This window comes from Kitasatospora sp. UYEF31 (assembly GCF_057291755.1).
Genome location: NZ_JBXAWK010000055.1, coordinates 1 through 42008 on the forward strand (window position 1 = coordinate 1; position 42008 = coordinate 42008).

The window sequence follows — 42008 nt, forward strand, 5'->3', positions numbered from 1 at the left end:
ACACTCCGGTCGCGCTCGGGACGCTTCGCGCCCGTCGCTTCGCGCGGGCTCCAAGCGCGGGCGTTCTCCTCCCTACGCCTTCGCTCCGCTCAGTCGCATCGGGGAAGGTAGTCGTACACAGCCGGGCCCCGGGCCGGTCACTTATCTTCAAGTGACCAGCCCGGGGCCCGATTGCTTTTTTGTCCTCGTTTGTACGGTTTCATGCTGCGCCAAACGGATGGCTTCTCATTCGCCAAACTGTCTGGTTGTAGCGGTGTTTCCCAACGTCAGCATGCGTGTCGGGCATACGGGGGAAGCCTTGTCATCCCTAGGGGCGCTTGCCGCGAGCAAGTGTGCGACACAGACTCGACAACCACTCGGGGTTAGTCGGTTCGTCGCTAGATAAAACGGACCAAATTAGGTCAGTTCGGTCCGTTCCGGATGGGAAGACTTCGCATGCCTGTGCGCCTCGATTACCCCGAGACGGTCACCGTGAATCCGGGCCGTCAACCGTCCCGCGCACCGCTGGAGCCGGACACGTACGCCGGAACGGTCCGCACGGCCGTCCCCGCCCTCGTCCTGCCAGCGGTGGTGCCCCCCGACGACCAGCGGCAACAGCACGTGGAGAGCCCCGGGCCCGACCAGGTCAAGGCGGTCCCGCAGGTCGTCATCGAAGTCGACGTGGACGAACTCCTCGCCTACCCGCAGCTGCTCCACCGGCTGCCGACTCCCATGGCCCGTGCCTGCGGAGACGCCCTGCTCGCCCGCCTCGCCACCCTGGAACCCGGCACCGCCACGCACTCCTACATCCGCGGCCTGCTCGTCGAACTGAACCTCCCCATGGTCCGGCACGCCGCCGCCCGCTACCGCCGCCGCGGCGAACCCGTCGAGGACATCGTCCAGGTCGGCACCATCGGCCTGATCAAGGCCATCGACCGGTACGAAGCCGACCGCGGCAGCAGCTTCATGGCCTACGCCATGCCGACGATCATCGGCGAGATCAAACGCTTCTTCCGCGACACCTCCTGGTCGGTCCGGGTTCCGCGCAGACTGCGGGAACTGCGCACCGAACTGCTGCGCGCCACCGACGAACTGACCGCCCTCGCGGGCCGCAGCCCCACACCCCTCGAACTGGCCGAACGCCTCGGCCTCACCGAAGTCGAAGTCCTCGAAGGACTCGACGCCTGCACCGTCTACACCGCCACGTCCCTCGACGAGACCGCGTACGGCGACGCGGACGGCCAGGAGACCGTCGGCGACCGGATCGGCTGCGAGGACCACGCCCTCGACCTGGTCGAATACCGCGAGGCGCTGCGCCCGCTGCTCGCCGAGCTGCCCACCCGCGAACGGGCGATCCTCGTCATGCGGTTCTACGGCAACCTCACCCAGGCGCAGATCGGCGACCGCATCGGCATCTCGCAGATGCACGTGTCCCGGCTCCTGGCCCGCACGCTGGTCGCGCTGCGGGAACGGCTGATGATCCCGGAATGACCCGGGCGGCCGCGCCCGCCCGCCCGCACCCGACGTCCCCGGACAACCCGACGGTCAGCAAGCTGCCCAACCCGGGCGCCGGCCTGGTCGACCGGATGCGCGGCGCCCTGACCAAACGGGGCACGGAGAACACCTGACCGGTTCCACGGCAGCGTTGACCGGGGAGGCCCCGCGGCCTCCCCGGTCTTTTGTGTGTCAGTGATACAGAAGTGAAGAGCCACCACCCGGGAGGTTTCACCGCCCGGAGCCGGAGCAGGCGCGAGGTGCAACGCAGAATACGCGCCTGCAGGCAAGGGATTCCCATGACTTTCCACGGCAGCAGCCTTCGCGAACGCACCACCCTCCGGGCACCTGAACAGGCGCCCGGCGGAGCCGCCGCACCCGACGGTGAACCCGCCCGCGGGCAACAGCGGCGTACGCTCCGGGCCCGCCGGAACCGGAGTGACGGATCCGTCCGCCACCGCCCCGTGCCCGACCTCGACGCAGCCCTCGCCCGTCCCGAGCTCATGGACGGCATCGCCCCGCTGGACGCCCGCGACCTCGGCGAACAGATGCTGCGCCGACTGAGCGTCCTGGACCCCGGAAGCGCCGCGCACAGTCATGTGCGGGGCTGCCTGGTGCAGCTCAACATGCCGCTGGTCCGGCATGCGGCCGGGCGCTACCGGCGGCGGGTGGAGCCCATGGAGGACATCCTCCAGGTCGGCACGATCGGGCTGATCAAGGCGATCGACCGGTACGACACCACCCGCGAGACGGGATTCCTGGCGTACGCGATGCCCACCATCGCCGGGGAGATCAAACGCTTCTTCCGGGACACCTCGTGGTCGGTCCGGGTGCCGCGCAGGCTGCGGGAACTGCGTGCGGAGCTGATGCGCGAGACCGACCGGCTGACCGCCGACCTGGGCCGCGCGCCGACCCCCGCCGAGCTGGCGCACACGCTGGAGATCCCGGAGGACAAGGTGACCGAGGGGCTGGAGGCCTGCTCCGCCTACACCGCCGCCTCGCTGGATGAGAACGCCTTCAGCGACGAGGACGCGACTGTCACCCTCGGGGACCGGATGGGTGCCGAAGACCCCCAGCTGGACCTGGTCGAGTACACCGAATCCCTCAGGCCGCTGATCGCCGGACTGTCCCCGCGGGAACGCTCGATCCTGGCGATGCGCTTCACCGGCGACATGACCCAGGCGCAGATCGGCGAGCGTCTTGGAATCTCACAGATGCACGTTTCGCGGTTGCTCTCCCGTACGCTCGCCGGACTCCGCAAGTCCTTGCTGGCGTTCTCCGACACCGGGCGCGGGGTCACCGTTTGAGTTTGTGTTCCTTACGACTTCGCGTTCTCCAAAGAGCCGGTAGCCACGGAATCCGGCTGCTTGACCGGCTGCCCGGGCAGCGCCGCCGGCACCCTCTGGTGCTTCGCCGGGATCAGCAGGGACAGCAGGATGCCGAGCACCGCAGCCCCGGCGCCGACCCACAACACGGTCTTGAAGCCGTCCAGCGAAGGCAGTTCGCGACCGCCCATCGTCAGCGTCATGTTCGCCAGGATCGCACTGGCCACCGCCGCCGAAGTCGACGTACCGATCGCGCGCATCAGTGAGTTGAGGCCGTTGGCCGAACCTGTCTCGCTGATCGGCACGGCCTGCATGATGAGGGACGGCATCGAACCGTACGCGAAGGCGATCCCGACGCAGATGACCACGCCGATGGTGGTCACCTTCCACACGGAGTCCATCATCCACGGCGCGAGCCCGTAGCCGAACGCGATGACCGTGATGCCGGTGACCAGCGAGACTTTCGGCCCCCGGGCCTGGGAGAGGCGCGCGGACAGCGGCGAGACCAACATCATCGCGATACCGCCGGGCGCCATGCACAGACCGGCGACCACCATCGACTTCCCCAGGCCGTACCCGGTCGACGACGGAAGCTGAAGGATCTGCGGCATCACGAGGTTCATCGCATACATCGCGAACCCGACAACTACGGTCGCCGCGTTGGTCAGCAGCACCTGCGGCCGGGCGGACACCCGCAGGTCCACCAGCGGCTGACTCTGCCTCAGTTCGAACCAGCCCCAGCCGAGCAGGATCACCAGCGACGCGACGAACAGGCCGACGGTCTTCGTAGAACCCCAGCCCCAGTCACCGCCCTTGGAGATGGGGAGCAGGAAGGACAGCAGACCTGCGCTCAGCATCACCGCGCCCGGGAAGTCGAAGCGGCCCGGTGTGCGCACCGGCGACTCCGGTACGAACAGCATCACAAGGACCAGGCTCACTACGCCGAGGCCGCCCGACATCCAGAACATGGCGTGCCAGTCGGTCTGTTGGGCGAGCCAGGCCGAGACCGGCAGGCCGAGCGCGCCGCCGATTCCCATGGACGCGCTCATCACCGCGATGGCGGACTGGAGCTTCGCGGGCGGGAGTTCGTCCCGCATGATGGCGATGCCCAGCGGGATGACACCCATCGCGGTGCCCTGGAGCGCGCGGCCGATGACCACCGGGACGATCGAGCTGGTGAGCGCGCACAGCACGGAGCCGATGATCAGCAGCGTCAGGCAGACCAGCACGACCCGGCGCTTGCCGAACATGTCACCGACCCGGCCCATGACCGGCGTGGCGATGGCGGAGGCGAGAAGCGTCGCGGTGATCACCCAGGAGGCGTTGGACGCGGACGTGTGCAGAAGATCGGGCAGGTGGACGATGATCGGGACGACCAGTGTCTGCATGACCGACACGACGATGCCGCACATGGCGAGTACCGCGATGACGGCGCCCGGTCTGGCTGCCACGTGTGGCGCTTCCGCGTCGGGTGTGGACGTACGCTCCGCTGCTGACACTGAGTCAGGCCCCCTCTTGCCCACGCCGTACCGGCGCCGTGTTCCCTGCCTTGCTCCCCGCCTTGTCTCGCGGGCGTTCGGATCCTATTGGTTGCTTGTGTCAACTACATGATGAATCGGTTGTGAGCTACAACCCATTAGGGATCGGCTGGGGGGTCTGCGCAAGAGTCAATTTAGTTAGGTTAGCCTCACCTAATCTAGATTGTGCGGTGCTGGTCGCGCACGCTTGGCCACACCCGACTCCGCGGAGGCGCTGGACCGATGGAACTGCTGGTGGAGAACCTGCGCGCGGGTTACCCGGGCCACACCGCCGTGGACGGCGTCGACCTGCGTATCGCGCCCGGCCAGGTGGTGGCGATCGTCGGCCCCAACGGCTGCGGCAAGTCGACCCTGCTCCGCGCCGTCGCCCGGCTGCACAAGCCACTGTCCGGTTCCGTGCGCGTCGGCGATGCCGACATCTGGAAACTGAAGCCCCGTGAGGCGGCGCACCGCATCGCCCTGTTGCCGCAGAACCCGCAGGCGCCTGAGGGCGTCACCGTCGAGGGCCTTGTCCGGTACGGCCGACACCCCCACCAGGGCCTGTTCCGGCAGTGGTCAAGGGAAGACGAAGACGTCTGTACGGAAGCACTCAAGGCCACCGGCGCTCTGGAACTCGCCGACCGCCGCCTCGACCAGCTGTCCGGCGGCCAGCGGCAGCGGTGCTGGGTGGCGATGGTGATCGCCCAGCAGACACCCGTGATGCTGCTCGACGAGCCCACTTCGGCGCTGGACATGGGCCACGCGGTGGAGGTCCTAGGGCTGGTACGCCAGGTCGCGGCCGGCGGCCGGACTGTTGTCATGGTGCTGCATGACCTGGTGTCAGCCGCGCGCTACGCGGATGTGCTGGTGGCGATGCGCGACGGCCGGGTGGTGGCCAGTGGTGCGCCGCGCGAGATCGTAACGGCTGAGCTGGTACGGGAGTTGTACGACGTGGAGGCGGACGTGCTGCGGGCACCGGGGGATGGGGTGCCGGTGGTGGTGCCGCGGGGGGTTGTGGGGGTGTAGATCCCTTTAGGGAGCCTCTGCGACCCAGGACTTGGAGAGCGCGGCGACTGGCTACAACCCGTTGCGATCCCTCCAGGGAACCCCCGCGACTTCGGCCACGCCCTGGTCCCGCAGACCTACACCACGTTGCGATCCCTCCAGGGATCGCAACCAAGCGCGGTAACAGCGTCTTGTGCTGGGGCCCGGAACCTGGTTCAGAGCTGCCGGTAGACCTCGCGCCGGTTCGCGACGCGCAGCACCAGAACCGTCAGGACACCGTCGTTCACGGTGTACACGATGCGATGGTCCCCGACGCGGATCCGCCAGAGCTCCTTGTGGCCGCTGAGCTTCTTGCAGCCGGACGGGCGTGGGTCCTGGCCGAGAGCGAGTGCTGCCGCGTGGATTCGGCGGGCAGTCGGCTTGTCGATCTTGGCCAACTCCTTTACCGCGCGCGGATCGTAGGAAACGCTGTACATCGGAGAGGGTGTGGTCACAGGCCTAGCTCTCGAGCGACATCCTTCGCGGACAGCGGCACCACGTGGCCGGTCTCGATATCGGTCAGACGCTCGGTGGCAATCCGTGCGTCCTCCTGCTCCAGCAGCGCTTCGTAGGCTTCGACCATGCCCGCCGGCACGATCGCTGCGGCCCGGATCCGGTTGCGACCACGGGTGACGTAGGTGACCTCGCCGGCGAACACCGCGCGGTTCACTGCATCCGAGAAGTGATCCCGGGCTTCGTTGACGGGGAGTTCCAGGGGTTCGGCAGTCATAAGTTTAGTGTCCGCCAAGTTGGCGTAGTTGTCCAGAGTGGCGTACTTGACTGAGTGTTGTCAGGTCTGGTTGAACGATTAGGCGAATCGACTGGACCGCATGGGCGTAGTGTCGGCAGGGAGGTTCGGGAGGTGATTCGATCAGTACCCTGACCTGCGGCTTTACTCTCAGGTCGCGGAGCGTCCCCGGAGGGATCGCAACGAGATGACCGTCATTTCCTGAGGTCCGCCAGCGGAGGTTGCGGAGCGTCCCTGGAGGGATCCCACCGCCATGTAGGACAGCACGAGTCTGCTGCAGAGCAAGCGTCGCGACGCCTCCCCGAGAGTGATCGCCCCCCACCCCGCAATGACCTTCACCACGACCTACCCGGATCCCCCCACCTCCTCCGGTAAGTTGACAGTTGAAATGTGACGGAGAGTCAAGCCCCGGCAGGGCAATGGATGGAGTGGCAATGTTCGGCAGGAAGAAGAACAAGGCGGCGGCCGTAGCGGCGGCTACGGGGACGGACGTCGCGGCGCTCGTACTGCGGACCGCCCTCGGGACGATGCTGTTCGCGCACGGCTACAACAAGGTCGCCGGTCCCGGTGGGCTCGAAGGCACCACCGGGTGGTTCGAGTCGCTCGGCCTCAAGCCCGCCGACCTGCACGCCAAGCTCGCGGCCGGTACGGAGATGGCAGCCGGCGCCGGTCTGGTCGTCGGCGCGGCCAACCCGTTCCCGGCCGCCGCCACCGTCGGCCTGATGGCCGTCGCCGCGCGCACCGACCACCGGGGCAAGGGCTACTTCGTGTTCAAGGGCGGCTGGGAGTACTGCGCGATCGTCGGCGGTTCCGCCGTCGCGCTCGCCGCCCTCGGCAACGGCCGCTACTCGCTCGACAACCTCGTCGGCCGCAAGTCCACCGGCGGCCTCAAGCCGGCGCTCGTCGCCGCGGGACTGGGCGTGGCCAACGCCGCGTTGCTGCTCAAGCTCTGCTACAAGCCGGAGAAGAAGGAAGAAGAGACGATCGCAGCCTGATCGCAGCCTGATCGCATCCGTACGCATCCGTACGCATCCGTACGCATCCGTAGCAAGTAGGCCCGTCCGACATACGTGTCGGACGGGCCTACTACGTTTGACCCCGCGTCACTGGGAAGAACGCAGCACCAAGAACTGAATCACCAAAAAACGTGCGTCGTGGAGGTAACTGTGGTGGAGACCGTGCTGGGTGGACTCATCCCCGAGTCCTGGCAGAACGTCCTGAAGGCGGAGACGGAAAAGCCGTACTTCGCGAAACTGGACGCCTTCGTCACCGCCGAGCGGGCCGAACAGCAGGTCTTCCCGCCGCAGGACGAGACGTTCGCCGCGCTCAAGCAGACCCCGTACGACGACATCGAGGTCGTCATCCTCGGTCAGGACCCGTACCACGACGACAACCAGGCGCACGGCATGTGCTTCTCGGTGCGCCCGGGGATCAAGACACCGCCGTCACTGCGCAACATCTACAAGGAGATGGCCGCTGACATCGGGACGACCATCCCCGACAACGGCTATCTCATGCCGTGGGCCGAGCAGGGCGTGCTGCTGCTCAACGCGGTGCTGACGGTGCGCGCGCACGAGGCGGCCTCGCACAAGAAGCAGGGCTGGGAGGCTTTCACCGACGCTGTCATCAAGGCGATCAGCGACCGGGAGAAGCCCGTCGTGTTTGTCCTGTGGGGTGCCTACGCGAAGAAGAAGGGCGCCCTCATCGACACCACCCGCCACGTGATCGTGGAAGGTGCGCACCCGTCCCCGCTGTCGGCGAAGTTGTTCTTCGGCTCCAAGCCGTTCTCGCAGATCGACGACGCGCTCAAGCGGCTGGGGCACCAGGAGATCGACTGGCAGATCCCGAACCTGGCCTGACACCCTCCGGAACAACGCCCGGGGCCGTGCCGCGAAGAACGCGGCACGGCCCTTTTGCGTACTCCGATCAGACGCAGAAGCGACACGCAGGCACACAATATCGCTAAATGCGACTGTATGTATGCATTCTGTTAGTGTCTTGATCGCGCAGCTAAGTCGACAAAGTCACAAAACAGCATGTGACGGTCCTCGCCCGGCCAGCGCAGCGCGCGGATCCCGGCGCGTACGTTCCGTCCATGTCCCCCGGCGCGCCGCGCGCACTGTTCGAGGAGCCGAAAAATGGCCCTGTCCGTCTCAACCGTCGTCCTTCTGAGCGTGATCGTGTTTCTCTTCATCCGCAAGGGCGGGATGAAGATCTGGCACGCCATCGTGTGCTGCCTGCTCGGCTTCTACCTGGCCGGCACGAGCATCGCCCCCAGCGTCCGGTCCAGCGGAAACAGCTTCGCGAGCCTGTTGAGCAACCTGAACTTCTGAGAACGACAAGAAGCGGGGGCACGCCGAACGGCGTACCCCCGCTTCTGTGCCGGAAGCCTCAGGCCAGGTAGCGCGTCACCGAGTCGATCACGCAGCCCGGCTTCGCCTCCCCGTCGATCTCTACCGTGATCCGGTTGACCACCTGTACGCCGCCGGCGATGTCGGCGACCGACACCAGCTGCGCCCCGCCGCGGATCCGCGCGCCCACCCGGATCGGCGACGGGAAGCGCACCTTCTCCATGCCGTAGTTCACGCCCATCGAGATGTTCCGCACCTCAAGGATCTGCGGCAGGAACAGGTTCGACAGCGCCAGCGTGAGATAACCGTGCGCGATCGTCGTGCCGAACGGGCCGTCCGCGGCCTTGACCGGGTCCACGTGGATCCACTGGTGGTCCCCGGTCGCCTCAGCGAACGCGTCGATCCGCTCCTGGGTGATCTCCAGCCAGTCGCTGTAGCCGAGGTGGGAACCCTCGGCGTCCTTGATCTGCTGCAGGTCGGTGAACACGGTGGCGGCGGTCATGTCAGGTCTCCCGAGTAGATGTTCCGAGCAGCCCTGTATAGCAACCGGCACTGAGATGATGGTGCGTCAGGTGACGGTTCTCATAAGCTCCCCGTCCGGCACCGAAACATCAACAGGAAGCGCCGAAGCCGCCCGCAGGATGTCCCGCGCCACCGTGTCGTTCCCCCGGGCCGCGCCCGAATCGGTAGTGGGCCGGGCGAAGGCCGCCGCCGTACGGACGGTCGTATGACTGCCCAGCGCGTACCGCCGCGGATGCGGCTCCCCGGCCTGGTCGACCAGCCGGCCGTCCGTGGCGGAGACCCGCAGCCTGCCCGTCTCGTGCCGCTGCCCGTCGCAGCCGGTCAGGACTTCCTCCGCCGCCTCGCCGCGGCGGTGCAGGGCCCGCAGGAGCGGGTCCCGGGTGCGCCGCACCGACGCGGACGGCAGTCGCGCCTCCACCAGCGCGGTCGCCTCCACCTCACCGGGCGCGGACGCCGAACCCGCGGTGAACAGGCCGCGCCCGGCGTCGGCCGTCACCCGGATGTCCGCGCCGAGGAAGCGGACCACACCGGCGTGCGACAGGGCCAGCAGCTCCTCAAGCCGGAACCCGGGGGGCCCGGACGCCAGGGAACTGAAGAAGCCGAAGAACCAGCCGTCGAACTCCCGGACGAGCGAACCCTGGTCGAGCCGCCCGGACGCCATCAGGAACGGCAGGTGCCCGAACACCGAAAGGAGAGCGGTGAACGCGCCCAGGTCCGCGCTGAACGCGGGGTCCGAACGGCGGGCCGCGTCGGCCGCGATGTACGTGCGGAGCCGTTGCTGGACGTGCTCCTGGTCGGTGAACTCCACCCCGTCCAGGGGGCGGTCCAGGCGGGCGAAGTCGAGCCGGTCCGCCGGATCGGTGACCGTCGTGTCGACAAGGTGACGCAGCTCGTCGCTGTCCCACCCGGCGGCCGAATACCGGCTGCTGAACTCCTCGAAGCCGACCGACACCCGCTCGGGGTGGGCGGTCAGCAGCTCGAAGTAGTAGCCCCAGCCGACCTCCTTGGCGATCAGCGGCCACACGTCCCGACGGAACTCCACCGGGCCTTCCAACGAAGCCAGCAGCGAACCGATCGACGTGCGGGTGAAGAACCGCGGCAGGTCCGGCTTCGCGCCCTGCAACGGATAGGCGGTCTTCGAGTGGTACGGCACTCCGCGTCGCGAACCCACGTAAAGAACGGGCTCAAGGCCGGACGGCACATACCGCAGACCACCCTGGGGGAGTGCCTCGTACCGGCCGCCCCTGCCCTGCGTCAGCAGGGCCATCAGGTCCACGAACGCCAGGCCGAAGCCGCGCACGATCACCTTGTCGCCGGGCTCGATCCCGGACAGGTCCACGTCGGCCGTGTACGCCGGCGGCAGGTGGAACAGCTTGTGCCGCTCGGCGAACGCCGCGTGCCAGGCGTCCTCCCCGGCCGGGTCGGCGTCCAGATGGCCCTGTGCCAGGACAACCGAGTCGACCGCCAGGACACCGGTGTCGAGAGTCAGCAGCTGCCGCCCGTCGGGACCGTCCCGCAGGTCCGTGGCTTGCGCGCAATGCGTGCGTACGGTCAACCCGCGCGGCAGGTCACCGGTGATCCGGCGATAGAACCACTCCAGGTAGCCGGCCTGTGCCCGCCGGGTCGGGAAGTCGGTCCCGAGCAGCGGCGTGCGCCCTCCGTCGGGACCGGCGTCGTGCACCCGGTACTGCCCGGCCCACTGCGCCAACGACGGGCCGGGGACCACGGGGCCGTCCATCCGTACCGCGTCGTCGGTGAACATCGTGACGTCCTGCGCCATCGAGTTCATCCGCAGGTGCGCCGACTGCGTGCGCCGCCACACCCGGCCACCGCCGGGCGCGTACGGATCGACCAGGTGCACCTCGACCGGCCGTCCGCCGGCGACCGCGGAGTAGTTCGCGACCAGCCGCTCAAGCACACCCACACCGCGCGGCCCGGCGCCCACGATCGCCACCCGGTAGGCGCTCACCGCAGACCCGGCGGGTTGATCTGCGAAGTCGGCAGCGCGGCGTCGGCCAGGCCCCAGGCGGTGAGGATCTTCCCGTACGTACCGTCGTCGATCAGCTTCTGTACGGCCTTGTTCAACGCGACCTCCAGACCGGACCCCTTGCGGGTCACGAACCCGACGCTCTCCTCGAACAGCCCGCCCACAAACGCGATCTTCCCGGTGTTCTCCTTCGCCGCGTAGCGCAGGCCGATCGCGGTCGACACCTCCAGGTCGATCCGGCCCTGGTCGATCGCCAGCAGCCACGACGCCGAGTCGGGGAACGTCGTCACGCTGTACGCGGGCTTACCCGCCTTGGAGCACACGTCCTGACGGTCATTCAGGAGCGCGATGAAACTCGTACCCACGCCGGTGCCGAGCTTCTTCCCGCACAGGTCGACGATGTCCTTGACGGGCGCTTGCGTTGAGCCGGCCTTCGCGGCGAACCCGAACCCGTCCTTGTAGTACGTCGTGAAGTCGTAGCCGGCCTTACGCGCTTCGGTGACACCGAAGTTGCCCTGGCCCACGTCGTACTTTCCCGACGAGACGGCCGGCAGGATCGCGTCGAACGAGGCGATCTCCTGGTCGACCTTCACCCCCAACACCTTTGCCACCGCGTCCCGCAGGTCCACCTCGACCCCGGCCAGCTTGGTGCTGCCCACCGGCGCGGCCGAGAACGGCAACGCGATGTTGATGTTGCCGAAGCGCAGGGAGCCGGCCTTGCGGACGGCCTCGGGGAGCAGCGCGGCGATCGCCGGGTCAGTGGTCACCGCCGCCGCCAGGCCGGGCGCGTCCGAGGCCGCCGCCGCGGGCTGCGCCGCCGTACCCGGGGCCTTCGGGTCGGCGTGCCCGCAGGCGCTCAACGCGAGCGCGAGCAGCGGGACTGCGACGGAGAATGCTCTGGTGCGGCGGTTCATCGGAGATCCTCATTCGGGGTTGATACATGTTTGGCTGTCAGGACCCGGTCCAGGAAGGCGCGGGTCCGGGGGTGCTGAGGGGACGTCAGCACCCGGGAGGGCGGCCCTGATTCGACGACCGCGCCGTCGTCCAGGAACACCACGGTGTCGGCGGCCTCGCGGGCGAAGCCCATCTCGTGGGTGACGACGATCATCGTCATCCCGTCGGCGGCCAGGTCCTTCATCACGGACAGGACCTCACCCACCAACTCGGGGTCGAGCGCGCTGGTCGGCTCGTCGAAGAGCAGGACCTGCGGCTCCATCGCCAACGCCCGCGCGATGGCGATGCGTTGCTGCTGCCCGCCGGACAGCTGGCGGGGGTACGCGTCCTCCCGGCCGGCCAGGCCGACCCGGGCGATCAGCGCGCGCGCCTTGTCGGCGGCCTCGGCGCGCGGGAGGCCCCGTACGGAAACCGGCGCTTCGACGATGTTCTCCAGCACGGTCAGGTGCGGGAAGAGATGGAAGTTCTGGAACACCATCCCGACGGCCGCGCGCTGCCGCGCGATCTGACGGGGCGGCAGTTCGTAGAGCTTGTCGCCGCGCTGCTGGTAGCCGATCAGGTCCCCGCCCACCCGGACCGTGCCGGAGTCCACCGTCTCCAGGCGGTTGACGCAGCGCAGGAGCGTCGACTTCCCTGACCCGGACGGGCCGATCACGCACACCACTTCGCCGGACGCGACGTCCAGGTCGATGCCGCGCAGCACGGGTGTGCCGTCGAAGGACTTCCGGATTCCGCGCAGGCGGACCGCCGGGACCTGTCGAGCCGGCCCGGTCAGATCCGGCGGGGTCGGATCCGGCACGGTCAGATCCGGCACAGTATCAAGTGCTGTTGTCATGGCGTCACTTCCGTACGGGACTGGAATCGGCCGCGGAGGCGTTGCAGCGGCGTCGGCGGCAGTTTCCGCGCCGAACCCCGGGCGTAGTGGCGCTCCACGTAGTACTGACCGACAGTCAGGATCGAGGTGATCACGACGTACCAGACACTCGCCACCATGAGCAGCGGAATGACTTCGTACGTCCGGTTGTAGACCAGCTGCACGCTGTAGAGCAGGTCGCCGACGGCCACCACACTCACGATCGAGGTGCCCTTCAGTGCCCCGATCAGCAGGTTCCCGGCCGGCGGCACGATCGTCCGCATGGCTTGCGGCAGCACGATCCGGCGCAGGATGCGCGCCTTAGACAGGCCCAGGGCCTGCGCCGCCTCAGTCTGCCCGGCGTCCACCGACAGGACACCGCCGCGCACGATCTCAGCCGCGTACGCGGCCTCGTGCAGGGTCAGGCCGATGATCGCCGCGGTGGTGGAGGAGATCAGGTTGCGGGCGTCCGCCGAAGCGAACTCCGGGCCGAACGGGATGCCGATCGACAGCTTCGGGTACAGCGCGCCGATGTTGAACCAGAACAGCAGCTGAACGAGCAGGGGAGTGGACCGGAAGATCCAGATGTAACCCCAGGCGATCCCGGACAGCACCGGGTTCCCGGACAGGCGCAGGACGGCGAGTACGGCGCCAAGGATGAAGCCGAGCGCGGTGCACACGGCCGTCAGCCACAGCGTTGTGTAGAGGCCGCGCAGGACGGACTCGGCGGTGAACCACCCGGCGACGATGTCCCACTGCACGGCCTTGTTGTTGGCGAGTGAGTAGAGCGTCAGGCCGAGCAGCGCCAGGAGGAACCCGGCGGTCGCCTTCCGGCCGAGGTGCCGCAGTGGTACCACCGGCAACGGGGCTTCGGGCTCAAGGAGTTCGGGCTTGTGCTGAAAAGGATCACGCACCGGTGCCGGCGCGGGTGGAGCGAGTGTCATGGGTGCGTCCTTATGGAAGCGGCGCACACCCTCAGGCGGATCAGGAGGGACTCTTCGGCGTTTCCCGCGCCGCAAGGTGTCCGGACATGACCTGCTGCGACCAATGAAGCCGGACAAGGACCACGTCCGTCAACATTTGTTGCCGGATGTGTCTAGTTGTTTCCAGTTGTTGCAAGGGCTTGTCGTACGGTTTTCAGTTTCTTGTCGTCTACACGGAAACTGTTGACCGGGCTTGTGAGCCCCGGATAGACAGACTCCGTGCCCCCTTTCCTGCCTCTGGTTACACGTGACCACATCGACTTCGGCCGGGTGTGGTCGGCGTCCTGTCCGGGTTGACGCGACACCGTCGGCCGGCCACGGATTTCCCCCTGACACCCGATCAGGCCGTTCCCGCCGCCGCTCCCCGGACCAGACCCCGCCCCCTGTACACCCTCACCCCCACCCGTCGACCACGCAGAGAAAAGGGCTGAACCATGCCAGTCGAATTCCTTGGAATGGGCGCCACCAACGACGCCACTGAGACCAACCCGCGTACTGGCACCGCCAGTTTCAACAAGGACTACACCCTGCGCCTGGCCCGCGCTCACGAGGACCACGGCTGGGACCGGGTCCTGTTCGCGTACGCCTCGAACACGCCAGACCCGGGGCAGGTCGCCGCCTTCGTCGCGGCGCACACCGACAAACTTCAGATCCTGCTCGCCCACCGGCCGAACGTGTCCTACCCGACCTTCGCCGCCAAGACCTTCGCCTCGCTCGACACGATCAGCGACGGCCGGCTCACGCTGCACTTCATAACGGGCGGCAACGACCGCGACCAGCAGCGTGAAGGCGACTACCTGACCAAGGACGAGCGGTACGGGCGCACCCGCGAGTACATCCAGATCCTCAAGCGGGCCTGGGCGAGCAAGGATCCGTTCGACCACAACGGCGAGCACTACCGCTTCGAGGACTTCGCGCTCGACTCGTTCCCCGTCCAGCCGTCCGGACCGCGCATCTCGTTCGGCGGCTCTTCGCAGGCCGCGTACGAAGTCGGCGCTCAGGAGGCGGACATCTACTGCCTGTGGGGCGAGCCGCTGGACCGCACCAAAGAGCAGATCGACCGCATCCAGGCCCTCGGAAGGCAGTTCGGCCGGACTGAACGGCTGCGCGTCCAGGTCGCCTTCCGGCCCATCCTCGGGGCTACCGAGGACCTCGCGTGGGAGAAGGCGCACCGCACGCTCGACCGCATCGAGGCCAGGAAGGCGTCCGGCGGGCGGCTCATCCGCGAGCGCTTCACCGACAAGCCGCAGAACACCGGCTCGCAGCGGCTCCTGGAAGCGGCGGCGCAGGGGGAACTGCACGACCGCGCGCTGTGGACGCCGACCGCCAAGGCCACCGGCGGCCAGGGCAACTCCACCGCGCTCGTCGGCACCCCCGAGACGGTCGCCCAAGCCCTCCTCGACTACTACGACCTGGGCGTGGATATCCTCTCGGCACGCGGCTACGACCTGCTCGACGACGCCATCGACTTCGGCCGGTACGTCATCCCGATCGTCCGCGAAGAGGTCGCCAAGCGCGACAAGGCCGTGCTCGACAAGGCCGTGCTCGACAAGGCCGTGCTCGACAAGGCCGTGCTCGACAAGGCCGTGCTCGACAAAGCGGCGTCCGAAAAGCAGGGCGCCCGGGACAAGGTGGACGCATGACCGACACGACAGCCGCCCCGCGCCGGGCCACGCTCGACGACCCGGCCGCCCGGCCGCTGATCGACGAACTCACCGAGGAGTACACCCGGCGCTACCCGGACTACGCGGACGCGGCCACCGAGGTCGAGCGTTACCCGGCACACGAGTTCACCCCCGAGCACGGCGGGGTGCTGCTGATCCTCGAAGAAGAGGGCTCCTCGGTCGCCGGGGGCGCGTTCCGCCGCTACGCGGACGACACCGCCGAACTGAAGCGGATCTGGACCCACTCGGCGCACCGGCGGCGCGGCCTGGGCGCGGTCGTGGTGACAGCCCTCGAGGAGGAGGCCGTCCGCCAGGGGTACGGGAAGGTCTACCTCACCACCGGGCCCCGGCAGCCGGAGGCGAAGGGGCTCTACCTGAAGCTCGGATACCGGGCCCTGTTCGACGTGGAAGCCGACCCGGAGACGATCGGATTCCTGGCCTTCGAAAAGGACCTCTGACGGACACCGGGCGTTCCGCTGCCACCTGGCGGGAGCGGAACGCCCGGTTTCTCTACGCGAAGGGCACCCAGGTGCCGTGCGCCAGGTCGCCCAGCGGGGTGGCCGTCAGCCCGTCGTCCGACAGCGTCCACAAGTCGGTGCCGATCACCAGCGACCGGCGGATCTCCGCACCACCCGGGTGCGTCACCGTGCCGGCCTGCGTCAGCGACGCCCCGTGCAGCCGGAGGACGATCGCGTACGAATTTCCCGTGGCGCGCACCGGCACGACCAGCGTGCCGTCCTTCTCCCAATACAGGAACGCGTGCGGGTCGGTCTCCGCCTCGGACTGCCCGCCCGGCAGCGCGTACTGCGCGAGCCGCTGCGGATCCCGTAGGTCGGCGGTGTCGAACAGGGAGACCTGGGTGCCCAGTCGCCGCCCGCTGTCCGTGGCGTCCTGGCCCACACCGATCAGCTTCGAACCGTCGCCGACCGGGTGCAGGTACGCCGAATAGCCGTTGATCTTCAGCTCGCCGACGACCTTCGGGGCCTTGGGGTCCCGCAGGTCCAGGGTGTACAGCGGGTCGGTCTGCCGGAACGTGACCACATAGCCGACGGGGCCGGTGAACCGTACGGCATAGATCTTCTCTCCCCGGCCCAGGCCGGCGACCCGGCCGGTCTCGACGAGTTCACCACCCCGCGGTTCCAGGACGGTCACCACGCTCTCCGTGGCCGCCGGCGACGGGGGCATGATCCGGGGAGCGCCCGGCGGCACGGGCGAGGCCGTGAAGTCGCGGGAACCGCCGCTGTACGCGGGGTCGAGTGTCGTCGCGATCCGCAGACGGCCGTCGTACTCGCTCATCGAATACTGGTTGAGCAGTGAACCCGCGACATCGCCGGTAGCCGTGTGCCGGGGGGTGCCCGTACCGCTGATGTCGAATCGGTAGACGGCGGTCCGCGTCTGCGGACGCCAGGATCCACCGCGCTTGGTGACACCGCTCTGGTCGTAACGCGCCGCCACGTAAAGGTTCGTGGCCGATCCGTACACGGCGTCCGCGTCGGTGGAAACTGACACCGGGTCACCCTTGTCGAGGTCCCGCGTGAGGTCGAACGACAGGATGCTCATCAACGACTGCGCGGAGTAGCCCTCCGCGCCCGGCTCGAGCGCCGGACGGCTGATCCGGTCGCAGTCGAGGAGCCGACCGCTGTTGGACTTGTCACCGTTGGTGAGCGAATAGGAGGGCAGCCAGTCGTCGATGGTCGTCCGCTCGATTGCCTGCTTCGACTTACGCACGAGTTCGTCCTGCGACGTCGACCGGTCGACTGGCTTCGGCCCGCGCGGCGCGGAGTTGACGACCACCCTGGCCGTGCTCCCGACCATCCGGGCGTCCACGTAACCGCCGTCGACGGCGAGGGTGCCCAGCACCCTGGGTGCGGCCGAGAGGTCGACCAGCAGAAGCTGTGAGCGTACGGAACTGGACGGCGGTACAAAGCCGGAGCCCGGTGCAGAGCCGGAGCCCGGCACAGACCCGGGGCCCGGCATGTCGGAGTAGACGGTACCGCCGGACTCCAGGACCACCAGCGCCCGGTCGCCCGCCAGGAACATCCCGGAAACCCTCCCGGAGTGCGGCAGTTCGGCCGTCCCGGTGACCCGGCGTGCGGCGGCGTCCACTACCTGGAGCCGGTCATGGCCAACCGTCACAATCCGCCGCCCGTCGGTCTTCACCAGATCGGGCTCGTCGACGTCCTTCTCCTGGACGTTGGTTGTGGAGTGCTCCTGCGCCGGAGCCTTCCGGTCGGCCCCGGTCTGCGGCCCGGCGGCACCCGGTGCGGCGGCGGGAACCCGCATGTCCTGCGCGGTGCCGCCCTTGGGGGCGTCCTCCATGAACTGGCCGCCGGATATCCGGCCGGCGGCCAGGCGCAGCAACGCGGCCTTCTTGAAGTCGCCGAGCAGCGTCCCGCAGGAGTCGAAGGCCGCGAGGTCCATCAGCTTCCCGCTGCGCGGCGCGACCTGTACCGCACTGTTGTTGTCAGGCTGTCGCCGCTGTACCGGATCGTCCGGACCCGAACCCTGGGAGCACGCGGTGACTGCGAACAGCCCCGCCGCCACGAGCACCGCGGCGTGCCCCCGGGCCGTCCGGCGCCGGCCACGTCCCTTGCTGTCATCGCTTCGCATGGCCGTGTGACGCCGCGACGGCCGAACGGGTTCCCTACCAGTTCTGCGGCGGCTGTTGCTGTTGCCAGGGGTGCTGTTGCTGCTGGGGCTGGTACGGCGGCGGGGCGTACTGCTGAGGGAACTGCGGGGCGTAGTACTGCTGGCCGTACACCTGTGTCTGCTGCCGGGACTTCCACACCTGGTAACTCACGAAGTAGCCGATGCCCCAGAAGAGGCAGAAGAAGGTCGCGATGGCGTGCGGCAGGTGCGGGAAGGGCCTCCGGACGGGACCGGTGTAGCCCTGATAGACCGGGCCCGCGAAGTTGCCCGGCTGCGGGAACGGCTGCGGGAACGGCTGCGGGAACGGCGGGGCGAACGGCGAGGCCGAGTACATCGGCACGGCGCCGGACGCCGGGTTGAACACCGGCGCGGCCGGAACCGGCCGCCGCAGCGGGATCGGGCTGCCGCGGAAGGTCACCCCGTACATCTTCCTGACCCGGTGGCCCTCCCACACCGCGAGCGCGGTGACGCTCACCGGGCCGCCCAGCGACACCGCGAGGCGCACTGCCGTGGGGATCGGCGAGTCCTTGCCCAGTGAGGTCAGGTCGCCCAGCGAGGCCGTCCACGCCAGGACCGGCGCCAACACCGTCGGCAGCAGCAGGTGCCCGTCCGCCGCCCGGAACAGGTGCCGGGGGATCAGCAGCGTCGCCCGCCACCAGAACGACATCGACCAGATGCCGACGACCAGGACCACAAGCAGAGCGGGCGTCGCGATCAGGGGATTGGCGTTCGGCATGAGCGCGGCGGCACCCGCGAGGATCCCGAAGCCGAGCAGCGCGGAGCCGAAGAAGACCCCCATCGACCGCAGCGGGTGGCCCATGCTGCGCATCGTCTCCCGGCGCACGTCCGACCGGGCCATGGCGATGAACAGGACGATGCACAGCGGACACACGAAGACCGCGATGATGAGCGGAAGGAACACCCGCGACACCTGGTCGTTCACCGCGTCCTCGGCGACGCCGTACATCACGGCGACCCCGACGATCGAGGCGATGCCCAGCCACGTGCGCCACAGGCGGGCCTGCTCCAGGACCGTGTCCTGCGGCGCCAGCCGGAAGCGTGGCGCGAAGTGCTTCTCGGCGACCTTCTTCGGGCCGGAGAAGAATCGTCGCAGGTCACGGCGTGGCCGGACGGGCGCGGGCTGGTGCGCGGGCGGACCGCCCGGCCAGGACTGGTGACTCAAGGGGAACTGTCCTCTTCCCTGCGTACGCACACATCACACGGGCAACACTGACAAGACGCGGCAGCATAGTGGCAGAGCTGACCGGCTGTCATGGCACCCGAAAGGCGCGGCGGGGCGTGAACCCGGCGCACTCGGGCAGATCTTCGAAGAAAAGTCGCCTACGACACCCGAGGAGCATTCAGATGGCACTATGGCCCGGCCGTCCCTATCCGCTCGGCGCCACGTACGACGGGACCGGCACCAACTTCGCGTTGTACAGCGGTGAGGCCGAGGGCGTGGACCTGTGCCTGCTCGACGGTGCCGGCTTGGGCAGTGCCGGCTTGGGCGGTGTCGGCTTGGGCGGTGTCGGCTTGGGCGGTGTCGGCTTGGGCGGTGCCGGCTTGGGCGGTGCCGGGCAGGAACGGCGGATCTCCCTGCGGGAGGTCGACGGCGGGGTGTGGCACGGCTACGTCCCGGGTGTGCAGCCGGGACAGCGTTACGGGTTCCGCGTCCACGGTCCGTGGGACCCCGCGCGGGGCCTGCGGTGCAACGTCAACAAACTCCTCGTAGACCCGTACGGAAAGGCCTTCGACGGCCGGATCCGCTGGGGGCAGGGCGTGTTCGGCTACAGCTTCGGCGAGCCCGACGTCATGGACACGACCGACTCGGCACCGGACATGATGACCTCCGTGGTGGTCAACCCCTTCTTCGACTGGGGTGACGACCGGCGCCCGGGGATCCCGTACCACGAGACGATCATCTACGAGGCGCACGTCCGCGGCCTGACGATGCGTCATCCGGACATCCCCGACGAGATCCGCGGCACGTACGCGGCGCTCGCGCACCCGGTGATGATCGACTACTTCAAGAACCTCGGCATCACCGCGATCGAACTGATGCCGGTGCACCAGTTCGTCCATGACGGGCACCTCGAAGCGCGCGGTCTGCGCAACTACTGGGGCTACAACACCCTCGGCTTCTTCGCCCCGCACAACGAGTACTCCTCCACCGGTCAACTCGGCCAGCAGGTGCAGGAGTTCCGCTACATGGTCAAATGCCTGCACCAGGCCGGCATCGAGGTCATCCTCGACGTGGTCTACAACCACACCGCCGAAGGCAACCACCTCGGGCCGACGCTGTCCTTCCGCGGCATCGACAACCCCGGCTACTACCGGCTCGCCGACGACCAGCGCTACTACAACGACACCACCGGCACAGGCAACTCCCTGCGGATGTCCCACCCCCACGTGCTCCAGCTCATCATGGACTCCCTGCGCTACTGGGTCACCGACATGCACGTCGACGGCTTCCGCTTCGACCTCGCGGCCACCCTCGCGCGGCAGTTCCACGAAGTCGACCGGCTCTCGGCCTTCTTCGACCTCGTCCAGCAGGACCCGGTGGTCAGTCAGGTCAAACTCATCGCCGAACCGTGGGACGTCGGGGAAGGCGGCTACCAGGTCGGCAACTTCCCGCCGCTGTGGACCGAGTGGAACGGCCGCTACCGCGACTCCGTACGCGACATGTGGCGCGGTGAGTCCGGCTCGCTCCCGGAGTTCGGCGCTCGGCTGACCGGCTCGTCCGACCTCTACCAGGACGACGGACGCCGCCCGTTCGCGTCGATAAACTTCATCACCTGCCACGACGGCTTCCCGCTGCACGACCTCGTCTCGTACAACGACAAGCACAACGAGGCCAACGGCGAGGACAACCGGGACGGCGAAAACCACAACCGCTCCTGGAACTTCGGAGTGGAGGGTGACACCGACAACTTGGAGATCCTGGTCCTGCGGGAGAAGCAGAAGCGCAACCTGCTCACCACCCTGCTGCTGTCCCAGGGCGTCCCCATGCTGGCCCACGGCGACGAGATCGGCCGCACCCAGCGCGGCAACAACAACGCCTACTGCCAGGACAACGAGATCTCCTGGATGGACTGGGAACGCGGCCGCGAGCAGTGGGTCCTCCTGGAATGGGTGCAGCGGGTGATCCGGCTGCGCCGCGCGCACCCGGTCTTCCGCCGCCGCCGGTTCCTGCGCGGCCGGCCCGCCGACGACGACCCCAAGGGCCTGCCGGACATCGCCTGGTTCACCCCGGAGGGCAGGATGATGAGGCCGCGCGACTGGAACGCGGGTTTCAACAAGTCCGTAGCCGTCTACCTCAACGGCGACGCGATCGCCGAACCGGGCCCGCGCGGCGAGGCCGTCAGTGACGACTCGTTCCTGCTCCTGGTCAACGCGCACGACGGGCCCCTGGACTTCAAGATCCCGGCGAAGAAGTACGGATCGGCCTGGCAGTCGGAACTCGACACCGCCGCGGTGGTGGTCCTGGACCGCGACAAACCGGCCGCGAAGGCTGGCGGCACACTCCATCTGGACGGCCGGTCGATGCAGGTGCTCAAACGCCTTTTCTAGGGGCGGTCGTACGGCGGGCGCCCCGCCAGGACGCGAAGCGCCCGCCGTCAGGTTCAGCGGAAGGCGTTCTGTCCGGTGAGGGCCTGCCCGAGCACCAGCGTGTGGACCTCGGTCGTGCCCTCGTACGTCAGCACCGACTCCAGGTTGTTGGCGTGCCGCAGGACCGGGTAGTCCAGCGTGATGCCGTTGGCCCCCAGGATCGTCCGGGCCGTCCGGGCGATCTCCATGGACTCCCGTACATTGTTGAGCTTGGCCGCACTGACCTGAAGCGGCGTCAGCTGACCGGACTCCTTCAGCCGGCCGAGGCGCAGCGCGAGCAGGTAGCCCTTGCCGAGTTCCAGGGCCATGTCGGCGAGTTTCTGCTGGGTCAGCTGGTAGCCGCCGAGCGGCTTGTCGAACACTTCGCGTGTCGACGCGTAGTCGATCGCCGTGGTCAGGCACTCGCGGGCCGAACCCAGGCAGCCGAACACGATCCCGAGCCGGGCCTCGTCCAGGCAGCTCAGCGGCGCGCGCAGTCCCTCGGCCAGCGGCAGCACCGCGTCGGCCGGGAGCCGGACGTCGTCGAACGACAGCGACGAGGTGACCGAGATGCGCATCGACAGCTTCTGCTTGATGTCGGTCGCGGTGAAGCCGGGAGTGCCCTGGGGCACGAGGAAACCCCGTACGCCTTCGTCCGTCCTGGCCCAGACCACGGCGACGTCGGCGATCGAGCCGCTCGTGATCCACATCTTGGAGCCGTTGAGGATCCAGTCCGTGCCGTCCTTCTTGGCGTTCGTCCGCATCCCGCCGGGGTTGGAGCCGAAGTCCGGTTCGGTCAGGCCGTAGCAGCCGATCGCCTCGCCGGCGGCCAGCCGCGGGAGCCACTGCTGCTTCTGCTCACCGGAGCCGAACTTGTGGATCGCGAACATGGCCAGCGAGCCCTGGACGGACAGGAAACTGCGCAGCGCGGCGTCCGCGGCCTCCATCTCCATGCACGCCAGGCCGTACGACACGGTGTTGACCCCGGCGCATCCGTAGCCCTCCAACTGCATGCCGAGCAGGCCGAGCCGGCCGAACTCGGGGACCAGCTCACGCGGGAAGTGCCCACGCTCGAACCAGTCGGCCAGGTGCGGGCGGATCTGTTCGTCGGCGAACCGGCGGACGGTGTCCCGGACGGCCGTCTCTTCATCGGTGAGCAGATCGGGACCGCAGATCAGCTCGATGGGGTCGGCAGTCGGGGTGGGGGTTGTGCGGGCGGCCTGCGGCATGTCCGGCTTCCTCGCTCCGTCGGTGGCGTGGGGTCGGAGCCGACGTTAGTGCGATCCGGCCGCAGAAGGTATGTCATACCGGGGTTGGGATCGGGTTTCACGATTGAACGCAGCAGGTGGCGGCGGATGGGGTGCAGCCGGATCGGGCGGCCCCACACCAGGTGTTCGCCACCGGGTGGGGACAGGACACCACCCGTGGAGGGGTCTCCGGCGAACCAGAGTTTGTCCTGTTCCGACCGGGCGAGCGGACGCCAGTTGTCGGTGCGGGCGGTGATCGCGAGGGTGAACTGGGACCGGTCGCCGAGCGGATCGATGAGGATCACGACCGGGTGGCCGCCCAGGGCGTGGAAGCGGTACGGGCAGGCGACCCACGGGTAGCGGCGCAGCGTGCGGTCCATCCGGGCGGCGTTGACGGACCCGCCGACGCCGACGCACGTGGCCAGCACACCGGCGGTGCTGAGCGCGGACGCCAGTATCCGCAGCGCCGGGTGGCTGTCGGCCGTCAGCACGAGTGTCTGGACGGCGAGGCCGGTGAGCAGGGTGAGCAGCCCGGCCGCCGTGAGCGCCCAGGAGCGCAGCCGGTAGTAGCGCAGCGCGCGGGCCGTGGCGGGTTCGGACAGCGCGCATCCCGCGGGTGGCGGGGTTCCGACGCGACGCATGGTCCCAGGGTAGGAGCCGCGGGCCCGGTGCGGGGGAGTGGCGGGAAACGGGCTGGGTTGTGCCCAGCCCGGACGGTGGTCCGGGTGCACTCGTACGGCGGACACGGAGCGGTCTGCGGAAATTACCGTAGGGGGGTAGGGGAGCAGTTGTTTTCCAGGTTTTTTTGGCAGGCGGTGGGGTTGTCGACGGGTTTGACGGTGCGGTGTCGGCCCGCTGAGCTGCGGGTTCGGGCAATTTCCGGAGATGCTCCGCCGATCTCTTGCCTAGATACCCCCTAGGGGTATAACTTCAGTGATGTGAAGCCGAACGGATGCCCGACGGGCGCCGGGTGGCGGGATCAAGCACACTGAACGGTCGCCCCCGGCGGCCGGATCCGCCGGAACCCTCAAAGGAGTCAGCCATGAGCACTGCCACCTACACCGTCACCGGAATGACCTGCGGCCACTGCGTCGCCTCGGTGACCGAGGAGGTCACCGAGGTCCCGGGTGTCACCGACGTCAAGGTCGAACTCGCCACCGGCCTGGTCACCGTGACCGCCGCCGGCGGTCCGGTCGACGACGAGGCCGTACGCAAGGCCGTAGCCGAGGCCGGCTACCAGACGGTCTGAGGGTCCGCCCCGGCCGCGCCGCCCGCCGACGGCGCGGCCGGGGCCTCGATACCCCTACCCCGTAGTAGTAGAATTTGCCAGTGCCGGACCCGGGAGGACCAGACATGACCACCCCGAACACACCGACTCCGGTCGGCGCGCACATCGACCTGGAGCTCGGTGGCATGACCTGCTCCTCCTGCGCCAACCGCATCGAGCGCAAACTCAACAAACTGGACGGCGTCCAGGCGAGCGTGAACTTCGCCCTGGAGCGGGCGAGCGTCAGCTACCCGGCCGACCTGGACCCCGCCGCCCTCGTCGCGGCCGTCGAGTCGGCCGGATACACGGCATCACCCGTACAGCAGAAGTCGGCGGAAGCCGCCGGACCCGCGGCGGACGCCCCGCTCAAGGCCCTGCGGCAGCGGCTGCTCGTCAGCGCCGCGCTCGCCGCACCGGTGATCGTCCTCTCCATGGTCCCGCCCTTCCAGTTCCGCTTCTGGCAGTGGCTGATCCTGATGCTCGCCGCACCCGTGGTCGTCTGGGGCGGCTGGCCGTTCCACCAGGCCGCCGTGAAGAACCTGCGGCACGGTGCGGCCACCATGGACACCCTCGTCTCCCTCGGCACCCTGGCCGCCTTCGGCTGGTCGCTGTACGCCCTGTTCTTCGGCGGCGCCGGTGAACCGGGCATGACGATGGACTTCAACTTCACTGCCGGTACGGGCGGACACGCCGAGCCCTACCTCGAAGCCGCCGCCGGAGTGATCGCGTTCCTGCTCGCCGGGCGCTACTTCGAAGCCCGCTCCAAGCGGAAGGCGGGCGCGGCGCTCAAGGCCCTGCTCGAACTGGGCGCGAAGGACGTGACCGTCGTACGGGACGACGGACGCGAAGAGCTGATCCCGGTCGACCGGCTGACCCCCGGTATGCGGTTCGTCGTCCGCCCGGGGGAGAAGATCGCCACGGACGGCGAGGTCGTCGAAGGCTCCTCGGCCGTGGACGCCTCGATGCTCACCGGCGAATCCGTACCCGTCGAAGTCGGCCCCGGGGACACCGTCACCGGCGCGACCGTCAACGCCGGAGGCCGCCTCGTCGTCAAGGCGACCCGCGTCGGCGCCGACACCCAGCTCGCCCGGATGGGCCAGCTGGTGTCCGACGCCCAGACCGGCAAGGCCGCCGTGCAGCGCCTCGCCGACCGGGTCTCCGCGGTCTTCGTCCCGGTGGTCATCGCCCTGGCCGTCGCCACCCTCGGCTTCTGGCTCGGCACCGGCGCAGGCGGCATCGAGGCCTTCACCGCGGCCGTCGCCGTACTCGTCATCGCCTGCCCCTGCGCCCTGGGCCTGGCCACCCCGGTGGCCCTGCTCGTCGGCACCGGACGCGGCGCGCAGATCGGCATCCTGATCAAGGGGCCGGAAGCCCTGGAGTCCACCCGCAAGGTCGACACCATCGTCCTGGACAAGACCGGCACCGTCACCGAAGGCCGGATGACCGTCACCGGCGTCGTCCCGGCCGCCGGACAGGACGCGGCAGAACTGCTGCGCCTGGCCGGCGCCCTCGAACACGCCAGTGAACACCCCATCGCCAAGGCGATCGCCGCCGAAGCCGCAGCCCGCTTCGGCGACCTCCCCGGAGTCGAATCCTTCACCAACCGCGAAGGCCGCGGCGTCGAAGGAGTGGTCGACGGCCACGCCGTCCTCGCCGGACGGCCCAGCCTCCTCGAAGACTGGGCCCTGGAAGTCCCGCAGGACCTCAAGGACGCCCTGGACCAGGCAGAAGAATCGGGGCGTACGGCCATCGCCGTGGCCTGGGACGGCGAAGCCCGCGGCGTCCTGGTCGTCGCCGACACCGTCCGGCCGACCTCGAAGGCCGCGATCGCCGGATTCAGGAAGCTCGGACTGACCCCCGTGCTGCTCACCGGCGACAACGAGCGCGCCGCCAGAGCCGTCGCCGCACAGGTCGGCATCGACGAGGTCATCGCCGGAGTCCTGCCCGAAGGCAAGGTCGACGCGGTCCGCAGGCTCCAGGCCGAAGGCCGTACGGTCGCCATGGTCGGCGACGGGGTCAACGACGCGGCGGCCCTGGCCACCGCCGACCTCGGCCTGGCGATGGGGACCGGCACCGACGCCGCCATCGAAGCAGCCGACCTGACCCTCGTCCGCGGCGACCTGACCGCCGCCGTGGACGCGATCCGGCTCAGCCGATCCACCCTGCGGACGATCAAGTCCAACCTGTTCTGGGCCTTCGCCTACAACGTCGCGGCCATCCCGCTCGCGGTGGCCGGACTGCTCAACCCGATGATCGCCGGAGCGGCCATGGCCTTCTCCTCGGTCTTCGTGGTGGCCAACTCGCTGCGCCTGCGGCGCTTCAAGGCCACCGGCCAGGAGGCGGCGATAGCTGCGAGCACAGCGGTCGCCGGGCCGGTACGGGAGAGCGTGAGCGCCTGAGTCGCGCCCGGGAGTTCACAGCGCGGGGGCGTCACCGGAGGCCGGTGACGCCCCCGCGGCCGTTCCGGTGACCGTCCCGGCCGCCGGCCCGGACTGCCGCCGCCGGACCAGGTACACCGCCACACCCGTCAGCGCGCACCCGGCGAACACCGACACCACCACCGGGGCGGACACGCCGTCCCGCAGCGACGCTCCGGCCGCCACCTGGACGAGGGTCATCGGCACCAGGCCGACCGCCGTACCGATGAGGAAGTGCCCGAGCCGGACACTCGTCGCCGCCGCACCCCAGTTGACCGCGGAGGCCGGAAGTATCGGAATCATCCGAAGGACCATGATGGGCACGATGCCGTCCCGGGCCAGGCGGGCGTCGAGGTCGGCGAGCACCTTGCGTTTGAACAGCCAGGCCCGCACCCGATCCCGGCCGATCCGGCGGCCGATGACAAAGGACAGCCAGCCGCCCGCGGTCGCCCCGGCCACGCAGACCACCAGGCCTGTGGTCAGGCCGAACAGGGCACCGGCCGCCGGAGCGAACAGCGTCTTGGGTATCAGGGCGGTCACCCCGAGGGCGCAGACCACCAGGAAGACCACGATGGTCACCGGCAGCGGCCATGAGGTCCAGGCGCCGTCGTGCAACCAGTTCCGCAGCGTTTCCACGGGTGGGGTCCTCCAAGGGGTGATGAGCGGCCCGACGTCGGCGGACTGTCCATCGTAGGCACCAGTACAACCGCAACACGTCCCGAGTACGTCACACCGCTTACGGAGCGGCCCTCCGGCATGTTAAAACCTAGTAGTCAGTAGGTTTTCGATCCGGCTGTTACCAATCAGTGGTACGGAATCCGGATCCCCGCCAGGAGGTCAACGATGACCGGCTCCACCCCCACCCGCGCATCCGTACGCGGCGAGGCCACCGCACCGTACGAGAACGCGGCACTCCCAGTCGCCGAGCGCGTCGAGGACCTCCTCCAGCGGATGACGCTGGAGGAGAAGGCCGGTCTGATGTTCCAGACCATTGCTGTGATGGGCCCCGAGGGCACCGTCGTCGAAGGCGGCGACAGCCCGTTCGGCCGCGCCACCGTGGACATGATGGACAACTCCCTCATGAACCACTTCAACCTCCTCGGTGACGCCAGGCCCTCGCACATCGCCGGGTGGCAGAACAAGATCCAGGAGCGCGCGCTGCGCACCCGCCTGGGCATCCCGGTCACGATCTCCACCGACCCGCGCCACCACTACATGGACAACGTGGGCGCCGCAGTCGCCACCGAGGGCTTCGCACAGTTCCCGGAGACCCTGGGCCTGGCCGCGATCAACGACGAGAAGGTCGTCGAGGAGTTCGCGGACATCACCCGCCGCGAGTACCTCGCCTGCGGCATCCGGGTGGCCCTGCACCCGCAGATCGACCTGGCGACCGAGCCGCGCTGGGCGCGTACCGGCCTGACCTTCGGCCAGGACGCGGAGATCACCGGCCGACTGGTCGCCGCCTACATCAAGGGCCTCCAGACCGACACCCTCGGCACGGAGTCGGTCGCCGCGATGGTCAAGCACTTCCCGGGCGGCGGCCCGCAGAAGGACGGCCTCGACCCGCACTTCCCGTACGGGCGCGAGCAGGTCTACCCGGGCGACAACTGGGACTACCACCTGGAGCCCTTCAAGAAGGCCCTTGAGGCCGGCTGCTCGCAGATGATGCCGTACTACGGCATGCCCGTCGGCACCGGGCACGAAGAGGCCGCCTTCGGCTTCAACAAGGGCGTCATCACCGGCATCCTGCGCGAGGAACTGGGCTTCGACGGGATCGTCTGCACCGACTGGGGCCTGATCACCGACGCTACGATCATGGACGCCACCTTCCCGGCCCGCGCGTGGGGCGTGGAGCACCTGACCGGGCTTGAGCGCGTCGAGAAGGTCCTCAACGCCGGCTGCGACCAGTTCGGCGGCGAGTCCTGCCCGCAGTACGTCATCGAACTGGTCAACTCCGGCCGCGTCAGCACGGACCGGCTCGACGTGTCGGTCCGCCGCCTGCTGAAGGAGAAGTTCGTCCTCGGCCTGTTCGAGAACCCCTTCGTGGACGCCGAAGCGGCCGACGCGCTGTGCGGCACTCCGGAGAGCCGGAAGGCCGGCGAGCTGGCCCAGAGCCGCTCGGTCACCCTGCTCAAGAACGGCACGCTTGAGGGACGCGAATCCGCACCCGTCCTGCCGCTCACCGCCGGTGTGAAGGTCTTCGTCCAGGGCCTGGACCCGGCCGTCGCGGCCGAGTACACCCAGGTCGTGGAGAAGATCGAGGACGCCGACCTGGCGATCCTGCGCCTGAAGACGCCGTACGAGCCCCGTCACACGATGTTCGAGTCGTTCTTCCACGACGGCCGCCTCGACTTCGACGACGACGAGAAGGCAGCCAACACGGCCGTCATGTCCGCGGTGCCGACGGTCGTCGACATCTACCTGGAGCGCGCCGCGGTCATCCCCGAGCTGGTCGAGGAGTCGGCCGCGCTGGTCGCCTCGTACGGCTGCTCGGACCGCTCGCTCCTGGAGACGCTGTTCGGCAACGTCGCCCCCGCGGGCCGGCTGCCGTTCCAACTGCCGGGCTCGATGGACGACGTGCGCGCGCAGCGCGAGGACGTCCCGTCGGACAGCAAGAACGCCGTGTTCGAGTTCGGCTTCGGGCTGTCCTACTAAGGCGGATCGGAACGTGACTTCCTCGGTTCGCTCCGGAAGTCACGCTCCGGCCCGTGACCTGTGTGTCCCTCTGCTCCGCACCGGGCCACTCAGCTCCTGACCGCGCCTTCGGCGCTGTGCCCGCTGCGAAGCAGCTGTGGTTCACAGCCGGGCGCTCAGGGACGCTGCACGCCCATCGCCACTCAGCGGTGATACAGCAGGGCCGGACCCCGACGGGGTCCGGCCCTGCTCCGCGTACGGCCGGCTACTTGCCGAGCGCCTCGGCCTTGGCTTCGCGCTTGGCGAAGATCCGCTCGCGCTCCGCCTCCATCTGCTTCAGCGCCGACTTGCGGTCCCGCTTGGACAGCCGGTCGATGTAGAGGTAGCCGTTGAGGTGGTCGGTCTCGTGCTGGAGGCAGCGGGCGAAGAAACCGTCGCCTTCGAGGACCACCGGGGCACCGTCCCGGTCGAAGCCGCGCACGACGGCGCGGTCGGGGCGGGCCAGGTCCTCGTACGCGCCGGGGACGGACAGACAGCCCTCGGCGGCCTCGTCGAGCGTGCGTCCGGCCGTGCCGAGATCGTCGAGTACGGGGTTCACGATGTGCCCGACGTGCCGGTCACCCTCGTCGTCCGGGCAGTCGTAGACGAATACGCGCAGGTCGACGTCCACCTGGTTCGCGGCCAGACCGACGCCGTCGGCCACGTACATGGTGGCGAACATGTCGTCGATCAGGGTGTTCAACGCGGGCGTACCGAACCCGGACACTTCCTTCAGCGGGCGGTGCAGGATCGCCTCGCCGACCTCGGTGACCCGCAGGGCCTTGCCGCGCGCCGCCTCCGGGGCCTGCGCCGGGTACGAGTCGACCAGTAGTCCCTGGTGGAACGTCTGGTGCTCGCCCTCGTGCTTGTGGTCGTGTTGCTCGGCCATCGATCGCCTTCCGCTGCCGCCCGCCGCTTCCCGCGGGGGTGTGAATCCGTACAGTCAACTGCTCGGGACCATTCTCCCCTGCGGCTGTGGCCGCCGTACGCAGGGATGGCCCCCGGCGGCCGGTGACGGGCGCGACCGGGCCCGGACAGGAGGTGCCGTGTGGGATGCGTCTCATCCCCCGGCGGATGTCCCAAATGTGCGACCTGTCAGGTCCCACAAAACGGACGGCCGGTCAGAAGTGCGCACGCATGCTTCTAATGTGGTCAGTGGCGCGATCCGGGGGTGTCGGGCCTCCCCTGATAACCGCACGTCAGATCCGGACATTCCCATGAGTCTCATCTCCCCCAACGACACTCGCCGACCGGGAACCGGGGTTCGCCGGCCCGGCCGAATAGCACGTCTGGCCGCCGTGGCGGCGTCCGTCGCTCTCCTGTCGACCGCCTGTGGCAGCGACAGCGGCAGTGGCGACACCGGGTCGGCCGCCGGCCCCGCGACCCCCAAGCCGGGCGGCTCGCTCACCTTCCTCAGCCCCGGCGACTCCGCCGGGATCGACCCGTTCAGCGCCTCCGCGATGAGCGTCGCCGACGGCAACCGCATGGCGGCCGTCTACGACGTCCTGGTGTGGACGGATCCGGTCACCGGCGTCGTCCAGCCGCAAATGGCGCAAAGCCTCACCGCGGACAACGACTCCAGTTGGACGCTGGCCGTCAAACCCGGCATCCGGTTCAGCGACGGCACTCCGCTGGACGCCGCCGCGGTCCGGGCGACCTGGCTGGAGCACACCAGCGTGGCCCGGCACTCGATCCAGGCCGGCATGGTCCAGGGCATCAAGAGCATGGACGCTGATGGCCTGGTCCTGAAGATCACGCTGGCGAAGCCGAACGCCAACTTCGACCGCCTGGTCGCCAGCGCGCTGAACTTCATCGTCTCGCCCGCCGCGCTGGCCAAGGCGGGCACGAAGCTCGGCGAGCACCCGGTGGGCGCGGGGCCTTACACACTCGCGGAGATCGTCCCGAACGACCACCAGACGCTGGTGAAGAACGCGGACTACTGGCAGAAGGGCATGCCGTACCTGGACAAGGTCGTCTTCAAGACCGACCAGAACGTGGCGAAGCTCGGGGACAACGTCAAGAACGGCCGGGGCGACCTGTCCGTCGCCGTCGACCCGGAGGCCATCCACGGGGCCGGCGAGGCCGGGCTCGACGTGACCCGGCTCAACCTGTCCGGCGGCCTCATGGTCGCCTTCAACACGAAGAAGCCGCCGTTCAACGACGTCCGGGCCCGGCAGGCGGTCGTGTCCGCGCTCAGTTCCACCGAGCTCAACGAAAAGGTGTACAGCGGCCAGGGCGCGGCGGCCCACGGGATCTTCGCGGCCAACTCGCCGCTGGCCAACAGCCAGCTCGCGCCGCTGGAGAACAACCCGGGCAAGGCCAAGGCACTGTTCGGCGTGCTCGCGGCCGAGGGCAAGAAGACCGAGTTCACCTTCCTGACGAACTCGGACCCCAACAGCCGGGAGATGGGCGCGTACGTCAAGGCCAAACTGGCGGCGTTCGCGGGTGTCACGGTGAACGTCGAACCCATCGACCCGGCCCAGCTGGCGGTCCGTCAAGCCATGGGGCAGTACGAGATGGGCCTGTCCGGCGTGTGGGCCAGCGACCCGGAACCGCTGCTCTACCACTTCATGCACTCGGGCGACTTCGCGAACCGGACCGGCTACGGCAACGCCGTCGTGGACACGGCACTTGAGGCCGCCCGTCAGACCATCGACACCGACAGCCGCCGTGAGGCGTACACGAAGGTCCAGCAGCAGGTGAACCGCGATCTGCCGTTCTGGGTCTACCAGGAGGCGACCGCCGCGGTGGTCTCCGCCAAGAAGGTCACCGGCGTGACCGCCTTCAACGACGGCCTGATCCTCTGGGACCGGGTCGGCCTGAAATAGCCTGTGCCGGGCCCGAATTGACTGCGTGTCAGCATGTATGTCCGCCGCCTGTGCTGTGATTCACGCAACACACCTTTCTGGTTGGTGTGACGCACGTCTACTGTGACGCGCGGAACGACCCCGCCCCCTGCTTCCCCAGGGCGGCGGGGTCAGTCATTTGGTGAACGCACGTACAGGATCCGGATCCCCGATGAACTTCGTACAACGCAGCACCCCCCGCACCCTGCGTCTGGCCGCCCTGCTGTGCGCCGTGGCCCTGTCGTCCGCCGCGTGCGGCGAGAGCGGCGACGGCACCCCGTCCGGTGCCGTGGGCACGCCCAAGCGCGGCGGCACCCTCAACTTCCAGCTTCCCGGCGACTCCGGCCCGTTGGACCCGCTCAGCGGTTCGCACCTCAGCATCTCCGACGGCAACCGCATGTCGGCGCTCTACGACGCGCTGGTGTGGACCGACCCGGCCACCGGAGTCATCCAGCCGCAGATGGCCCAGCTCTCCGGAGTGGACGCGGCGGGCAAGGAGTGGCTGCTGCGCCTCACCCCGGGAATCAAGTTCAGCGACGGCACTCCGCTGAACGCCGACGCGGTGAAATTCAACTGGGAGGCCAACAAAGACCCCCAGTGGCGCTCACTGCAGGCGGCGATGGTCAGCACGATGAAGCTGACGAAGGTGGCCGACAACGAACTGAAGATCGCCCTGGACCGGCCGAACGCCAACTTCGACCGGCTCGTGGCCTCCCAGCTCAACTTCATCGCCTCCCCGGCGTCGATGCAGAAGGACGGACCGGGGATCAGCAGGAAGCCGGTGGGTGCCGGGCCGTTCATGCTCGCGGAGACCGTGCCGGGCCGCATGACGATGGTGAAGAACCCGAACTACTGGCAGAAGGGCAAGCCGTACCTCGACAAGGTCGTCTTCACGTCCTCGACCGGACTCCGCAACGTCGCCAGGGACATCAAGAAGGACAGTTCGCTCGCCACCATCACCATCGACTCACAGGCGCTCAACGAAGTCGGCGGCTCGTCCGTCGGGATGCAGCGGCTCAACCTGTCCGGCGGGTTGATGGTCGTCTTCAACAACCGTACGGCGCCGTTCAACGACGTCCGCTTCCGGCAGGCGGTGGTCCTGGCGCTCAGCTCGGCCGAAATCAACGACAGGTACTACGGCGGGAAGGGCGTCCCGGCCCGGGGGATCTTCAACGCCAACTCGCCGCTGGCCAACAGTCAGCTCGCGCCGCAGGAGAACCAGCCGGAGAAGGCCAAGGCACTGTTCGCCGAACTCGCCAAGGACGGCAAGAAGCGGAACTTCACCTACATCGTGTCCCAGGACCCGGCCACCCAGGGCGTCGGCCAGCTCCTGAAGGAGAAGCTGGCGGTGTTCGGCGTCACAGTCGACATCCAGACGCTCAGCGTGGTCGACCTGGCGGTCAAGCAGGCGACGGGGGACTACCAGGCGGCGCTGTCGGGACTGTGGGCCGACGACCCGGAACCGCACCTCTACCAGCTCCTGCGCACGGGCAGTTCGAACAACTTCACCGGCTACAGCAACGACGTGGTCGACAGGCAGTTGGAGAAGGCCCGTGAGGCGGTCGACCAGGACACCCGGCGCGACGCCTACACCCAGGTCCAGCAGCAGCTCAACAAGGAAGTCCCGTTCTGGGTCTTCCAGGAGGCCGCTGCGGCGGTGCTCTTCGGCGACAAGGTCACCGGGGTGCAGCCCTACAACGACGGCCTGATCCTCTGGGACCGCGTCGGACTGAAGTAGCCGGAGCGGTCACACCAAGGCGTGGCGGCGGGTCCTGACCCCGCCGCCACACCAAATCGGACGGCAACGGCTCGGTGTGGAGCCTGACGCTGCGGCCCGGCATCCGGTTCACCGACGGGACCCCGCTGAACGCGGACGCGGTCAAGGCCACCTGGGGGACCCACCTCGACGAGTCCTGGGGCTCCCTCCAGATCGCCGCGGTGCTCTACAGCGACAAGGTCACCGGCGTCCAGGGCTTCAGCGACGGCCTGATCCTCTGGGACCGCGTGGGGCTCCGGAAATAGCCGCATCGCGCTCCGGACGAAAAGTCAGGAATCAGATCGCGTACGGGAGTTCCCGTACGCGGAGAACGCGCAGGAGCCGCGGCGCACCGCGACCCCTGCCCGCGTCCTGGCCGGACCCGTGACAACCCCTACACTGACAACCCCCGCACCGGCGGTCCTTACGCCGACTGCGCCGGAAGCCGCCCGTTCACCGGCTGTGCCGAACCTGCCTGATTGTCCGTCAACAGATCGTCGTGGTACGCGGCCACCGCCACCGGCCCCGCCGAGGCGTACCGGCCACTGGAGACCGCCCAGTCGTGGTTGCCCCGGATCCAGTTGCGCACAGCCTCCACACCCCACTCGGCGGCCGTGCGCTCCACCGGGGACAACGCCAGCTGTGTGTACAGCTCGGGCATCGCGTCCATCAGCCGCACCACCTCGGCCAGCCGCAGGCGGGTCAGCCGCGCCGCCTCCTCGACCGCCGCCGCCCGCGAGCACCCCAGTTCCCGGCGTAACACCGTGACCAGGTTGTGCGGGTCCCCGCGCCGCTCCTCCCGCTCCAGCGAGTGGATGTCGTTCATGAACGCGATGGCGTCGGCCGCCGCGTCCCGCAGAGCGCAGTTCAGCGGATGCGCCGCGACCTGCGGCGGGATCTCGAACCGGCGGCCCGGCTCGGCCGCGTCGAGGGAGTGGTGGATCCCCACACTGCGCCGCCGGAACTCGATGTACTCCTCCAGGCTGGGCGCGGCCCCCTGCGAGACCGCGTAACCCTCCTCGGCGTGCGCGGCCAGGAACCTGGCCCAGTTCGCGCTGAACCTGTTCTGCCACGTGGTGGACATACCGTCGGACAAGCGCGCCCACACCTCCACCCAGCCCCGGGTGATCGGGCAGTCGATCTGCGGCGGCATCCCGGCCGGGCGGAACGGGATGGTGATCATCTCCCGGGAGACCGCGGCCACCGCCTCCTGCCGGTTCTCGACGGCCGGGTCGAACTGGTCGTCGAAGAGGAAGGCGAACGAGAAGAAGTCGATCAGAAGTTCGAGGTCGCGCCCGACGGCGTACGGGAACGTGCGGGCCGCCGCCTGGGCGAGGTCCCACGACAAGTACTCGGCGACGCCGGCCTCGCTGCGCAGCAACCCGCGCTCGCGCAGCCAGTTCACCGAGTGCGTCCGGGCCCGGTCCACGTCCGGGCTGATCAGCGGTGCGAACGGAATTTCGAAAGTAACGTTCTGGGGCACAACGGCCTCCTGCGTGCCAGACCGGAACGGCGGCCCGCCCCGGCTTCCACCTGATGGACCGACCGGCGTGCTGTCCGTCCTGTGTGTTTACCACCGTGGAGGCGCCCAAGCGCCTCTGCACGTGTCCATTCAGCCGTAACCCCTGGCAGAGGAGCGAGGCGAACAGAACGGGACAGCCACTGATCCATGTGCGGATCTCACCCGATCGGCATGAATCAAGCGTCTCACGTGCTTGAACACGACTGAAGTAGTGATTGTCGCTTCCAGTCGACCTGACCTGAATACACCCCTGGGAGTGGTTTTCCTGCCCGGGAGACCGGGCCAGCGGAGCGTTCGCGGGACCTGTGCCGATTCCGTCGCTGGGCATAAAAGTTTGAAAATAGGCCACAATTGACCGTTTTAGGTGGTCCTGTCTTTCGTTCTCGCCCATCTTGATCTGCAACCCTGATCAGTCAGATCCGACACTGCTTTGTCCCGTTCCCGGGTGGTCGAAAATGACCGTACGGTCACCCTCGGCCGGACCGGCCGCATCCATACGGTCGTTTCCGAACCGGCGCAGGCCGTGTCGTGTGGACGCCTCCGCCACCACCGTGCTGGCCGTGGACGGTTGAGCGACAACCTGCCGGGTGCTTGACCGCCGCGATGTTGCAGCTTTACGTTCATCGGGTGGCGGTCTGAAGCGGCACATGCAGGGCGGCCGTAAAAGGGCAAGCCTGTACACCGTCAAGGATTCCCACTCCCGCGCCGGGTCGTCCCCCGGCGCGAGCACCTGTGTTCCCGTACATCCGGCGGACGGCCCAGGCGGCCATCCGTCGTTCCCCAGTTCCGGCGGACCACCCGTGCCGCACGGTCCTGTACTTCCGCAACCGTGTGGAGGCACCGATGACGGCTCCAACGCACCACAGCTCAACAGATCCGGCAACACCACCGGCAGGACCGCACCGTCCGCCCCAGCCTTACGAATACCGCGCCAAGGAACTCGTCGAGCCCGACTGGCGGCGCTTCCCGGGCTGGCGCGACGTCACCGAGGCCGACTGGCGTTCCACCCAGTGGCAACGAGCCCACTGCGTCAAGAACGTGGCCCAGCTCCACGGCGTACTCGGCGACCTGGTCGACGACAAGGTCTACGACGACCTGACGGCTGATCAGCAGCGGCACGCGACCATGTCGATACTGCTGCCGCCGCAGATGCTGAACACCATGGCCACCGGGCCGGCGCCCGCGCCCGGCGCCCTCACCGCGGCCTTCTACGCCGACCCCGTACGGCGCTACATGCTGCCGCTGGCCTCCGACCGGCGCACCGACTGGGGCTCGCACCCGATGGCCGGACGCGACTCCCTCCACGAGTCGGAGATGTGGGCGGTCGAAGGACTGACGCACCGTTACCCGACCAAGGTCCTGGCCGAGTTGCTCTCCACCTGCCCGCAGTACTGCGGCCACTGCACCCGGATGGACCTGGTCGGCAACTCCACCGCCACCGTCACCAAGACCAAGTTCGAACTGAAACCGGTCGACCGCACCGACCGGATGCTCGACTACCTGCGCAGGACACCGGGCGTACGCGACGTCGTGGTCTCCGGCGGCGACGTGGCCAACATGCCGTGGCCACGCCTGGAGGACTTCGTCTCCCGGCTGATGGACGTCGAATCCATCCGGGACATCCGCCTCGCCACCAAAGCCCTCATCGGCCTGCCGCAGCACTGGATGCAGCCCGAAGTCCTCGCCGGACTCGAGCGGTTGGCCGCGAAGGGCCGGGAGAGAAACGTCTCGATCGCCCTGCACACCCACTGCAACAGCGTCCAGTCGGTCACCCCGCTGGTCGCCGAAGCAGCAAAAGCCGTCCTGGGCACGGGAATCCGCGACGTCCGCAACCAGGGAGTACTGCTGCACGGCGTCAACGACGCCGTCCACGACCTGCTCGACCTGTGCTTCGCCCTGCTCGACCAGGCCGCGATCATGCCGTACTACTTCTACCTCTGCGACATGATCCCCGAGAGCGAGCACTGGCGGCTCTCGCTGGCCCGCGCCCAGGAACTCCAAGCCGGGATAATGGGCTACCTCCCCGGCTTCGCCACCCCGCGGCTGGTCTGCGACGTCCCGTACGTCGGAAAGCGCTGGGTGCACCAGGAAGTCGCGTACGACCGCACCACCGGCGTCTCGGAGTGGGCGAAGAACTACCGCACCGCACTGGACGGCGACCAAGCCGACACCACCGCGCGCACCTACAACTACTACGACCCGATCCACACCCTGCCCGAAGAGGGCAGGGCCTGGTGGGAGCAACAGACGAAGGCAGCCCGGTGAACGCCGCAGATCCGGTCCGACGGATGGAGCCGTGCGCATGAGCACCACAAAGATCACGTACGGAGACCTCGCCGTACCGGGTGAGGACCTCCACCACGGCTACGAGAACGCGGTCAAAGAACTGCGCGCCCGACTCGGCGCCGCACACCCCCTCACCGGCCCGGGCGCCAGGCCCGGCGGCACCACCGAGGAGAAGTCCCCGGCCGACACCCGCGTCACCGTCGGCCACTTCGAGACGATGACCGCCGAAGACATCAAAGACGTCGTACGGTCCGCCCGCACGGCCCAGCGCGACTGGAGCGCGCGACCGTGGACCGAGCGCCTCACCGTGCTCGAACACGCGGCTGAACTCCTGTCCGCCGAGGTGTTCGCCCTGGCGGCCGTCCTCACCGTCGAAATCGGCAAAACCCGCATCGAAGCCCTCGGCGAAGCCGAAGAGGCCGCCGAGTTCTTCCGCTACTACAGCAACCAGTGGCGCGTCAACAACGGGTTCGAAAAGCCCCTGGCCAGCACATCGGAGCGGGAACAGACGCGCAGCGTGCTGCGCCCGTACGGCGTGTGGGCCGTCATCGCACCCTTCAACTACCCCCTGGCCCTGTCCGCCGGGCCGGCCGCCGCGGCCCTCGCGGCCGGGAACACCGTCATCCTCAAACCGTCCGAACAGGCCTACCTCAGCGCGCTGCGCCTGCGGGACACCGTCGTACGGGCGGGAGTCCCGGCCGACGCCTTCCAGGTCGTGCCCGGACCGGGCGAGACCGTGGGCGCCGCCCTGGTCGCCGCCGACATCGACGGCATCACCTTCACCGGCTCGTACGAGACGGGCATGGCGATCAGCAGGCAGATCGCGTCGGGCGGCCGCCCCAAGCCGGTGATCGTCGAGATGGGCGGCAAGAACCCCGCGATCGTGGCCAGCAGCGCCGACGTGCGGGTCGCCGCCGACGGGATCGTCCGGTCGGCGTTCGGGTTCAGCGGGCAGAAGTGCTCGTCCTGCTCCCGGGTCCTGGTGCACCGCTCACTCCGGGACCCCCTGGTCGCGGCCCTGACCGAACGCATCGCAGCCCTCCGGGTGGGCGATCCGGCCCGCCGGGACACCGACCTCGGCCCGGTGGTCGACGAACGCGCCCTGGCCCGCTTCGAACAGGCGGTCTCCGACGTGGGCCACGCGGGCCTCCTGGCCGGCGGCCACCGGCTCACCGAAGGAGACCTGCGCTGGGGCGCGTACGTCGAACCCACGCTGGTCGAAGTCGACCGCACGCACCGGGTCTGGACGGACGAACTGTTCGTACCGTTCGTGGCCGTGAACGTCTTCGAGGACTTCGACGACGCCCTGACCGAAGCGAACAACACGCCGTACGGCCTGACCGCGGGGCTCTTCTCCCGGGACCAGAGCGAAGTCGACGCCTTCCTGACCGCAGTCCACGCCGGTGTCGTCTACATCAACCGCCCGGCCGGGGCGACCACCGGCGCGTGGCCCGGGATGCAGCCCTTCGGCGGCTGGAACGGCTCAGGCAACGGCGGGCGCGGCGGCGGCGGCGAGTACTACGCGCAGCAGTACGCGCGGGAGCAGAGCCACAGCGTCGTACGGATGACCGAATCTTCAGAAGGAGCAGCGTGAGCACCGAAGTAGCGGAACCGACCGTTCTGGGGGCCCACTCGGGACCCGTCCTGCGCACCCCGATGCCGGGACCGCGCGCACTGGAGGCGGTCGCCCGCGACCAGGCGGTCACCAGCCCCTCCCTGCCCCGGGCCTACCCGTGCGTCCCCGCGCGGGGCGAAGGCAGCCTGCTTGAGGACGTCGACGGCAACGTGCTGCTCGACTTCAACGCCGGGATCGCGGTCAACTCCACCGGCCACTCCCACCCGCAGGTCGTCGAAGCGGTCCGGGACCAGGCCGGCCGCCTCCTCCACTACTGCAACTCCGATTTCTACAACCCCGTCTACACGGAACTGTGCGAACGGCTGATCGAGGTGAGCCCTTTCGGCAGCGGCCGGGTCTTCCTCGGCAACTCCGGTACGGAGGCCGTCGAAGCCGCGGTCAAACTCGCCCGCATGCACACCGGCCGCTCGCACATCGTTTCCTTCCTGGGCTCCTTCCACGGTCGTACGTACGCGAGCATGTCGCTCACCGGTTCGAAGCACACCTACAAGGACGGCTTCGGCCCGCTGCTCCCCGGCGTAGTGCACGCTCCCTACAACGACCGCTTCGTCCTGGACGGCGGCGGCGAGGCACACGTCCCCGGCTATCTGGAAGAGGTCGTCTTCAAGCGCCTCGTCGGCCCGGACGACGTGGCCGCGATCGTGGTCGAGCCGGTCCTCGGCGAAGGCGGCTACATCCCGGCTGACGCCGACTGGTACGCCAACCTGCGGGAACTGTGCGACCGGCACGGCATCCTGCTGATCGCCGACGAGATCCAGAGCGGCTGCGGCCGTACGGGGATGTTCTGGGCAACCGAGCACTACGGGGTGGTGCCGGACATCATCCTGTCCGGCAAGGGCATCGCCAGCGGCATGCCGATCAGCGCCATGATCGCCCGGGAGGGCGTCATGGACTGGCCCGGCGGGGTCCACGGCTCCACGTACGGTGGCAATCCGGTCGCCTGCGCGGCGGCCCTCGCGACCATCGACCTCATCACAGGATCCCTTGCGGACAACGCGCGCAAGCAGGGGGAATACCTCTTCGACCGGCTCCGGGCGGTCGAGGAGTCACCCATTGTGGAGAAGATCACCGGCGTTGGACTGATGATCGGCATCACCTTCACCGACGCCGGACTCGCCGACCGTGTGGAGAAGGCCTGCTTCCAGCGCGGACTCCTGGTCCTCCAAGCGGGTGACAGTGCGGTCCGTGTCTCACCGCCACTGGTCCTGCGCGAGGACCAGGCCGCAGCCGGGGCGGACATCCTGATCGAGGTCATCACCGAGGTCGCCGTAGAGGTCACCGCTGAGCGCTCAGGGGAGGTCGTCCGCTAGTCCTGAGGGGCTAATACTGCGGAGGTCTGATCCAATTCATCCTTTTTGCCGACGTTTCACAGCCGACTCGTTCATAAGATGGTGGGCGGAAAGCGGAGCGCGTCCACCGGCCGTCACGATGTCATCGTGCGCAGTCATGTCGCGCATGGTGAGACAAAAGGGGCGGGGATGGAGCAGTCGGCGACGCGTGTGCGTGTCGGCCTTCCGGAGAAGGCCGACACGCACTGCGGTTGTGTGACGGGTGCGTGGTGGTCCAGGGCGGCCGCCACGAAGAACCTTGATCGGTGGGGGCCGATTGCCTGGGTTGTCCGGGGACTGTGGTTTGTGGTCAGCGCACTCCTGGGGGAATGGAACCGCCTGTCGGCTAAACCGTTCGCCGAGCTGGGGCGGCGCAAGCTGGCCGCCATCCCGCTGACGTTGTTCACCACGACAGCTCTAGTCGTGCTGCACGCGATGCACCAGACGGCCTGGGGTGCCGTGGTCGTCCGCGTCCTCGGGGAGGTGCGCGCCGACCTCCCCCTGTGGCTGGAGGTCGCGCGGACTCCAGTTTCATTGTTCGTCCCCGCGCCCGACCTGCCGGTCTGGGGCGGCATCACCCAGTTGTTCCTGGCCTTCGGCATGGCCGAGATCCTGATCGGCAAACGCCGGACCCTGTTCATCGGGTACGCCGCGACGCTCGCGGGCACGCTCACCGCCCGCGCGATGATGGAACTAGGCCCCGACCACGCCCTGGGCCTCCCGGCCGCGGCAAAGCACGTCCTTGACACCGGCCCCTCAGCGGCTGTCGTCGGACTGTTCACCTATCTGGCAGTCGTACGCCGGGCACCGGTGCTGTTCGCGATCACCGGCGGCTCCATGGCTCTGGAGTCCATCATCAAGCCGAACCTGGCCGGCCGGGAGCACCTGGTAGCGATCGGCGGTGCGCTGATCCTGGGCGTCGTGCACCACTGGCGCTGCAGCCGCCGGACGAAGGCCGCCGCTGAGGCCGAAGCCCAGGCCGGGCCGGATTTGCGCAGCGGCACGGGGATCGGTAATCTCACCGAGTTGCCGAAGTCCGGAGAACCGGAACGGCGGCCCGTTCCAGATGCTGGAAAACATGAGCAGAAGGCCGATTGGCCCAAAACGAATGTGGTCCGATAAGGTTTGGAACACGCCGAAGGAAAAGCCCGAAAGGACTTGACCGGAAGCGAACGGGAAGCGGAAATACGCCGGAAACGACGTGCTAAGCTTACCGAGTCGGAAGAAACGCCGACAAACACAACAGAAACACAGAACACAGTGCCTAACAAGCACTGAACGCCCGGAGGGCGGCCCTGAAAAGCCCCCGATGGAAGCGTCCGTTCCTTGAGAACTCAACAGCGTGCCAAAAATCAACGCCAAGCTGCGCTTC

The 42008-nt window shown here is 68.5% G+C and carries 34 protein-coding genes and 1 pseudogene; 20 read left to right on the forward strand and 15 right to left on the reverse strand.

All coding sequences use genetic code 11. The features are described 5' to 3' along the window. Window positions 1-435 precede the first annotated feature (435 nt). The 3 genes from AC0Z36_RS23295 (at window position 436) to AC0Z36_RS23305 (ending at window position 2780) form a co-directional block, all read left to right on the forward strand. Window positions 436-1470, forward strand: a complete 1035-nt coding sequence (locus AC0Z36_RS23295) for an RNA polymerase sigma factor SigF (RefSeq protein WP_485464969.1) — start codon at window positions 436-438, stop codon at window positions 1468-1470. After that, entirely contained in the window at window positions 1467-1607 is a 141-nt protein-coding gene (locus AC0Z36_RS23300; RefSeq protein WP_485464970.1) for a hypothetical protein, read from the forward strand. Before AC0Z36_RS23295 ends, AC0Z36_RS23300 begins: the two co-directional genes overlap by 4 nt. A 165-nt stretch (window positions 1608-1772) precedes the next feature. Next, on the forward strand, window positions 1773-2780 hold the full coding sequence (locus tag AC0Z36_RS23305; protein WP_485464971.1) for an RNA polymerase sigma factor SigF: 1008 nt from the start codon (window positions 1773-1775) through the stop codon (window positions 2778-2780). Between the two features lie 11 nt (window positions 2781-2791). Here the strand turns inward: AC0Z36_RS23305 and AC0Z36_RS23310 are convergent, their stop codons facing one another. After that, window positions 2792-4249, reverse strand: a complete 1458-nt coding sequence (locus AC0Z36_RS23310) for an MFS transporter (protein ID WP_485464972.1) — start codon at window positions 4247-4249, stop codon at window positions 2792-2794. A gap of 309 nt (window positions 4250-4558) precedes the next feature. On the opposite strand from AC0Z36_RS23310, the gene AC0Z36_RS23315 reads away from it, so the two are divergent. Next, on the forward strand, window positions 4559-5341 hold the full coding sequence (locus AC0Z36_RS23315) for an ABC transporter ATP-binding protein (RefSeq protein WP_485464973.1): 783 nt from the start codon (window positions 4559-4561) through the stop codon (window positions 5339-5341). A gap of 194 nt (window positions 5342-5535) precedes the next feature. On the opposite strand, the gene AC0Z36_RS23320 is transcribed toward AC0Z36_RS23315, so the two are convergent. Both AC0Z36_RS23320 and AC0Z36_RS23325 read right to left on the reverse strand, forming a co-directional pair. Further along, a complete protein-coding gene (locus AC0Z36_RS23320) occupies window positions 5536-5814 on the reverse strand; it encodes a type II toxin-antitoxin system RelE family toxin (RefSeq protein WP_485464974.1) in 279 nt (92 codons plus the stop codon). Next, the gene (locus AC0Z36_RS23325) at window positions 5811-6089 is read right to left on the reverse strand and encodes a hypothetical protein (protein WP_485464975.1); all 279 of its coding nucleotides are present in this window, start codon (window positions 6087-6089) and stop codon (window positions 5811-5813) included. The genes AC0Z36_RS23320 and AC0Z36_RS23325 overlap by 4 nt, the downstream gene beginning before the upstream one ends. 452 nt (window positions 6090-6541) lie before the next feature. Here AC0Z36_RS23325 and AC0Z36_RS23330 point away from each other — a divergent pair, with 452 nt between their 5' ends. The 3 genes from AC0Z36_RS23330 (at window position 6542) to AC0Z36_RS23340 (ending at window position 8440) form a co-directional block, all read left to right on the forward strand. After that, the gene (locus AC0Z36_RS23330) at window positions 6542-7102 is read left to right on the forward strand and encodes a DoxX family protein (protein WP_485464976.1); all 561 of its coding nucleotides are present in this window, start codon (window positions 6542-6544) and stop codon (window positions 7100-7102) included. Between the two features lie 171 nt (window positions 7103-7273). Then, window positions 7274-7966, forward strand: a complete 693-nt coding sequence (gene ung, locus AC0Z36_RS23335) for a uracil-DNA glycosylase (protein ID WP_485464977.1) — start codon at window positions 7274-7276, stop codon at window positions 7964-7966. Window positions 7967-8245: 279 nt separating this feature from the next. Beyond that, window positions 8246-8440, forward strand: a complete 195-nt coding sequence (locus tag AC0Z36_RS23340; RefSeq protein WP_485464978.1) for a DUF2304 domain-containing protein — start codon at window positions 8246-8248, stop codon at window positions 8438-8440. A gap of 58 nt (window positions 8441-8498) precedes the next feature. Here the strand turns inward: AC0Z36_RS23340 and AC0Z36_RS23345 are convergent, their stop codons facing one another. The 5 genes from AC0Z36_RS23345 to AC0Z36_RS23365 all read right to left on the reverse strand — a co-directional run bounded on the left by AC0Z36_RS23345 (window position 8499) and on the right by AC0Z36_RS23365 (window position 13718). Further along, complete coding sequence (locus AC0Z36_RS23345; RefSeq protein ID WP_485464979.1) at window positions 8499-8960, reverse strand: MaoC family dehydratase; 462 nt, start codon at window positions 8958-8960, stop codon at window positions 8499-8501. 66 nt (window positions 8961-9026) lie between these two features. After that, window positions 9027-10949, reverse strand: coding sequence for an FAD/NAD(P)-binding protein (locus AC0Z36_RS23350; protein ID WP_485464980.1), 1923 nt, complete (start codon window positions 10947-10949; stop codon window positions 9027-9029). After that, window positions 10946-11881, reverse strand: coding sequence for an ABC transporter substrate-binding protein (locus tag AC0Z36_RS23355; RefSeq protein ID WP_485464981.1), 936 nt, complete (start codon window positions 11879-11881; stop codon window positions 10946-10948). Before AC0Z36_RS23355 ends, AC0Z36_RS23350 begins: the two co-directional genes overlap by 4 nt. Continuing rightward, on the reverse strand, window positions 11878-12756 hold the full coding sequence (locus AC0Z36_RS23360) for an amino acid ABC transporter ATP-binding protein (RefSeq protein WP_485464982.1): 879 nt from the start codon (window positions 12754-12756) through the stop codon (window positions 11878-11880). The genes AC0Z36_RS23355 and AC0Z36_RS23360 overlap by 4 nt, the downstream gene beginning before the upstream one ends. Further along, a complete protein-coding gene (locus tag AC0Z36_RS23365) occupies window positions 12753-13718 on the reverse strand; it encodes an amino acid ABC transporter permease (protein ID WP_485464983.1) in 966 nt (321 codons plus the stop codon). Before AC0Z36_RS23365 ends, AC0Z36_RS23360 begins: the two co-directional genes overlap by 4 nt. Window positions 13719-14191: 473 nt before the next feature. Here AC0Z36_RS23365 and AC0Z36_RS23370 point away from each other — a divergent pair, with 473 nt between their 5' ends. Beyond that, window positions 14192-15400 (forward strand): LLM class flavin-dependent oxidoreductase, encoded by a 1209-nt coding sequence (locus AC0Z36_RS23370; RefSeq protein ID WP_485464984.1) that lies wholly within the window; start codon window positions 14192-14194, stop codon window positions 15398-15400. After that, entirely contained in the window at window positions 15397-15879 is a 483-nt protein-coding gene (locus AC0Z36_RS23375) for a GNAT family N-acetyltransferase (RefSeq protein WP_485464985.1), read from the forward strand. Before AC0Z36_RS23370 ends, AC0Z36_RS23375 begins: the two co-directional genes overlap by 4 nt. 52 nt (window positions 15880-15931) lie before the next feature. On the opposite strand, the gene AC0Z36_RS23380 is transcribed toward AC0Z36_RS23375, so the two are convergent. Beyond that, a complete protein-coding gene (locus tag AC0Z36_RS23380) occupies window positions 15932-18031 on the reverse strand; it encodes a beta-propeller domain-containing protein (protein WP_485464986.1) in 2100 nt (699 codons plus the stop codon). Between the two features lie 34 nt (window positions 18032-18065). Next, complete coding sequence (locus tag AC0Z36_RS23385) at window positions 18066-19253, reverse strand: hypothetical protein (RefSeq protein ID WP_485464987.1); 1188 nt, start codon at window positions 19251-19253, stop codon at window positions 18066-18068. Window positions 19254-19435: 182 nt separating this feature from the next. On the opposite strand from AC0Z36_RS23385, the gene glgX reads away from it, so the two are divergent. After that, a complete protein-coding gene (gene glgX / locus AC0Z36_RS23390; protein ID WP_485464988.1) occupies window positions 19436-21640 on the forward strand; it encodes a glycogen debranching protein GlgX in 2205 nt (734 codons plus the stop codon). A gap of 53 nt (window positions 21641-21693) precedes the next feature. Here glgX and AC0Z36_RS23395 read toward each other — a convergent pair whose 3' ends face one another. Both AC0Z36_RS23395 and AC0Z36_RS23400 read right to left on the reverse strand, forming a co-directional pair. Next, the gene (locus tag AC0Z36_RS23395) at window positions 21694-22887 is read right to left on the reverse strand and encodes an acyl-CoA dehydrogenase family protein (RefSeq protein WP_485464989.1); all 1194 of its coding nucleotides are present in this window, start codon (window positions 22885-22887) and stop codon (window positions 21694-21696) included. After that, the gene (locus AC0Z36_RS23400; RefSeq protein ID WP_485464990.1) at window positions 22833-23546 is read right to left on the reverse strand and encodes a hypothetical protein; all 714 of its coding nucleotides are present in this window, start codon (window positions 23544-23546) and stop codon (window positions 22833-22835) included. Before AC0Z36_RS23400 ends, AC0Z36_RS23395 begins: the two co-directional genes overlap by 55 nt. A gap of 401 nt (window positions 23547-23947) precedes the next feature. On the opposite strand from AC0Z36_RS23400, the gene AC0Z36_RS23405 reads away from it, so the two are divergent. Both AC0Z36_RS23405 and AC0Z36_RS23410 read left to right on the forward strand, forming a co-directional pair. Further along, complete coding sequence (locus AC0Z36_RS23405; RefSeq protein ID WP_485464991.1) at window positions 23948-24154, forward strand: heavy-metal-associated domain-containing protein; 207 nt, start codon at window positions 23948-23950, stop codon at window positions 24152-24154. Window positions 24155-24258: 104 nt separating this feature from the next. Then, window positions 24259-26571, forward strand: a complete 2313-nt coding sequence (locus AC0Z36_RS23410) for a heavy metal translocating P-type ATPase (protein WP_485464992.1) — start codon at window positions 24259-24261, stop codon at window positions 26569-26571. A gap of 15 nt (window positions 26572-26586) precedes the next feature. On the opposite strand, the gene AC0Z36_RS23415 is transcribed toward AC0Z36_RS23410, so the two are convergent. Beyond that, window positions 26587-27225, reverse strand: coding sequence for a TVP38/TMEM64 family protein (locus AC0Z36_RS23415; protein WP_485464993.1), 639 nt, complete (start codon window positions 27223-27225; stop codon window positions 26587-26589). Window positions 27226-27432: 207 nt separating this feature from the next. On the opposite strand from AC0Z36_RS23415, the gene AC0Z36_RS23420 reads away from it, so the two are divergent. After that, on the forward strand, window positions 27433-29244 hold the full coding sequence (locus AC0Z36_RS23420; protein ID WP_485464994.1) for a glycoside hydrolase family 3 protein: 1812 nt from the start codon (window positions 27433-27435) through the stop codon (window positions 29242-29244). Window positions 29245-29488: 244 nt separating this feature from the next. Here the strand turns inward: AC0Z36_RS23420 and def are convergent, their stop codons facing one another. Continuing rightward, window positions 29489-30151 carry a peptide deformylase gene (gene def, locus AC0Z36_RS23425; protein WP_485464995.1) on the reverse strand — a complete coding sequence of 221 codons (663 nt, stop codon included), beginning with the start codon at window positions 30149-30151 and terminating at the stop codon, window positions 29489-29491. Between the two features lie 328 nt (window positions 30152-30479). Between def and AC0Z36_RS23430 the strand changes: the two genes are divergently transcribed. The 3 genes and pseudogenes from AC0Z36_RS23430 to AC0Z36_RS23440 form a co-directional block, all read left to right on the forward strand. Next, window positions 30480-32090: an ABC transporter substrate-binding protein gene (locus tag AC0Z36_RS23430; RefSeq protein ID WP_485464996.1), complete on the forward strand. Its 1611-nt coding sequence runs from the start codon at window positions 30480-30482 to the stop codon at window positions 32088-32090. A gap of 190 nt (window positions 32091-32280) precedes the next feature. After that, the gene (locus AC0Z36_RS23435; protein WP_485464997.1) at window positions 32281-33846 is read left to right on the forward strand and encodes an ABC transporter substrate-binding protein; all 1566 of its coding nucleotides are present in this window, start codon (window positions 32281-32283) and stop codon (window positions 33844-33846) included. A gap of 71 nt (window positions 33847-33917) precedes the next feature. Further along, a pseudogene (locus AC0Z36_RS23440) lies at window positions 33918-34130 on the forward strand (ABC transporter substrate-binding protein); the annotation flags it as partial. A gap of 158 nt (window positions 34131-34288) precedes the next feature. Here the strand turns inward: AC0Z36_RS23440 and AC0Z36_RS23445 are convergent. Next, on the reverse strand, window positions 34289-35347 hold the full coding sequence (locus tag AC0Z36_RS23445; protein WP_485464998.1) for a terpene synthase family protein: 1059 nt from the start codon (window positions 35345-35347) through the stop codon (window positions 34289-34291). 882 nt (window positions 35348-36229) lie between these two features. On the opposite strand from AC0Z36_RS23445, the gene AC0Z36_RS23450 reads away from it, so the two are divergent. The 4 genes from AC0Z36_RS23450 to AC0Z36_RS23465 all read left to right on the forward strand — a co-directional run bounded on the left by AC0Z36_RS23450 (window position 36230) and on the right by AC0Z36_RS23465 (window position 41758). After that, window positions 36230-37651 (forward strand): KamA family radical SAM protein, encoded by a 1422-nt coding sequence (locus tag AC0Z36_RS23450; RefSeq protein WP_485464999.1) that lies wholly within the window; start codon window positions 36230-36232, stop codon window positions 37649-37651. A 37-nt stretch (window positions 37652-37688) separates the two neighbouring features. After that, a complete protein-coding gene (locus AC0Z36_RS23455) occupies window positions 37689-39266 on the forward strand; it encodes an aldehyde dehydrogenase family protein (RefSeq protein WP_485465000.1) in 1578 nt (525 codons plus the stop codon). Then, on the forward strand, window positions 39263-40618 hold the full coding sequence (locus AC0Z36_RS23460; RefSeq protein WP_485465001.1) for an aminotransferase class III-fold pyridoxal phosphate-dependent enzyme: 1356 nt from the start codon (window positions 39263-39265) through the stop codon (window positions 40616-40618). The genes AC0Z36_RS23455 and AC0Z36_RS23460 overlap by 4 nt, the downstream gene beginning before the upstream one ends. A 324-nt stretch (window positions 40619-40942) precedes the next feature. Continuing rightward, complete coding sequence (locus tag AC0Z36_RS23465) at window positions 40943-41758, forward strand: hypothetical protein (protein WP_485465002.1); 816 nt, start codon at window positions 40943-40945, stop codon at window positions 41756-41758. Window positions 41759-42008 lie beyond the last annotated feature (250 nt).

Coding starts and splice junctions, on each gene's coding strand:
- AC0Z36_RS23330 (WP_485464976.1), top strand. CDS start 6,542: ATGTTCGGCAGGAAGAAGAACAAGGCGGCGGCCGTAGCGGCGGCTACG.
- glgX (WP_485464988.1), top strand. CDS start 19,436: ATGGCACTATGGCCCGGCCGTCCCTATCCGCTCGGCGCCACGTACGAC.
- AC0Z36_RS23455 (WP_485465000.1), top strand. CDS start 37,689: ATGAGCACCACAAAGATCACGTACGGAGACCTCGCCGTACCGGGTGAG.
- AC0Z36_RS23405 (WP_485464991.1), top strand. CDS start 23,948: ATGAGCACTGCCACCTACACCGTCACCGGAATGACCTGCGGCCACTGC.
- AC0Z36_RS23345 (WP_485464979.1), bottom strand. CDS start 8,960: ATGACCGCCGCCACCGTGTTCACCGACCTGCAGCAGATCAAGGACGCC.
- AC0Z36_RS23360 (WP_485464982.1), bottom strand. CDS start 12,756: ATGACAACAGCACTTGATACTGTGCCGGATCTGACCGTGCCGGATCCG.
- AC0Z36_RS23370 (WP_485464984.1), top strand. CDS start 14,192: ATGCCAGTCGAATTCCTTGGAATGGGCGCCACCAACGACGCCACTGAG.
- AC0Z36_RS23305 (WP_485464971.1), top strand. CDS start 1,773: ATGACTTTCCACGGCAGCAGCCTTCGCGAACGCACCACCCTCCGGGCA.
- AC0Z36_RS23315 (WP_485464973.1), top strand. CDS start 4,559: ATGGAACTGCTGGTGGAGAACCTGCGCGCGGGTTACCCGGGCCACACC.
- AC0Z36_RS23380 (WP_485464986.1), bottom strand. CDS start 18,031: ATGCGAAGCGATGACAGCAAGGGACGTGGCCGGCGCCGGACGGCCCGG.
- AC0Z36_RS23395 (WP_485464989.1), bottom strand. CDS start 22,887: ATGCCGCAGGCCGCCCGCACAACCCCCACCCCGACTGCCGACCCCATC.
- AC0Z36_RS23430 (WP_485464996.1), top strand. CDS start 30,480: ATGAGTCTCATCTCCCCCAACGACACTCGCCGACCGGGAACCGGGGTT.
- AC0Z36_RS23325 (WP_485464975.1), bottom strand. CDS start 6,089: ATGACTGCCGAACCCCTGGAACTCCCCGTCAACGAAGCCCGGGATCAC.
- AC0Z36_RS23300 (WP_485464970.1), top strand. CDS start 1,467: ATGACCCGGGCGGCCGCGCCCGCCCGCCCGCACCCGACGTCCCCGGAC.
- AC0Z36_RS23365 (WP_485464983.1), bottom strand. CDS start 13,718: ATGACACTCGCTCCACCCGCGCCGGCACCGGTGCGTGATCCTTTTCAG.
- AC0Z36_RS23340 (WP_485464978.1), top strand. CDS start 8,246: ATGGCCCTGTCCGTCTCAACCGTCGTCCTTCTGAGCGTGATCGTGTTT.
- AC0Z36_RS23420 (WP_485464994.1), top strand. CDS start 27,433: ATGACCGGCTCCACCCCCACCCGCGCATCCGTACGCGGCGAGGCCACC.
- AC0Z36_RS23435 (WP_485464997.1), top strand. CDS start 32,281: ATGAACTTCGTACAACGCAGCACCCCCCGCACCCTGCGTCTGGCCGCC.
- AC0Z36_RS23375 (WP_485464985.1), top strand. CDS start 15,397: ATGACCGACACGACAGCCGCCCCGCGCCGGGCCACGCTCGACGACCCG.
- AC0Z36_RS23450 (WP_485464999.1), top strand. CDS start 36,230: ATGACGGCTCCAACGCACCACAGCTCAACAGATCCGGCAACACCACCG.
- AC0Z36_RS23355 (WP_485464981.1), bottom strand. CDS start 11,881: ATGAACCGCCGCACCAGAGCATTCTCCGTCGCAGTCCCGCTGCTCGCG.
- AC0Z36_RS23400 (WP_485464990.1), bottom strand. CDS start 23,546: ATGCGTCGCGTCGGAACCCCGCCACCCGCGGGATGCGCGCTGTCCGAA.
- AC0Z36_RS23410 (WP_485464992.1), top strand. CDS start 24,259: ATGACCACCCCGAACACACCGACTCCGGTCGGCGCGCACATCGACCTG.
- def (WP_485464995.1), bottom strand. CDS start 30,151: ATGGCCGAGCAACACGACCACAAGCACGAGGGCGAGCACCAGACGTTC.
- AC0Z36_RS23295 (WP_485464969.1), top strand. CDS start 436: ATGCCTGTGCGCCTCGATTACCCCGAGACGGTCACCGTGAATCCGGGC.